The following is a 49445-nucleotide window of genomic DNA, read 5'->3' on the forward strand; positions in this document are numbered from 1 at the left end:
AAGATTTGGGTCGGTCAAGTTTCTGTTTCAATTAGTCACACATTGTCAAACCTTTGCTTTTGCCAAAGCATTTATGTACGGCTACTGTTCATCTCCTATTTAGGATTGCTGTAATTGTATTAAAAAGTACAGTTTTGGGGCGGCAAACTTTAAGAATTCAGGGAAGTTTAAGCGGAGCTGCTGCATACGGTATACAAAGATTTGCCCAGAGAAACTGTTAGACAGAATACGATTCGTGGTTCTTGCAGGCGATCGACGTTGCTCTAGCGGCGATCGAGTTGTTCCCTGTATACTGTGGACGATGCCTGTTGGCAATTTAGCCGTTCGGATCTGGGAGGAACCGTTGACCCTTTCGCTCTCCTCAATTCAGCGCAGTAAATCGCTACACGAGCAAATCTATGAAACCTTGCGATCGAGCATTCTTTCCGGTGAAATTCCTGCTGGTTCTCGCTTGATCGAAACGCAGCTTTCCGAACAGCTTCAGGTCAGCCGCACTCCGATTCGCGAGGCCATCCGCCAGCTTCAGCGCGAAACGCTGGTGACAACCGATGCGAGCGGCAATCTGCGCGTTGCCAAAGTTTCTGCTGCCGATGCCGAACAGCTTTACGACTGCCGCATTGCGCTTGAGCAACTGGCGATCGAGTCTGCCTGCCGCCACGCTTCCCCCAGCCAACTGCGCGAACTCGAAGCGATCGTCACGCAGGCCGAACAGCTTGCTGCCCAACCGCAGCACCATGTGCAAATGCTCGACCTCGACTATCGCTTTCACCGCACGATCGCGGAATCGTCGGGCAATGGCTGGCTCGTCTTTTTGCTCGAACAGGTGTTCAGCCAAATGACCTTGCTGCGTACCCAAACTACGCGCCAAAATCCCAGCGTTCTCGAAATTCGCGTTGAACATCGTCAAATTTATACGGCGATCGCTCAGCAAAACCCCGAAGCTGCGATCGCTGCCATGCGCGAACATCTCGAAGCGAGTCGCCAGCGCGTAATCGAACAGTTGAATTGGGGGCGATCGAGCGATTGAATCCGCTTGGCTGCTGTTGCTCTTGAAACTCGACTCAAACGAACCCGTTCGCTAGGGCACAGCGATCGCATTCCAATTCAGAAAATCTTGCAGCAGGGCGGTGTAGCCTTTGACATTGGGATGGAGGCCATCGGCAGAAAGGCGCGATCGCCAATCGTCGTGTCGAAGCCACTGCTCAAACACATCAAGGTAGGGAATTTTGCGGGCAGCGCAGGCGAGGCGAGTCGCTTCTTTGTAGCGATATTGGTCGGCGTGGCTGTAGTAGAGCGCTTCGGCAAACGGCATTCGCGATTCATCAACGGGCGTCATGCCGACAAACAGAACCGGACAAAGCTGGCAGGCGCGATCGAGCAGATGCGTCAAATCCGCCTGAAACAAGCTGAATTCGGTGAAGTTGCGAGCGTTGGGCGAACCAAGCCGCGCAGAATCATTCACGCCCACTGAGAGGATGATCAAATCCGGTTGACGATGCCGCAGTTCGCCGCGATTGCGAAATTCCGCTTCGAGCCGCTGGGCAACCTGACCGACGCGATCGCCGCGAATTCCCAAGTTGTAAACGGCGTGTCCTGCGCTGTCGGGCTGCATCCACTGTCGCCGCAGTCGCTCTACCCAGCCGCCGCCTTCCAAGTCGCCAAAACCATAAATTAAGCTGTCGCCAAGTGCGATGATTCGCAACGGAGCAGCGTGCAGGCGATCCAGACGAAACTCAGAAACGTTCGCGAGCGTTTGCATGAAGTCAAAAAATGCAGCAGAGAATACTTACTTCTGGAATTTTATGATCCTATGTCGGTTTTGTTGCAAAAAATAACAAGGCGCAGCGATCGTTCAGTGAGTGTCGATCGCGTCCAGATCGAACGGTTTTCAGAAGAAGACTCACGTTAAATTAGTCAATAGCTGCCGCACCCCTTTTAACGATCGTTCATGCCGCTTTCGCCTGTGCCACCTCGACAGCCTGTCATTTTAGGATTTGACCCCGGACGCCAAAAGTGCGGATTTGCCGTGATGGGACTCGATCGCAACTTGTTTTATCACGCCGTGATTGCGTCGGCGGATGCGATCCCCACAGTTCAAACGCTCCGTCAACAATATCCGATTTCCATTTTGGTGATGGGCGACCAAACGAGCGCGTTGGAATGGAAGCAAAAATTGCTCGATCTGCCCGATCCGCTGCGCGTGGTGATGGTAGACGAGCGCTACAGCACCTTAGAAGCTCGCGATCGCTACTGGCAGATGTTTCCGCCCAAAGGGTTGTCGCGGCTGTTGCCGATCGGCCTGCGCGTCATCGATCGCCCCATTGACGATATTGTTGCGATTTTGCTGATTGAACGCTACCTAGAGCGACTGGTGAAATAGCACTTCAGGCGGAAGCTAGCGGCTCGATCGCCCGCAGCGGCAGGGTCACTGTCACAGTGGTGCCGACGCCCTCAGTGCTAGCGATCGAAATGCTGCCGTGATGAGTTTCTACACAGCGCTTGACAACGGCTAAACCCAAGCCCGTACCTTTAATGGAGCCGACATTATTGCATCGATAAAAGGTTTCAAACAGATGTGGCTGATTTGCGGCAGGAATGCCAATGCCTTGATCTTGAATTTGAAAGGTTGCCCAGCCGTCTTGACAGTCCAGCGTAAATTGAATTGTGCCGCCATTTGGCGAATATTTCATGGCGTTGCTAATTAAATTGGTGAGAATTTGACGCAGCAGCGTCGGATCAATTTCGCCCACATTGGAGACACCGCTGCAAACCAATCGAAGCTGATGCCGATCGCTACTCACCTGCAATACTTCAACCAGTTCCTGACAGAAACTGAAGAGATCCATTGCGATCGGTTCATATCGCGCTTTGCCCGATTCCAAGCTGCCAATGAGCAGCACTTCATCAAGCAGATTCAACATGTGATCGATCGCGCCATCGATTTTTTCAAAGTAGCGGGCTTGCACGTCCGGTGATAGCGCGGGCTTGCCGGATGGCAGCGTTTGCCGCAGCAGTTCCGAGAAGCCGCGAATGCTTGTGAGCGGGCTGCGAAAATCATGCGAAATCATCGAGACAAATTCGGTTTTCAGGCGGTTTAATTCTTTTTCTTGCTCGAGTGCTTTCAGCGCTTCGGCCTTTGCCTGCTGAAGATCCATTTGCATTCGGCGCAAGGTGAGTTGATTTTCGACTCGCGCCAGCACTTCTTCAACCTGAAACGGTTTGGTGATGTAGTCTACGCCGCCGACTTGAAAAGCGCGAACTTTGTCGATCGCTTCACTCAATGCGCTCAAAAAAATAACGGGAATGTCTTGAGTTTGTGGGTCAGCTTTGAGCTGTTCGCACACTTCATAGCCGCCCATTTTTGGCATACTAATATCGAGCAAAATCAAATCGGGATGCACCGTTCGCACCGCCATCAGCGCCACTGCACCGCTAATCGCACTACGCACTTCATAGCCTTGCTGCGTCAACATACTTGAGAGCAGCCGCAAATTATTGGGCGTGTCATCCACAATCAAGATGTTGCCTTTGGTGAGGGCAGGAATTGAATTCATGTCTGGGCAGTGACGGTAATCAGGTTGAAAATATCGTTAAAGCGATAGTCAGCAGCAAGCGCTGCCAGCGTATCAGCAAGGACAACTTTTTCAGCCGGAATCTGCTCGATCAAGTCGAGCACCTGGCGATCGCGACAGCCCTGCGCTGCTTCACGAAGTTAAGCAATCCAGTCGGCGGGCATTGCTGCTAGCTCGTGCTGAATTGATTCGACAGCCGCGATCGGCAAAGTGCGATCGGCAGGCTCATATTTGTAGTCTACCCCCAGGTACTGTCCGAGCTTGGCAAGCAATACCTCAGTCTGCACTACAGCACTTAATTTGTTTCTGAACGAGTTGTTAGTTCAACGATGTCATCAAAGCGAAAGTTGTAGGCAAGGTCGCGGAGGGCGTTGGCGAGTTCTACTTCGGCAGGCGGAATTTGCTCGATTAGTTGCAGCACTTGGCGATCGCTACAGCCGCTGGCGGCACGATGCAGTCGGGCAATCCAGTCGGGCGGCATCACGGATAGCGCCGATCGATCGAGCTTCGGCGCGGTGTCCGTCTGCGCTTCTAGCTGCTCGTAGAGATAGCGGATGTCCAGATGCTCTGCTAGCTTCGCCAAAATTTCGTCGGGGTGAAACGGTTTTCGCAAAAAGTCGTCACAGCCAATTGCCAAAATCGCCGATCGATCTTCTTCAAAGGCGCTGCCCGTCACGGCAATGATGATGGGTGGTTTGTTCGTGCTGGCTTTGATCTGGCGCGTCGCCTCATAGCCATCCATCACGGGCATCCGCATATCCATTAAAATCAAGTGCGGCTGCCACTGTTGCCACAGCGCGATCGCCTCTTTGCCGTTTTCTGCCCGCTGCACTTCAAAGCCCAGCGGCGTCAGCAGCTTCAGCAGCAGTTGACTGTTTTCTGATTGGTCTTCGGCCACCAGCAAGCGGTAGGTGGGCTGGTCAGGCATCAGTCCGACAATGCATTGCACTGAGGAAGTGGGTAAATCAAGAGCTTCCGCAAGATTTGCTGCGATCGTGGCGCGAAACATGCTGCCCCGCCCGACTTGACTTTCGACCGTGATGTCGCCGTTCATCAACTGCACAAAGCGACGGCTGATCGCCAAGCCCAGCCCTGTGCCTTCGGGGGCCATCTGGCTCGATCGCGCCTGCACAAATGCACTAAAGAGCGTTTTCATTTCTTCGGGGGCAATGCCAACTCCAGTGTCTTCAACCTCAAAGTGAAGCATGAGGGATGAAGGATGAGTCAGGAAAGATCGATCCTCCTGCCTTGCTTCTGCCCAAGCCCGCAGCGTCACTTGTCCCGCATTTGTAAACTTGATCGCGTTGCCCAGCAGATTCAGCAGGACTTGGCGGAGTTTGCGCTCGTCGGTGTCGATGTAGCGAGGAAGATCCGGGGCGAGGTCAAACTGGAGGTGAAGCTGTTTGGTGATCGCTTTGAGGCGGAACATGGCTTCAAGGCGATCGAGCAGCGCTTTGAGATCAAAGCATCCGGTATTGAGCTTGAGGCTTCCCGCTTCGATTTTGGACATTTCCAGCACGTCGTTAATCAGTCCCAACAGATGCTGACCGCTGGAGTTGATGATTTCCAGGTTGGCGCGATTTTCGGCGCTGAGCAGGCGATCGCGGCTCATCAGTTGCGTGAAGCCCAAGATAGCGTTGAGTGGTGTGCGGAGTTCGTGGCTCATGTTGGCGAGAAATTCGCTTTTGGCGCGGTTGGCAGTTTCGGCAGCATCTTTGGCGCGTTCCAGTTCTGCGGACTGCTGCTGCGTTTGCGCGAGCAAGTCGGCCTGCTGAAGGGCGATGCCAAGCTGTGTGCTGATATGCGTGGCAAGGCTGACTTCGGATTCTTTCCAACTGCGCGGACTGGAATTTTGATAGCTCGCCAGCAAGCCCCACAGCTTTGCGCCTTGGAAGATCGGCACGGTCAGGTAGGCTCTGGTTTCAAAGCGCTCTAGCAGTTCGACATAGCACGGCGAAAATCCAGCTTTGTAGATGTCGTTCACGCAAAGATAGCTATCGCATTTGTAGCGTCCACCCTGATTTTCTTGGAGATAGGTGTCTTCGACAGAATCGACTGCGCCCCAAGCCCGCACAATGCAGCGATCGCTATCTGTCGCTCGCTTGGTTAGTGTCACATCTTCGATAGGCTGCTGTACCAGCGGCTCCCAACCTGCTGCAACAGATTCGGCCACAAAGCCGCCGCTCCAGTCCGGATTGAAGCGGTAAATAGCCACGCGATCGCAGCGCAACAACTGCCGCATTTCTTCGGTTGTGGCGCGAAAAATCTGGTCAAGTTCGAGCGTTTGGCGCATTCGTTCAACCACGCGCAAAGTGGCGCGTTCGCGTTCGGCACTTTCGCGCAGCGCATCTTCGGCCAGTTGGCGATCGAGTTCGGCTCCGGCTCTCGCGCCAAAAATCCGCAAAATCAAATGATGCGTGGAATCGTTGACCATCGGCTGAGTGTCCATGACGCTGAGGACGCCCAGAATTTGGCCGTTTGCATCGGTCAATGGCAAGCCCAAGTAGCTGACGACGCCGAGTTCGTGCAGCTCGGTGTCGGTGGGAAACAGCGTCGGAACTGCGTCTGGATAGTAGCAGACTTCGCCTTGCAGCACTTGCTCAGACGGTGTGCCGATCGCGCTGTAGTCGGTGTCGGGCGCGAAATCTTCGCCGCACCAAAAGGCCAGCGATCGCAACTGCGTCGATCCAGGTGTGATGCACTGGGCAATTTCGGCATAGCGCACTTGCAGCACTTCGGCCAAATAGCGCACTAGCGACTGCAAAAATGCGCTGCCCGTTTGGGCTGCTGTGCCTTCGACAATCAGGCGCAAAGCGGCTTCTTGCCGCTGCTGCAAGGCGGCACTCTGTTTGGCTGCGGTGATGTCGCGAGCGACAATGATCGCCGTTGTATCCGAGAGCGGCGAAATATTCGCAGACAGCCAGCGATCGCGCCCGTCGATCGCCTGAGCATATTCCAGGTTGACAGTGGTGCGATCGTGCAGGCAAGCTTGAATGCCTTGATGCAGGCGATCGGCCATGTCGGGCGGCAGCACTTCATGCAGCGATCGACCCAAAATGTAGCCGGGCAGCTTGTAGGGCGGACTGGTCGGCGCAATTTTGAGGCAGCGCGTGGCGGCATCGCAGACCAGCACCACATCGGTCATGGCCGAGAATAACGCTCGCAGTTCGGCTTCGGCTCGCTTTTGAGCCAAAACGCTGCCAAGCTGAGCGGCGACTGCGGCCACAAGCTGAATCAGTCGTTCGTCCTGCTGGCGCGATTCCACCATAAAAAAGACCAAGACAGCAACGACGCTCGTGCCCTCAGAGGCGTTTCCTGTGACCGTAATCGGCACGCCAAATCGCGCTTTCATGCCGTAGTTGCGGGCGGGCTGCGATCGCAATCGTTCATCGTGAACCGGATGCGGAACGCTATCGACGGGTTCGTCAATGTCGGGAATCCATTCAGGCTGCTGCCGCTGCCAAACGCGCCCCGCAATTCCTTCCCCCAGTTCAAACGTGACACCTGCCAAGTTCCGGCGAAATTCATTCACAGCCGCGATCGCGCCTGCCGTTGCGCCTGCCGAATTGCAGTGCCAAATCGGGCTGCACTCTAGCACGCTGCGATCGGCGGCGGGCAGCCAAACTTCGCCATAGATCCAGCCTGTGGTGTTGCAAAGGGCACGCAGCGCCACTTCCAAAGCCGAATCAAAATCTTGGGCAGCCGCGATCGCCTGCGTGATGCTCAGCAAAAGCTGAATTTCTTCTTCGGCTCGCTGGCGTTGCAGTTCAAGCTGGTGCGTGCTGATGAATTTGCTGATGCTTTGCGCCATCAATTCAATGATTTCGCGCTCGTGGCTGACAAAATCGGGGCGGGGCTGCTGCGAGAAAAAGCACAGCGTGCCATACACCTGGTCATCCACAAAAATCGGCGTGCCAATGTAAGACTCGATGCCCAAGGCGAGATACAGCGGATGATTGCTCATCGACTCGATCGCTCCCACGTGGCTGTAGCAAACGGTGTGGCGATCGTGCACCACCTGTGCACAATAAACATCGTTGAGGCTGAAACGCTGCTCTGGTGCGAGCGACCGAATATCCGAGTGAATCGAGCGAATCGTGTAGCTGTCAGTTTCGACGCGCCCAACCGCTCCAGTGGAAAAGTCGAGAATTTTGCAGCCTGTTTGGATGTATTCCGCGCAGAGCGCTTCGATCGACTCGAACGGCGTCACGTTGAGGCGGTGCAGATGCTTCAGGTTCGTGCTGAATTCGGCCAGCGTTGCTGACGTTCGCAGCAAATCCACTTCGGCCTGTTTGCGATCGCTAATGTCGCCAGTCGAAACCACAAACCGCACAGGCTGGCCGCATTCATCCCACTGCGCTTGTCCGCGCGAGACTACCCACTTGTAGCGATCGTCGCGGCAGCGCAGGCGATATTCGACGTGATATTGCGGCATTTGGCGCGACAGATACGCTTGGTTTGCCTGCATGACGCGATCGAAATCGTCGGGATGGATGCGGCTGCGCCATTCTTCATCTGAGTTGGAGAGTTCTTCTTCGCCATAGCCCAAAATTTCCTTCCATCGCTGCGAGAACAAAACGCGATCGTGCCGCAAGTCGATATCGGCAATGCCGTCGTTGTTGCCGCGAATTGCCAGTTGCCAACGTTCTTCACTGGCTCGCAGTTCCGCTTCCGCAGATTTGCGCTCGGTGATATCGCGGGCAACCCAGATCGCCTGATCGTCGGAAATCGGCGACGACTTGGCGCTAAACCAAAATTCGCGATCGCCGATCGTCACGCAGTATTCGCATTCTTGCGTGGTGCGTTCGGCCAGCGTTGTGTGAATGATCGCCAGAAACCGATCGGCCTGTTCGAGCGGAAATACTTCATAAATGGTTTTGCCCAGCAGTTCATAGGCGGGCTGCACCAAGCGATCGGAATGTGCGGGCGTAACTTTGCAGTAGCGGCCTTCGCGATCGACCACCATCACCAAATCGGTCATGGCGGCAAACAACGCTCGCAGTTCGGCTTCAGACGCTTGCAGGGCAGCTTCGGCCAAGCGGCGGTCGCGAATTTCCTGCCGCATCAGTTGGTTGTGATAGTCCAAAGCTTCGCGCTGCTTGTGCGCCTGTTCCAGCAGTCGCGCCTGAGCGATCGCAATGCCCACCTGCGCGGCGATCGCTTCCAATAATTCAATTTCATCCACCGTCCAGTCGCGGCGAGCGGTTTGCTGAATTGAAAGGATTCCGTTTGGCTGACCTTGGTAGGACGTTCGCACGGCCAGCATTGACTGAATGCCCAACTGTTCGCAGATCGATCGCACTGGGGCAAGCAGCGGATCGGTAAACACATCCGGCGAGGCAACAGCGCGATCGGACGCGAGGATTTGCTGCACATGCGGATTGCCGATTACAGGCACATCCAGATCTGGGTCGATCATCTCGCCCGTAATGCTGTAGGCGGCCACGACTGGAATGCGCGGCGGCACGCTTGCCACATAGGTTTTGATCATGCAGGCATCCGCTTCAAACGCTTTGCCTACCTGCACAACAGTCGTTTCAAAAATCAGTTCGCTGTCGATGTGCGATCGAATCGCATCGGTGACTTGCTGCAAGATCAGCGTGTGGTGCAGTTGCCGCTCCAGCATGGCTTCGGCCTGCTTGCGCTCGGTGATGTCTCGCGACACGACAATCACTTCCGGTTCGCTGCCTAGCTCGACACTGCACACGACGCGGCAGGACATTTCGATCCAGCGCGGCTGATCTTGCACCCGATAGCTTTGTGTGTGAACGCCTGCCATGCGTCCGGCCACATCCAGCATCCGCATCATTGCGCCTTGATCGTGCGGGTGGACAAATTCCAGCAGCGATCGACCCAGCAGTTGATCCGGGTCGTGACCGAGGAGCGATCGACAGGCAGGCGACGCATACAGAAATACGCCGTCTAGTGTGTGGCGCGAAATCATGTCGGTGGAATTTTCTGACATCAGGCGATAGCGGGCTTCACTTTCGCGGAGTGCCTGCTCGGTTTGCTTGCGCTCGGAAATATCTTTGGTCGATCCGACGATGCGAAGCGGTTCGCCCGCCTCGTTCCACTGCGCCTGACCGCGCCCTAGCACCCATTTGTATGACCCGTCATCGCAGCAGACGCGATATTCCATTTGATAGAACAGCGTTTGGCGATCGAGATACGCCTGCATTGCCGCCTGCACTGCTTCGCGATCGTCCGGATGAATGCGAGCGATCCAAGCCTCGCGCGTATCCAGAGTTTGCGTCAAATCGCAGCCGAGTATTTCCAGCATTCGCGGCGATCGAAACACCTGTCCGGTTTGAATATTCCAGTCCCAAATGCCGTCATTGTTTCCCTGAAGCGCCAACTGCCAGCGCTCTTCGGTTTGGCGCAGCAGCAGTTCGGCAGTTTGGCGTTCGTCTTCGACGCGCAAGCGTTCGCGCACTTCCTGCTGGAGCTGCTGATTTTGCTCGAAAAGCTGTCGCTGAAGCCGCTGGAGGCGCAGTTGGTTTTCGACGCGAGCGATCACTTCGGCCATCTGAAACGGCTTGGTGATGTAGTCTACGCCGCCGACTTGAAAAGCGCGGACTTTGTGATTGGCTTCGCTGAGCGCACTCAGAAAAATTACCGGAATGTGACGGGTGCGATCGTCGGTTTTGAGCCTTTCGCACACCCTAAAGCCGTCCATTTGCGGCATCATCACATCTAGCAAAATCAAATCTGGCTGGCGCGACAGCACAGACTGCAAGGCAAGTTCGCCGCTGGGCGCAAACCGCACTTTGTAGCCGCGATCGATCAGCATTTCAGCCAAAAGCTGAAGGTTCGTGGGATTGTCGTCCACCACCAAAATGCTTTCCAAGCGATCATCAGATTCACAGAAATCGGCAGCGTTCATGTTGTCCGTTCGGGCGGTTGGGTAGGCTGAGTGAGCGTGAGGAGCTGCACGTACTGAAAATGATTGGCAAGGCGGGCGATCGCCTCCGCCAGAAACTCGTGCTGCGGGCGAATTTCCGCCACCAGCGACAGCATCCAGTCACGATCGCCTTCCAGCGCCGCCTGATGAAGCCTAGCGATCCACGAGTTTGGCAGTAAAGCAAGCTGCTGGCGCAAGTGGGTCAGATCCGGTACTGCAACAGGTGCAGCGTCGTTTTGATCATTCGAGTCTAAATATTTTTTAATGCTGACGCGAACTTGAGTTTTGTGCAGTGGACGAACGAGAAAATCACTGCATCCTGCCGCCTGCGCGATCGATTGCGCTTCCGCATCGCCGATCGCAAAAATCACTGGAGGTGAATTGCTACCGAGGGCACAAATTTGGCGCAGCGCGTCGATTCCGGCGGGCAGTTGCAGATCGAGCCAGATGAAATGGGGCTGCCAGGTTTTCCACAGCGCCACAATTTCCTCACCGCTGCTTACCTCGCGAATGCGGTAGCCCAGCGATCGCAGCAGCGCCAACAGCAGCGGTCGATCGCGATCGTCCAATCCGACTAAGCAGCGGAACGCCTCAGACGGCAGCGGCGGAGTCGTGATTCCGACCGGAATTGCAAATTCAAACACGCTGCCTTGTCCCACTTCGCTTTGCACCGTAATGTTGCCGCCCATCAACTGCACAAACCCTTGACTAATCGACAGTCCCAGCCCTGTGCCTTCTGCTGTCTGTCGTCCACTTGCCGTTTGTACAAACACTTCAAAGATGGTGTCAAGTCGATCGCGATCGATGCCAATGCCCGTGTCAACAACAGAGAAATGCAAAGTGGTGGGTGCCGAGTGTTGGCCGTTGACGACCTTCACCGTGACGCTGCCGGACTGCGTGAATTTAATTGCGTTGCCGATCAGGTTTATCAGCACTTGGCGAAGTTTGAGTTCGTCAGCGCAAATCCACTGCGGCAGCGCAGGAGCGCGATCGATTTTCAGGGCGATCGATCGGTCTTGTGCTTTGAGCTGAAACATTTCGAGCAGTTCTTGCAGCAAACGGTGCAGATCAAAGCAGCTTTCGTCCAGCGTTAAGCGACCCGCTTCGATTTTGGACGAGTCGAGGATGTCGTTAATCAGTTGCAGCAGATGTTCGCCGCTGCGCTGAATAATATCGACATATTCGCGATGGTCGGCAGGCAACTGGTGACTGAGCGCCATGAGCTGCGTGAAGCCCAAAATCGCGTTGAGTGGCGATCGCAGTTCGTGGCTCATGTGGGCAAGAAATTGACTTTTGGCGCGGCTGGCAGCTTCGGCAGCTTCTTTAGCGCGTTCCAGTTCCAGTGCGATTTGCTTGCGCTCTTGAGCGATGCGGCGACGTTCGGCTTCGGCGCGTTTGCGATCGCTGATGTCTTTGATCACTGCGAGGATGCGCGGTTCGCCTTCGATTTCGATCAGTTCGGCAGAGACCAAAGCAGTTTTGGCTTCTCCGGTTTTGGTGCGAAACGCGACTTCGACATTGTGCAAAGTGCGCCGCTGACGCAGAATTTTTCCAAAGCGGGTAAAGCCTTCGGGCGTCAAGGGAAATTGCAGATCGAACGGCGTGCGGCCAATAATTTCAGCGCGATCGTAGCCGCTGATGCGACAAAAACTAGTGTTCACATCGAGATAGCGTCCGCTGCTGACAGTGGTGATCGCGATCGCATCAGGACTGGCGCGAAACACTTTTGTAAACTTCGCCTCCGACGCTTGCAGCGCTTCGTTGACTCGCTCAAACGATTGCCCCATCTGCCTTGCCATCTGATTAAACGATTGCGCCATCACATCCAGTTCGGTGACAGGTAAATCAACAGGGACACGCTGATTGAATTCGCCCGCTGCGATCGATCGGCTCGCTCGACTCATCCGCAGCAGCGGCTCAGCGATCCAGCGCGATGTACGCAAACCTAAAGCGATCGCCGCCAGCAGCGTCGCCAAACACAGCAGCAGCGTGTTTCGGTTAGACGCCGCGATTTGGCGAGTAAAGTCAGACTTGGGCACAACGACGGCGACCAGCCAGTTGATTCCCAAGTCGCGACCGAACGGCATCACCGTTAGAAATTCGGGTGTGCCGTTGCGGTTAAACATCATTTGATGAGGGCGATCGATTTGGTGCAAATCGCCGAATTTTTCGCTCAAAAAGCGGGTTGCTGCTTGAATTTGTGGGTTTTTGCTGTCCAAGGCCGATCGCCGCTGCTGCTCGCCATCTACCAGGTCAAACGGCGGCTCGTCTGCCGAAGACGCAATCAGCAAACCGTCCTGCTCGATGATAAAGGTCGCGCCCGTCTGCCCAATCTTCAAACTGCCCAAAAATTCACTCAGGCTCGACAGCTTCACTTCAGCATTAACCACGCCCAACAGCCCTTCATCTTGAAAGGTTGCGTCCGCTGAAATCACCAGCCGCGCCGGATTCAACGTTAGGTAAGCACCTTGCCAGAAGGGGCGATCGGCAATTACCGCGTTGCGATACCAAGAACGCTGGCGATGGTCATAGTCGGAATCGAGCGTTGAAGAAAGAATGCGGCCTTGCGCGTCAATTTTGGAGTCAATCAGTCCCCCTTGCGATCGATTCCAGCGCGACAGCACCATCGAGCCATCTTCGGCGTACAGAATGCCGATGTAGTCCGGTTTCTCAGTAGCGATCGTGATGCCGCTGAGCGTGGGAAACTGCTGCAACTGCCGCATCAAATAGCCTTGCAGCCCGCTTAAATTTTGGGCATCGATTAAGCCAGATTCCAGCGCATCCACGTTTACACGATTAACAATCAGCGGCGTTTCGAGGTGATCGGTGAGCTTTTGCTCGATGCGAGCCGCAATCTCCGTCCGAATTTCTTCGGCAAGTTCGGCCACCACCATTTCTCCGTTGCGGTAGGAAAAATAACCGACTAAGCTTACCGCTCCCAAAGTCAGCAGCACAAAAGGAACGACCAGCACCAGACGGAGCGGCCAGCGGCGCGGCTTCATTTTGGAGCGGAATGGCTTCTTCATCGGCAACTGACTGGCATGGGCTAGCAGGCTGAAAGGTTGATCCGAGATGTAGGAGGTGGGCGATCGAGTTCAAATCGGCGTATTTCTTACGATAAGCTGGCAAAACTGATTAGTGCTTGATTTGACGATCGTAAATAGAGACGGGTAAATCCTCGTGAAAATCCTGAATCAAAAATCGAAGATTCGCAATCAGCCTTGCTGAGAACTGTCTTGCTGGGAACTGGATGGAACAGAAGCTGAACCGATCGCGACTTTGCGATCGCCCCCTTCGGGCATCAAGCGATCGGCAAGATGTTCGATCGACTGCTGCTTTCTACGATCGTTGACTGCAACCTTGGCGGTGGCTGTTCTGCAACTGGCTGAATAAGGACTTACGCACTTAGGAACCAGGAAATCAATTTCCTAGCTCAAAGCGCCAGTCCCCAAAACGGACTGGCGATCCCGTAGGGCTGCCAGAACAAACTCGCGAGGATCAACCCATTTGAATGGGTTTGCGCTTTCAGCCGAAACTTGACACGGCCTCTGCCGCTGTCCTATGAGTGTGAATTAGCAGAGCAGTTGAACGACGGCTTCGCTATTGAGCGGTTTGGCAAAAAAATAACCTTGCCCTCGATAGCAGCCTAGTGATTGCAGTTTTAACACTTGTTCTTGCGTTTCGACACCCTCGGCAATTACATCGATCCCCAAGCTGCGCGCTAAATTTGCGATCGCCCGCACGAGGTATTCGCCGCGCTCAGAGTCAAGCTGCTGCACAAACGATCGATCGATCTTCAGCACATCGAGCGGCAAATCATACAGGCGATTGAGCGAAGAATACCCCGTCCCAAAATCGTCAATGTAAAGCTGGACGCCCAGCGATCGCAATTGATGCAACACGTTTTTGCCCACTTCGGCATTGTTCATCGCCGCCGTCTCGGTAATTTCCAGCTTCAAAAATTCTGCGGCCAGCCCGGTTTCTTGCAAGACCTGATCGATCTGTGCAGCCAAGTCAATGCAGGTCAACTGACGACTCGACAAATTGACGCTCACCGAAAGATTGCCAAATCGATCGGGAAATTGCTGCTGCCACTGATAAAGCTGGTGACAAGCTTCGCGCAACACCCACAGGCCAATCTCAAGAATCGAACCGCTTGCTTCGGCGATGCTGATAAATTCAGTTGGTGCCAGCAATCCCAAGGTTGGATGCTGCCAGCGCAATAGCGCCTCGAAGCCGTTGATTTGACAGGTTGCAAGCGACACCAAGGGCTGGTAGTGCAGTCGCAATTCACCATGTGCAACCGCCGATCGCAGTTCGGTTTCCAGCCGCAGCCGCGCCAATTCTTCGGGCGAAACAAGATTGAAAATTGTGTTTGGCTCTTGCTCGATCGTGGTCGTTAGCCGCATCAGCCGCTCAACGTTGCTTGCTGCGATCGAAACCATCCGTTGTCCTTGCTCGGTTAAAAGTCCCAGCCTGCCACTGTCGAGCAGATCAAGTGCACCTTGAATCGCCGTCAGCGGCGTTCGCAGTTCGTGACTAATATCAAGTGCCGTTTCTTGTGCAGCGGAATCAAAATCCAAGTGGTTCTGTGTGTAGGGTTTGCTCAAAGTCATGAAAATTGTTGTAAATAGATGCAGTACCTCGGAGAACAACCTGGATACTGAATTTATCAGGCAGGAAACAGCAACCATCAAAAAAACGAATCGCGTAACACAAAACGGTTCGCGAAAAGACGAATTGATTAACACGAAGAACATTCAAAATTCTCTCATGTCATCTTCGACTTAAGTATCAGTGTAAGCATGAGTTTTTGTGGCGATCGCCGCGATCGCCGCTGATGAATTTGCGGAGAAAACTGGCTTCAAGCGCGATCGCATCTGGTGAACTCCTGTGGTTAAGCAAGTTGAAATTATAGTCTAACTAAAAAACATCTTGCTAGCTCTGTATCGATAGTAGTATTCACATGAATGCCGAGATATTGAGGTACGGCACGCCTTGTCCGACAAGAAGTTTGACCGCAATTCGATCGAGCATTGCTAGTAATGTCTGCATTTCATACAAGTGCTCAATTGAAAAATCAATTCAGCAAATGCTGGCTTTTCTAGAAATTGCAAAAACAGAAGAAATAACAAGGTTGCAGTGCGTCGTCGAGGAATATTCGATCGAGCAGATGTTGTGCATTTCCGTTTCGGCTGAATGCAGAAAATGATTTAACCATGCTTCAAATGATGCAAGCAGCCTTCAAAGTAACGCAGCAAGCTAAATCGATCGCATTGACTTTGAGCAGTCAGAATAATGATTTGGAAATTCTACATCAGCCCTGGTGAACTGCGGCTTAGTTCCAGCCAAGCACTTGCAGAATCTGCTCAGCGAGTTTGGCAGGCTTAAACGGTTTAGCAATCATTGCCTTGACGCCCAAATCGGCAAAGCGACGCTGATCAGACACTTGCACTTTTGCCGTGAGCAAAATGACTGGAATGTGCTGGGTGGCCGGATTTGCCTGAAGCTGCTGGAACGTGGCAACGCCGTCCATGTCGGGCATCATGACATCGAGCAAGATGGCGTCTGGCTGCTCGCTTTCGGCTAGGGTTAATCCTTCTCGGCTCGATCGCGCCACGCAGACATCTAGCCCTGCCATGATTTCCAAGCTCATCTGTGCAATTTCACGAATGTCATCTTCATCGTCGATTACTAAAACGCGCTTAGCTGCCACGAGCAACCTCCAGTAAATTTTTCACCCCGCGATCGCCTTTAGTGTTCCCCGGTTGTGTGGGAAAAACCGTCGCGGCGATCGGGAGCGCCAGATAAAAGCTGCTGCCCTGCCCGACCTTGCTTTCCACCCAAAGGTGGCCTTGATGCCGATGGGCAATGCTGCGACATAACGTTAAACCGAGTCCGGCTCCGCTCTGAGGGCGAGCGTCCGAAGCGTCAGCCTGCCCAAAGCGCTGAAAAATTGCTTCTAGTCGATCGGCGGGAATGCCCAGTCCTTCGTCTTTGACCTGAATCACGACATAAGACTCGGCGGACGCGGGGATCGGGAAGGTGGCAGGAAGGGCAAGGCTCGATCGTTGTTCTACGGTTAGCCAGATTGTATCGCCCGCTGCTGAAAATTTAATGGCATTGTTCAGCAGATTCGTCAAAACTTGAGTAATGCGATTAGAATCTGCAAAGATTTCGATCGGTTGAAGGTGCAGTCGCAAATTGATGCTGGCTTGGGCGGCGGCGGGCTGCACGGCGATCGCCGCCTGCTCGATCAACTCTACAATCTGGCAGGGCTGCGACAAAAGCTCAACCTGCCCCGCCGCAAACTGAGCCAGATCAAAAATATTGTTTGTTACCTGCACTAAGCGATCGCTGTTGCGAGCCGCCAGTTTCAGCAATTGCTGGCCGCGATCGGTCAATTCGCCCAGCTTGCCGCTGAGCAGCAGTTCAACTGATCCGTGCAGCGCGGCAATTGGCGTACGCAATTCATGGCTGATGGTCGAGATCAATTCATCTTTCAGACGATCGAGGCCAGGGTGAGGAGTGATGTCTTTGACGAGGATGGCAACGCTGCTGACTCGCCGCTGAACGTGAATGAGTGAAAGCACCATCATCACCTCGATCGATTCACCCGTCTTGCGCTGATGCTGAACAGGATGGCGAGCGATCGATCCGGCCAGCAGCGACCCAGCCAGCGCAGCATTGAGCCAGAGTCGATCGTCGCTGGAGCGAATCAGCTTGGCGATCGGCTGCCCGATCGCTTCCGCTGCGCTGTAGCCGTAGATGCGTTCTGCCCCGCCGTTCCAGCTCAAGATGCGACCTTCAAGATCAATGTTGATGATGCCGTCTTCGGTGGCTGCGACGATCGCGCTAAGCAACTGCAAAGCTAGTTCGCTCTGCTGCCGCTTTAGCAGTTGCCCTAGCCTTTGCGTCAGTAAAGATGCGAGCTTGAGAAAATCGGGTTGGGGTGGCTGCGGCTTGCGGCTATACACAATCAGAGCGCCGAGATGACCAAAGGCAGTGGAACCGTCGCTGCTGACGCAAATGGGCAGGCTCCAAACGGTTTGCAAGCCTTGAGCATCGGCGGCAGCAAGGCGACCTTCGATCGCGTCTAGCAAACGAAGCGCAGTTGTGTTGCTGGGCAAAACGGCTTCAGCCAGTGAGCAGTGCAGCTCAAAGTTTTGAATGGGGGCTGTATGCCACTGGGCGATCGGCTGAAGCGCTTGTGCCGTTGCCACCCAAATTTCGCCTACATCCCAGCCAAAGGCTTGACAAAGCGGCGGCAGCAAGGCGACTGCATCCATTACGGTCGTGGCGTTCGCCACCTTGAAGCGAAAGGCTGCTAGCGCTTGCGATCGCGTCAGTCCTCGATCGAGCTGCTGCACAATTTGCTGTTGCTGACAGTAAAGCTGGAAGCGCTGATCGGTGAGTTGCTGCCGCAATGCAACAAGCTGTTGCTGTGTACAGGGTTGGTTTGACTTTTTGCCGAATGGAATTGAGCAAAGCTGAGCAAGCTTGGCAGGTAGCCGTGCTAGCTCGTGAAGTTCTAGATAATCGTCGGCTCCCGCCTTGATCAGCGTGACCGCCTCAGTTGCGCTGAGATAATTGCCAATCACCAAAAACGGCAGATCGCTCAAGACACGAACTCGATGTAGAGCCAGCAGCGGGTCGATCGCGCCATCGATCGCCGTGACGATCACTGCATCCCAAGCGGGCGACAGGGCTGCTTCTAAATCGGCCAACCTGGTGACTGGATGACAGATTGCACCATCAACTAAAAGTGTCTGAGCAATCAAAGCATGAGTTGCCTCGGTTGCAGCACATAAAATTTGCAAAGGAGCCATGCTATTAGCGACGCGCAGTCGCTCGCGTCAATAGAACGATGGGGGAAAAGCGATCATTGCTAAAAAAGCCGAACTGTGCGATCGCAAGAAGCCGAGAGAGCGAGTCGATCGCAACTTATCAACTGCAAATTAAAAGTGCAGTGTCAGGTCGAGCAGTCTGAAGCAGTGGGGCGATTTCGAGCGTGAGCTTAATGATTATTTTAGAAAAGAACTGTGGAAAAGTTGGGGAAAAAACGACCAGTAAAATGCAAAAAGGCGTATCGCTCTAAAGTTCCCCGACTTTTCCACCTTTAAGTTTTAGTTTATGATTAACCCCTGTTTGATAGATCGAGACAGAGTTGAACTGCTTTTTGGCAACTCCAGTTTGACTCCAATGAAATCTAGCAGCGGTGCATCAGGCTATGTCATTTAGCAAGTTCAACGATTTAGACAACGCTGAATCGTCTCTCTCTTCAGCACCTGGGCAACATCCCGCGACCCTCGCTGACCTCGATCGCCTCATCAGCGAGCGGTTTTGCGCCAGTGCGCTCGATCAAATCATGCTCTATCTGGCATTCAGCGCATTACGCACGAGCGGTCATCGGCACGGGGCATTTCTCGATGCGGCAGCAACAGCGGCCAAGTGCGCGATCTACACGACCTACATGAAAGAAGGTCAAAATCTGCGGCTGACCGGACAGTTGCATCACATCGAACCCAAGCGCGTCAAGGTGATTGTCGAAGAAGTCCGGCAGGCGCTCACGGAAGGCAAAATGCTGAAAACGCTCGGTTCCAATGAGCCGCGCTATCTGATTCAGCTTCCGTTTGTGTGGCTAGAGCAGTTTCCCTGGCAGCCCGGAGAATCGCGCATTGCCGGATCAAGCTTGCTGCCTGCTGAAAAGCGGCAGGTGGAATCACTTCTGCCCGCTGATTTGCCGAATGCACGGCTGATCAACGCGCTGGAGTTTATGGATCTGATCGAGTTTTTGCATTTGCGATCGCAAGCCGACTGGCCGATCGAGCAGCAATTGCCCCTGAGCGAAGCAATGGCCGAACACATCCGCCGCCGCTTAATTTATTCCGGAACGGTGACGCGCATTGATGCACCCTGGGGAACGCCGTTCTATGCCTTGACACGCTTGTCCTATTCGCCTGCGGATGACGATGCTCGCGCTTATGCCGCGATCGAAGACACTGCCGATTTCTACGCGCTGATGCGCCGCTGGGCAAACCGAGAACCCAAGGTTTTACGCATGGTCGAAGAACTCAACATTCCTGCTGATCAAATTGAAATCGCGCTGGCGGAACTCGATCGACTGGTCAAAGATTGGGCAGACCGCTACCACCAAGACGACGGCGAACCGATCGTGCTGCACATGGCAATCGGTCAGCACGAAGCTTGAGGCGATCGCTTCAATTTGGCTGCCAGATGCGAATTGTTTCAGCACTGCCGCTAATCAGCACACTATCTGGCGTAAACGCGATCGCCCCGACACTCCAATCATGCTCCAGCGTGGCAATTCGCCGCCGTGCCGACAAGTCCCACAGCTTCACTGTCTGGTCAGCACTGGCACTCGCGACAATTTGCGAGCGAGGCGCGATCGCTAGAGCCGTCACCGCTGAATGATGAGCCGCTAGGATCGTCAATAGTTCACCCCGCTCGACCTGCCAAAATTTCAGCGTTTTGTCTTCACTGGCGCTGATCAAGGTGCGATCGTCTAGAAAGACCAAAGCGCAGACGCTGGCACTGTGCGCCTCGATCGATCGATCAAGCTGCTGACGATCGAGATTCCACAGGCGAATGGTGCGATCATCGCTGCCGCTAGCGAGAAACTGACCGTTTGGACTGAAAGCGATCGCGTTTACCCGCTCGGAATGCTTGCCTGCCGACAGAATCCGCTTGCCTGCATCGAGATCCCACAGCGTCACCGCACCTTCACCCCCGCCGCTTGCCAGCAGTTCTGCGTCAGTGGCGATCGCGTCCACTCCCCAGTCATGCGCCTCGATCGTCCGGGTCAGTTTGCGACTGGCAAGGTTCCACAGCTTAATCGTGCCGTCGTCGCTGCCGCTGATTAGCAAATTTCCCTCTGGACTGAAGGTGAGCGCATTAATCCGTCCGCGATGACCGCTCGCCGACCACAGCGATCGCCCTGCGAAGGTTTGCACCAGCTTGCCGCTGGCAATGTCCCACAGCTTGATCGATCGATCGCGGCTACCGCTGGCAAAAAAGTAGCCATCCGGACTCACAGCCAAGGCGGTAACGTCGCCCGAATGCCCGCTAAACACTTGCCGACAGTTCCAGGTTGGTCGATCGATCGGCTTGGAAATCGCAGAACGAACTGGAGTTGATTGCAAGTCGCGCAAAACAACCTCGACATTTCGGTAGCGGCGGCGCAAGCTCGGTTGCAGCAGGCGATCGAGAATTTCGGCCAGCGCGGGATCGATCGGATCTGAGCGGTGCGATCGCCAGTCCACTTCGCGCAGATCAAACGGATGCAAACCTGTGAGCAGATGCACACAGGTCAAGCCCAGACTGAAGAGATCGCTGGCCGCTTCGGGTTCGCCTCTGGCTGCTTCGGGAGCGGCATATCCTGCGCTGCTGATGACCGCAGCATTGTTGAGATCAACTAGGAAGGGACGATCGCCACTCAAAATAATATTTTCCGGCTTGATGTCGCCGTGCAGCTTGCCAGCGCGGTGAATCGTTTGCAGGGCAGGCAGCAGATCAATCAGCAGTTGCCGAATAAAGTTGCCGTCTCGCAACCCCGTCTGCGCCAAGCTTTCGCCTGCAATGAATTCGTAAACCAAAACCTGATCGAATCGATCGATCAGGCGCGGCAGTTGCGGATGTTCGATCGCCTCTAATCCGTCAAAATTCGGCGGAGTGGGCAGCAAAAATTGCTTCACTACAACCGGATTTTCGGACGCATCAATCGCCAAATCCGTGCGGCAAAATTGACTTTGACCGAGGGGACGCACCGAGCGATAGCGCTGCCACAGCGAATTGGGCGTGATGGCTTGGGAGCGATCGACCATGCCTCAAGTGGGAACCAGTTCGCCCGGACGCAGCTTCGACCATTTTCCAGTTTCGCGCGTGAAGCTGAGGCAGCCCACCACGTCCCACTCCATTTCGATCACGTCGCCGCGTGGTCGAATGTTGACGTTGATTTCCGGTTCGGTCGCCTCAAAGTCCGGCGACTCGGTGAGGTGCTGCTGTTCGTGCTGTTCTTCAACGGCGTGATAGGTCGTGCAGCGATCGACATAAAAGCAGTTGACACAAATACACATTGATCCGAATTCCTCCCGCTCCGACATCCAGCATTTTCTGCTACTCTAGCTCAGGTTTTGATCAAAAAGCGCGACTCCTCCGAGGGATTCGTGGCGATCGATCGGGCTGAGGAAAAGCCTGCCCTCATCCCCTAACCCCTTCTCCCCAGGGAGAAGGGGAACCGAACCGGATCGGAAGTCCCTCTCCCCCAGGGAGAGGGATTTAGGGTGAGGGTTGGCTGTTTCCTCCGCGAAAACCATCTGTGAAACTCGATCGAGATTGCTAGCCTTGAGATGTATTGAATTGAGTTGGGATTTGAATCAGCGCAGCCAGCCCGCCAGCGTTTTGTCGCCGCACACATGGCCGTTTCGCCTGTCTTGGCTTCCCGAAGAAACCTATCTGGTCGGGGGCAACGTCCGCGATGCGCTGCTCGATCGCCAAGCCGGATATCTGGATTTGGATTTTGTTATGCCCGATCGCGCGGTGCAAACGGCCAGAGCGATCGCTCGTCATCATCGCGCCGGATTTGTCTTGCTGGATGCCGATCGGCAAATTGCTCGTGTGGTATTTGAGAATGCCACCGTCGATTTTGCTCAGCAGGTGGGATCAACGCTGGAAGCGGATTTGGAGCGACGCGACTTCACCGTGAATGCGATCGCCTACAGTCCGTTTACTGAGCAACTGTACGATCCGCTGTATGGCTATCGCGATTTGCAGCGGCAGCAAATTCGCATGGTGGCGATCGACAATCTCAAGGAAGACCCGCTGCGCCTGCTCCGTGCCTATCGACAATCTGCCCAGCTTGGCTTTGCGCTGGAGCCGAAGACGCAAGCCGCGATTCGTCAACTGGCTGGACTGCTGAAGTTTGTCGCCGCCGAGCGCGTCCAGTCCGAACTCAACTATCTGCTGGGTTCCGCGAAAGGAACGCCGTTTCTGCAAGCGGCATGGCAAGACGGTTTGCTGCAAGCGTGGCTACCTCATGCCGATGGCGATCGACTGGCTGAAATTGCCCGGATCGATCGAGCGGCGGTCGACTTGCAGTCGCGTCCTGATTTGCTTGAGCCGACCAAAGGCCGCAACTGGCTCAAAATCGCTAAGCTCAGTCGCTTGGTCGCGCCGAATGCAGAACTTGCTGAAAGCGAACTGTGGCGATTGAAATACAGTCGCGTTGAAGTGCAAGCGGTTGTCCTGACGCTGAAGAGCTTAGCGCCGCTGCAAGCGCTAATGCCGTCTGCGCCCGCCGCCCAGCAGTATTTCTTTTTTCAGTCGGCAGGAGCGGTGTTTCCGGCTGTCGTGCTGCTGGCCTTGGCAAATGGCTTGTCCCTCGAATTGATCGCCCCGCTGATCAATCGCTACCTGACGCCCGACGATCCGATTTGTCATCCGCGATCGCTCGTTACAGGCCGCGATTTGATGGTTGCACTTCAGCTTGCGGCAGGGCCGCGCATCGGCCAGTTGTTGCAGGAGATTCGCATCGCGCAGGCCGAAGGCAAAATTACGTCACAGGCCGAAGCAATCGACTGGGCGCGCTCGATCGCTGCGGCTGAGTCGTAAGTTGAGCGGCATCTGTGTTAGGGTGGATCTCTTGGAATGCCGAGTTTGAGCGGCAGCAGATTTGTTTGTCACAGTCGATCGATAAAAGGGGTCAAGAATGGCTAAACGCCGCAACCAAAAAAAAGAAAAAGCACTTCGCAACCAAGCCTACGCTCGTAAATTTCGCAAGCGCACGAACACCGGACGATTTGGCCGTCGTCGCTATGGAAATGGAGGCCAAGACGGAGATGAACTGAACACTGAGCGCAGCAGTGACACGGGTGCTGAAGGCGCAGCCGACGTAATCTAAATCTAAACTTTTCCATTGAATTATTTTTTGCCAGGCGATCGCGCGATCGCCTGGCGTTGCTTTTGGGAATTGATCTTGCCTCGATCGATTCGGCCTATCCAGAAGTCAGCGGGGTGGGGTGGCGATATTCATCACCGCAATCACCGATCGCTGCAAACAAATCGCGAGATTTGCCGAGAACAACTTCAATTTCGGCGCGATCGGCCTCGTCTAGCTGCAAATCAAAGACGCGAGCGTTGTCTCGCAGATGTTCGGCAATGCTGAGTCTTGCCCCGACGATCGCGCCTGCCACAGCGGGTTGATCAAGCACCCAGCGGATAGCGACATTGGCAATGCTCACTTGGTGCTTTTGGGCGATCGAATGCAGCACGTTCAGCAGCGATTGCAGCAAATTCCAATCGCCCCACGCATCGATCATTTTTTTGTATTTGCGCTGCGAAGCGGTTGAAAGCTGATTGGCGGACGGCTCTGGCTGATTGAGATAGCGATCGCTGAGCAGTCCGCCGCACAAGGTTCCGTAGGCCAGTAATTTAATATCGTGCTGCTGACAAAATTGCGCCATTTGCACGAGCGGACGGCGATCGATCAGCGAAAACTGCACCTGATTGGAAACGATTTGAATGCCGCAATCGAGAACAATTTGCAGGTGATCGGTGTCGAAATTGGTCAGCGCGAGATGGCGAATTTTACCTTCTTGCTGAAGGTCTTGCAGATGCAGTAAGGCGTCGAGATAGCTGCGATCGCGATAGTCCCACCAGTGAAATTGCAGCAAATCGAGCGTTTCGGTTTGCATTCGCCGCCGCGAAAGATTGATACTTTCTTCGACAATTTGGCGCGTCATTCGTCCCGGATGCGGAACCCATTTCGTCAAGGCTTGCACTTGTGAAAGTGCGGCTTCGCCTCGTTCTGCTTGCCACTGCTGCCGAAATTCACCGATAAAATCTTCTGCCGCACCGTAATGATTGGCCAAATCCCAAGTTGTAAATCCGGCATCGACATAATCAAACATTTGGGCGATCGCGGCTCGTGAATTGATGCATCCATGCCCGCCCGAAACCTGCCACATGCCGTTTAGGATGCGACAAATCTTCAGATCGGGCGTGAGTTGCAGTCGGCTTTGGTCAGGCAGCATGGCAACAAAATTAGAGACGATCGGCAGTGAAGTTGTCTACATTAGCATAGGTAATCTTTCCAAATCGACGGAGAACACACGGATGGAACGGCGAGCTTTTTTGCAGTGGGTCGGGATTGGTGGATTAGCCAGCTTTTTGCCAGTCGCGATCGCTGCTTGCGATTCCAATTCGTCTAGCCCGACTGCCGAGGCAGAATCCCCTGCATCAAATCGCGAATTTGAAGCCGTTGGGACAACTGAGCAGCTTCAACAATCCGGAAAGATCGACGTTTCAGTTGGAAATGAAAAAGCGATCGTGCTGCGTGATCCCGACAGCAATAATTTAGTGGCCGTCAACTTAACCTGTACGCATCGAGGCTGTGAAGTGGCGTGGCAGGCGAATCAATCCGAATTTGTTTGCCCCTGTCATCAGGCAAAATTCAAGGCCAATGGTGAAGTCGTTGAAGGTCCTGCTGAACAACCGCTAACGACCTATGCAGTGAAAACCGAAGGCAATTCAATCTTGATTCAAAAAGGCTAAATTGCTCGTCTTTTGAGTGAAAATCAATCATTTTTGATGCAGTTGCTTGATTATTTGCTAAACTCTACCGCAGTGTTTCATGCCACAAGTTGAACTGTGTGCGATCGACGAGGAGGTTGACGAATTCGCATGAACTGGATGAAGCAATTACGGCGGCGATTTTTGCGATCGCAATCCGCTCGTCGATCGCCTTCGCGCCAATTGAATTTAGTCGAAAGAAATCGGATTCGACTCGGTAAGCTGCTGCTGCTCGCCGCGATCGGACTAACCATTCTTGTTGTGCTTGAACTGCGGCAGGAGATGGTCAAGGCGATCGAGCCAGCGGTGAATGAACAACCTGCGATCGAACGGCCTGCGATCGAACAGCCGATTCGCTTGCCCGAAGCGCCCAGCAGTACGGCCACGCCAACCGCAACCGCCCGTGCTGGAGAAACGATCGCCATCAGCACCGATCCCAATGCCACTCGCCCACAGCAAATCGCCCAAATTAACCCTAGCCAAATCGCTGCAAATCAGTGGGCAGGTTCGTCGTTTCCGGTCGAAAGCTTTCAGGCATACACTTCACCGTTTGGCTACCGTCGATCGGCAACGGGCGGCTACGGACGCGAGTTTCACTATGGCCTCGATTTGGCTGCACCGATGGGCAGCTACATCCGCAACTGGTGGGCAGGCACGGTCGTCGAAGTTTCAGACAACAGCAATTGCGGAACATCTGTTGTCGTTGAATCCGGCCACTGGCTGCACATCTACTGTCACATGCAGGGACATGTCGAAACCGTGAACGGTCAACTCACCATGCTCGATCGATCGGGCGGCGTCCAGATTGCCCAAGGTCAGCAGGTCGCAGCCGGAACGCGCATCGGTCGGGTTGGCATGACCGGACGCACCACAGGCCCACACCTGCACTGGGGCTTGAAATATGACGGCAACTGGGTTAATCCGGCCTTGGTCTTGCGAGCAATGTATGCAGGTCAGCAGGCAACCGCTGCGAATCCGCAGTAGGGGCTAGTCGCATTCTTTCAAGCAATCTTTTTTAAACAAAAAGCCCTCACTGCCAATCGGCAGTGAGGGCTTTTCGCGGGAGAACGATCGCTCTTGCTACTGAGGAAGCGAATTCAAGCTCTGCACTTGGTTGGCATCTGCTGGTATCTGCTCTGAGACGCGAGAAGTTGTCGATCGATTTGCGGCGATCGCCGTTCGCAGCGCTGTCACCGCTCCAACATACTGCGGATCAGCCGTTGTACCGATTTGATCTTGGTGACTGACGAGCTGCTGACGCTGTGCATCGGTGAGCGCGATTTCCACATCTGGCGAGATCCCGCGATGGCTAATATCGCTGCCGTTCGGAGTGTAGTAGTGTTCAATCGTCACGGCCAAACCTGACCCGTCCGAGAGCGGATGGACGGACTGCACAAGCGCTTTGCCAAATGTCGTTGTGCCTACGATCGTCGCCCGACCGTTATCCTTCAGCGCACCTGTCAAAATTTCGCTAGAACTGGCCGAACTGCCGTCCACCAGCACGGTCAGCGGTAAATCTGTGATCGCCGTATGATCAGCGGTCATTTCGTTGGATGCACCGTTGCGATTGACTCGCCGGACGATCGCGCCATTATCCAGCCACAAGCGCGAAATTTCGATGCTGGCACTCAGCAGACCGCCTGGATTGCCGCGCAGATCCAGCACGAAGCCATCCACGTTTTGCTGTTCGAGGTCTTCGATCGCCTGACGCATCTGTTCGGCAGCGTGGTCGCTAAACTCACTGAGGCGAATGTAGCCGACTCGCGTGTTGCCTTCTTGATTGAGCGTATAGCGGACAGTTGGCAGCTCAATTCGAGCGCGAACCAGTGAGAGATCGAAGCTGCTGCTGTCGCGATCGATCCGCAGCGTAATATCCGTTCCGGCTTCACCGCGAATCAGGCTCGATGCTTCTTCGACGCTCATGCCCTGCGTCGATCGCCCATCGATCGCGAGGATGCGATCGCCGACACGAATTCCCGCCGCCGCAGCGGGCGAATTGGGAATCGGCTCGACAACCGTGAGATTTCCGGTTTCCTCTTCGGCCTGAAGGCGAATGCCCACGCCCGACAGTTCACCTCGCGTTTGCCGCGTCAAAGCGTCGTACTGCTGCGGATCCATGAAGCGCGTGTAAGGATCGTCCAAGCGTTCCAAGGCGGCTCGCAAAGCGTCGTAGGCTTCTTCTTGTGAACTGTAGTTGCGATCGAGCAGTTCTTGACGGACTGCTTGCCAGTCAACTTGGTTGAACGTGGTATCCACATATTCGCGGTTCACGATTTGCCAGGCTTCATCCAGGACGGCTTTGGGACTGTCTTGCAGTTCGGCGCGGGCAGAATGACTAAAGGTCGGCGTGAGCAAAGAAATTGCGGCAGTCGTCGCGATCGCGCCGCTGAACAAAGCGGCTTGCAGCAGATGAGAAAGGTTGGGTCGTGTCATGAAGCTAATGACTACAAAGAAGGGTTGATGGGCGGATGAAGTGAGGTGACGAATCGAAACAGAGAACACTCAGCAAGCTTAGCAATGAAGGCGGCTGAAAGCGTCACTAGTATGACCGCTTGCACCCGAAAATTTAAAGCATCTGAATTAAAGCTTCAAACTCGTCAAACTGTCCGAAGCAAAGCAGGTTCATTGTGCCAGTTTTATTCAGCGTGATGTCAATGCGATGACAAATCAAAGCGGTCAACTGAGCGCTTCACTCCAGCAAAATAAGCAGGATTCGAGCGGGATGCTCCCCGAAACTCTTGCTAATCTAACGCCGTTTGATCCTGGCGATCGAAAACTAGCGCACAAAATTTAAGGAAGTTTGAACAATGAGATCGAAAAATGCCGAATCTTAGCGCTCCCATCGAGAATTGATTGCCATTTATCCAGCTTTACGGCAAGGCGATCGATGATTCCGATTGATTTTGTCGAAAGTCAGAAAGCGAACGGTGGAGAATCGCTGCGATCGCTCGAAATTCTGCCTTGAGAGAGTGAAGCTTCTGTGCGGCTTGATCCACACTGCGTAGTAGCAATGTGTCACAATGTAAGCGGTTTTGACAAAGTAAGTAAAGAAATTTGAAGTGGGCGTGAGTCATGGAATCACTGTACCAGTACGCCTGGATCATCCCCGTTCTGCCACTGGCAGGGGCGATGTTGTTGGGCGTGGGCTTAATTTCATTTGGTAAAACCACAAATCAGCTTCGACGGGCAAGCTCTACCTTCATCGTGTCCATCATGGGCGCAACGATGACGTTTGCGTTTGCGTTGCTTTGGAGTCAGATTCAAGGTCACGAGTCTTACACCCGAATGCTCGACTGGGCAGCGGCAGGAGATTTTCACCTCAGCATGGGCTACACGATCGATCACCTCACTTCGCTGATGCTGGTGATTGTGACAACCGTAGCTTTCCTGGTGATGATCTACACCGACGGCTACATGGCTCATGACCCTGGTTATGTTCGGTTTTATGCGTATCTGAGTTTATTTAGCTCCTCAATGCTGGGGCTTGTCGTCAGTCCTAATTTGGTGCAGATCTACATCTTTTGGGAACTGGTCGGGATGTGTTCCTATCTGCTGATCGGCTTTTGGTACGATCGCAAGGCCGCAGCCGATGCCTGCCAAAAGGCGTTCGTGACCAACCGAGTCGGCGACTTCGGTTTGCTGCTCGGCATCCTTGCCCTGTATTGGGCGACGGGAAGCTTTGAATTTAACGAGATTGGCGATCGCCTCCAAGAACTCGTTCAATCTGGAGCGCTGAGCGGCGGACTTGCTGCCCTGTTCGCGATTCTCGTCTTCCTGGGTCCCGTCGCAAAATCAGCACAATTTCCCCTCCACGTCTGGCTTCCAGACGCGATGGAAGGCCCCACGCCGATCTCGGCTCTGATTCACGCGGCGACGATGGTGGCGGCGGGCGTTTTCCTGATTGCGCGGATGTTCCCCGTCTTTGAGGGACTGCCAACCGCGATGAATGTGATCGCTTGGACTGGGGCGTTTACGGCGTTTTTGGGAGCATCGATCGCCATTACGCAAAACGACATCAAAAAAGGCTTGGCCTACTCCACGATGTCTCAGTTGGGCTACATGGTGATGGGCATGGGCGTCGGCGCATACAGCGCAGGCATGTTCCACCTGATGACGCACGCCTACTTCAAGGCGATGCTGTTTTTGGGTTCTGGCTCGGTCATTCACGGCATGGAAGCGGTTGTCGGTCACGATCCTGTCTTTGCACAGGATATGCGCTTGATGGGCGGCTTGCGGAAGTATATGCCGATCACGGCAATCACCTTTTTGATTGGTACGCTGGCAATTTCGGGGATTCCTCCCTTTGCGGGCTTCTGGTCAAAAGATGAAATTTTGGGCGCGACGTTTGAAGAAAATCCGGCATTGTGGGCGATCGGCTGGCTAACGGCGGGGATCACCGCCTTCTATATGTTCCGGATGTACTTCAGCACGTTTGAAGGCACATTTCGCGGCAAGAACGACAGCATCAAAGACAAGCTCAAGAACGAACAGCTTCAGCGCATGGGATTGGCTTTTGGTCCCGGTGCAATGAATCCGCAAGAGCTAACGGCAGAACTGCCGCAAGAAGCGCACGACCACGAAGCCCACGAAGGCCACCACAGCGACGAGCCGCACGAATCGCCCCTCGCGATGACGCTGCCGCTGATGCTGCTGGCCGTTCCCTCGATCTTGATTGGCTTGGTCGGAACGCCGTTCGCCAACTACTTTGAGGAATTTTTGCATCGTCCGGAAGCAGGCGCGATCGCATCCCACGTTTCCGAACTGGAAATTCCCTCGACCGAATTCAACTGGACGGAATTCCTGGTCATGGGCGGAAGCTCAGTCGGGATCGCCCTGATTGGGATCACGCTGGCCTCCTTGTTCTACCTGCGGCACAAGATCGATCCCGGTGCGATCGCTCACCGGATCGAGCCGCTGTATCGCCTTTCGCTCAACAAGTGGTATATCGATGACATCTACAATCGTGTCTTCGTTCAAGGCAGTCGCCGCTTGGCGCGTCAAGTTCTTGAAGTGGACGTGCGGATCGTGGATGGCGTTGTCAACCTGGCGGGTTTTGTTACGCTGGTTTCGGGCGAAGGTTTGAAATACCTGGAAAATGGCCGAGTCCAGTTCTACGCGCTGATCGTGTTTGGCGCAGTGCTTGGCTTAGTGCTGGTTTCAGGGATTACCTAGATTCTGTTGATTTTCTGAAGAAAAACCTCTTGCTCACCTGGAAACGGTTCGATCGAATCAGCCAGAAATGGCGAGAGGTTTTTCCTTTGACCGATGACCCAATCGATCGCACAACCGAAATTGAATATGGATATAAACAACTTTCCTTGGCTGACTACGATTATCCTGCTGCCGATCGCAGCTTCGCTCGTCGTTCCCTTCCTTCCTGACAAAGACGGCAAAACCGTCCGCTGGTTTGCCCTCAGCGTCGGTCTGATTGATTTTGCTTTAATTTCCTACGCTTTCTACACCCAGTACGACTTCTCGAATCCGGGAATGCAGCTTGTCGAGCGCTATACCTGGGTGGAATCGCTCGATTTGAACTGGTCAGTTGGCGCAGATGGCCTCTCAATGCCGCTGATTATCCTCACCGGATTTATCACGACGCTGGCGATGCTGGCTTCTTGGCCTGTAACGCTGAAGCCAAAACTCTTCTACTTTTTAATGCTGGCGATGTACGGCGGACAGATCGGCGTGTTTGCCGTGCAGGATATGCTCTTGTTCTTCCTGTTTTGGGAACTGGAACTGATCCCGGTTTATCTGCTGCTGTCAATTTGGGGTGGAAAAAAGCGGCTGTATGCGGCCACGAAGTTCATTCTTTACACGGCGGGCGGTTCGCTGTTCATCTTGATCGGCGCGTTGGCGATGGCATTCTATGGCGATACGGTCACGTTTGATATGCGATCGCTCATCGCCAAAGACTACGCCCTCAACTTCCAGCTTTGGATTTACGCCGCCTTCTTGATCGCCTATGCCGTCAAACTGCCGATCTTCCCGCTCCACACTTGGCTTCCCGACGCGCACGGCGAGGCGACCGCACCCGTTCACATGTTGCTGGCTGGAATTCTGCTGAAGATGGGCGGCTATGCGCTGATTCGGATGAACGTCGAGATGCTGCCGGATGCTCACGTTTACTTTGCCCCGATTCTGCTGATTCTGGGAATCGTCAACATCATCTATGCAGCTCTGACTTCTTTCGCCCAGCGCAACCTGAAGCGGAAGATCGCCTACTCCTCGATTTCGCACATGGGCTTCGTGCTGATTGGGATCGCTTCGTTCACGGATCTCGGTCTCAGCGGTGCGATGCTGCAAATGATTTCGCACGGATTAATCGGAGCAAGCTTGTTCTTCCTAGTGGGCGCGACCTACGATCGCACCCACACCCTGATCCTCGACGAAATGGGCGGCGTTGGAAAGCAGATGCCCAAGATCTTCGCGATGTTCACCACTTGCTCCCTCGCCTCCCTCGCGCTTCCCGGCATGAGCGGCTTTGTGGCAGAACTGATGGTCTTCGTTGGCTTCTCGAATAGCGAAGCTTACAGCCAAACCTTCAAGATCATTGTCGTTTTCCTGGCCGCAGTCGGTGTGATTCTAACGCCGATCTATCTCCTGTCAATGCTGCGCGAAATCTTCTACGGGCCAGAAAACAAAGAACTCACCTCGCATGAAAAGCTAATCGATGCCGAACCGCGTGAAGTGTTCATCATCGCCTGTTTGCTAATTCCGATCGTCGGCATCGGTTTCTATCCGAAGATGATCACGCAAATCTACGACTCGAAGACTTTGGAAATAACGGCTCGTCTGCAAGACGCTTTGCCGACGCTAGCTGAAAAACGAATCGATGCTGAACCAATGGCAACGATTCCGCTGACGGCTCCGGCGATCGAATCTAGCCGTTAATTTCAACTTAAATCAACCTCCTCAAGGGCGGCCTCCGGGTCGTCCTTTTTACTGTTGAAATCCTTACTGGAGGGCTGGAACTTTCTTTGCACCTACCGCGTTAAATACTTCAAGTAGCACCTAAGAAAGGGTAGTGGTGTATGCGTTTGCGCCATGAATATGTATGGATTGCGATTGGTTCGCTTATTGCAATATGTGTTGCTTGGGGCTGGTTTATCAGTCGATCGCAATACTTGAACTTAACAAATGACGGAACAACAACTGATTCTTTAGGAACAACGTTGAACGTAGAGGCAGAACAACAATTTTTTGCTGCATACCAACGCGGGAAGCCGGGGCAGTGGCAACATATACAGACGACTATTGAAGGTGATCCTGTAACTCGGCAATTGTCTTATTTTGGTAGCGGCACAACTTATCAAATGGTGGTTGATGCTCGCCACGATCAGTTCGGTTCGGGGCGTATTGAACGATATACGTGTCAGAGGTTATTCATGTTGAATGGACGGTTAGCGTTTGATGAATGCACTAAAGAATCTGGCTGACACCATCCTCGATCGCCCCTCCCCCCATCAATCAAACGGCTACTCAAGGCAAGCTTCGATCGTCGCGCTAATCGATCGCGCCAAATCGTCATACTCATATCCGCCTTCTAGCCCGAACACAATCCGCCTGGTCAACTTCAGGCAGTAGCGCGTAAACCTGCCGAAATCTTCCGGCTCTAAATTGATTTGCGCCAAGGGATCGCCCGTCGTCGCGTCGTATCCAGCACTGACAATCAGCAAATCGGGCTGGAACTCCTCGAAAAAGGGAATTACTTTTTGCTCAAATAGCGGCTCGTAGTCGGCGATCGAACTACCTGCCCGCATCGGCAAATTCAAAACGTTCTCAAACTTGCCGCGCTCATCTGCTCGCCCTGTGCCCGGATAGTGCGGCGACTGGTGCAGCGAACAAAAGCGAATCTGCGGATTGTCCTCGACGCAAGCCTGCGTGCCGTTGCCGTGATGTACATCCCAGTCGAGAATGCCAACCCGCTCGATCCCCGGCTGCTTCAAAGCGTAATGGGCTGCGATCGCTGCATTTGAGAAGATGCAAAAGCCCATGCCGATTTCGCGAACCGCGTGATGTCCGGGCGGGCGTGAGAGGACAAAGGCGGGATTGTTGGTTTTCAGGACGCGATCGATCGCATCCAGCCACGCATTGACTGCCAACAGCGCTACATCAAAACTGCGGGGCGAAACGTAAGTATCGGCATCAATCTGGCCGCCACCGCTATTTGCCAACCGTTCAACCGCCACAACGTAGGACTGAGGGTGAATGGCAAACAATGCTTCGGTTAGTCGTCGATCGTCCAGTGCAGCAGGTTTGGGCGTTTGCCAGTCGAGGCGATCGCTCCAGGGAGCAGACCGCAGCGCTGCCGCCACTGACCGCAAGCGACCGGGATTTTCCGGGTGATAGCCTTTGCAGTCGTGGTCAAGGAATTCGTCAGAGTAGAAAACTGGAAACATGGAATCGATCGAGATGGGCTTAGCGCCAGCCTAGCGCAAGCGGGTGAGGTCGAGCATCCCAAAAATCCGGCAGGGGGCAATCGAGATCGTCGCGCCAGTAAAGATTTATCGCTGCTTTGAATTTGAAGGATTTTTCCATGAATTGACTTGCGTTTTGGCACGTCAATCCGCAGAATTGCTGGAATGGGTGAACTACTGCGAGTTCACCGCGTCATCCGATAAAGCAGTTTTGCGCGGCCATCAGCCATTTTTTAGGTAAATACCAGCAATCTCGCGCATTTTAGAGATAGTACGGATATATTAAACTGGTTTATGTATCGAATATAACTTCGATCGCCGTTTGCTTCCTGAATTGTTTCCTGAATCGTCTCCCGAAAATCCAATGACACTTGAAGAATTTGAGGATGAAGTTCGTCAAGCGATCGAACGCATCCTTAATCATTTGCAGGCTGCTAGTCTGCTGGCTCCTCGCTCTGTCGCTGAAGCCCAAGCTGAAATTCTGCACACGGGCAGACTGGTCGAAGAATTAGGCTACCTCATTGAAGACTTTATCGAGCAACAGCGCAATCGCTAGCTGCGATCGTCTTGCAAGTGCCACAGTTCTTCAATGATGGCGCGATGCAAAGCGGCGAGATCGATCGGCTTGACCAGATAGCGACGCGCTCCTAATCCAAGTGCTCGCTGCTGGTCACTTTTGAACGCGCAAGCTGAAACGACAACAACTGGAATTTTGCACCATGTTTCGTTTTGACGCATCTGCTGCAACAGCGAATAGCCGTCGATGTCGGGCAGTTTGATATCCAGCAGGACGAGATGCGGCTGAAACTGGGGCAGAGCTGTGAGAAAATCGCGTCCACAGACAACGCTCGAAACGCAGTAGCCCATGTGCGTCAGATAGTCCAGCAGCAATAGGCGATTGGTTGAGTTGTCCTCTACTAGCAATATTCGAGCAGAATGCGCGGGGCAGTGCTGCTTTGTAAGTTGAGTTTGAGTTGACAAGGGAATATTCGGCCTGTGCAGGAGCGTTCACTACCAGTGACACGACGGATCTAATCGCTTTTACAAAGCCGAAACAGGCTAGCTCAAAAAACTTAATGCACCCTTGTTTCTCTGTCTTTGCTGATGCCGCTCTAGCAATGTTAAGCGATCGTGTTTTTATCATTACATGATTATGGCGGGCATTCAGACTGTTCGATCGTCTATTTGGTTTCCATCCAGTTTTGCCCAGCGCGAACTTCGACCATCAGCGGCACCGTTAACTCAACTGCCGTTTCCATTGCCGATTTAATTTCAGGTTGAAGCGCTTCCCACTCATCCGGATGCACTTCAAAGACAAGTTCATCATGGACTTGCAGCAGCAGTCGTGCCCGTCTATCTTGCAGCACCTCATGCAGCTTCACCATCGCAATCTTGATGATATCCGCGCTGGAGCCTTGAATCGGTGCGTTTGCTGCCGCTCGCAAAAGCTGTGCGTCAAACTGGTCGCGGGTTTTGAGCTTGTCCAGGTTAATCGAATTGGGATCTTTACCGCGCTGGTTGCGGATGCTGTCGCTGGCGAAATTGAAGTAGCGACGGCGACCTTTAATCGTAGTGACAAACCCGTGTGCGATCGCTTCTCTTTGCATCTGTTGCAGATAGCGAAACACTTTGGGATAGCGTTTGTTGAAGCGATCGATAAACACTCGCGAATCATTCACAGATGCACCCGATTCACGCGCAAATCGCTGTGCGCCCATGCCGTAAATGACACCAAAGTTGATCACCTTTCCTAAGCGGCGTTCTTCCGATGTCACTTCATCTTTTTCAAACAGTAACCGCGCCGTCAGTGTGTGAACATCTTCGCCTTTGCGATAGGTTTCAACTAACACAGGCTCTTGCGTCAGGTGCGCCAAAATTCGTAGTTCAATCTGTGAATAGTCGGCAGCGGCCATCAGCCAGCCAGATTCGGGAATAAAGGCTTTGCGGATGCGGCGGCTAAATGCGGTGCGAATGGGAATGTTTTGCAAATTTGGGTCAGACGAAGACAGGCGGCCTGTCGAGGTAATTGCCTGATTAAAGTCAGTGTGCAGCCGTCCGGTATCTTTGCGAACCAAGCTGGGTAGCTTGTCAACGTAGGTCGATTTGAGCTTCGTCAGGGTGCGGTGTTCGACGATCGCCTCCACAACCGGATGATCGTCCCGCAGCTTCTCTAGCGTTGCTGCATCGGTCGAATAGCCCGTCTTGATTTTGCGCGACTTTTTGCGATCGAGATTCAGCTTGCCAAACAGCAAATCGCTAAGCTGCTTGGGCGATCCGAGGCTGAACTTTTCGCCTGCTGCTTCATAAGCTCGCAGTTCGATCGCCGCCAAATCCGTTTCTAGCGTCTTCGAGAATTCCTTTAAGTAATCGATGTCGATGCAGATGCCGTCGATTTCCATCTGTCCCAGCACGGGTTCGAGTGGCTGTTCAATATCGAGCAGCAGGCTGTGCAGTTCGGGAACCTGATCGAGTTCGGCTCTGAGCTTGCCAACTAAGTGATAGGTGCTGTAGACATCCATGCCGCAGTAGTCCGCGACGGCAGGAATCGAGATGTCTGCGATCGTTTGGCCTTTCGGAACGAGATCGGTATAGTTCAACGCCTGCACGCCCAAATATCTCAGCCCCAATTCGCTCAATTTGTGCGAACCTTCGGGATTGAGGACGTAGCTTGCCAGCATTGAATCGAAGATGACGCCGCGCACTTCGACGCCTTGGAAGTAAAAGACCAAGCGATCGAACTTGGCGTTGTGCATCGCCTTGGGATAGTCGGCGCTTTCGAGAATTGGGCGCAGGGCTTCGAGAACAATTGACTTGTCGAGGTTCTGGCCGGACTTGTGGCCGATCGCAATGTAGGCCATTTCATCCAAATCCTCTCCCCAACAGCAGCCAATGCCGACGAGATCGGCATCGCGAGGCTCAACGTCAGTCGTCTCGGTATCCCACGCGACGGGACGAGCCGGATCGGTGCAGGTTTTGAGAATGTTGACCAGTTCCGTCAGCTTTTCGGGCGTGTCGATGATACGCGGACGAATGGCGATCGGCGTTCGCTGCTGTGCAACTTCCGTCTCTTCGGCACTGAAGAACCACAGGTCATCGCTTTCGCCAAAATCGGGAATGGCAATCGGTGCTCCGATCGCCTGAGCAGCCGTTGCTTCAACGCCAGTCGCTTCCGAAAAATCGGTATCGACGCCATCGAGATCGGATGATTTCTCGATTGCGCCGCCGAACTGCTGCTGCAACTGCGGCATTTTGTTGAGAAACGATTTCATCTCCAGCTTTTCAAGCAGCGATCGCACCTTCGCCTCATCGAACCCATGCAGCTTGCAGGCATCAACATCGACCTCGACAGGCACATCGAGGTGAATCTGCGCCATGTACTGCGAATGACAGGCGGCATCGCGTCCGGCTTCGAGTTTTTGCTTGGTCGCGCCTTTGATCTGGTCGATCGAAGCGTAAATTTGCTCTAGCGAGCCATAAGTATTCAGTAAGGTGACAGCAGTTTTTTCGCCAATTCCTTTGACACCCGGAATATTGTCAGACGTATCGCCGCACAGCGCTTTGAAGTCCACGACTTGAGCGGGCGCAACGCCGAGCTTTTCCTTCACCTGTTCGGGGCCAAACTCACGAGGCGGCGGCTGTCCGCGTCCAAACGTGGTGCTGAGGTAGAGGACACGAATTTTGTCGTCATCGACAAGCTGGAACAGGTCGCGATCGCCACTCAAAATTCTGACCTGAAAATCATCTCCACTGACTCGCCGCGCCAACGTGCCAATCACGTCGTCCGCTTCGTAGCCTGAGACGGTGACGATCGGCAAATCCATCGCCTCCAGCAGTTCCTTGAGGTTCTTCAAATCCGGCTTGAAGTCTTCCGGGGCTTCCGGCCTGCCTTCTTTGTAGGTTTCGTCAGCCGTGTGGCGGAAGGTCGGATCGCTCAGATCAAAGGCGATCGCCACGTGCGTCGGGCGTTCTTTTTCGATCGTTTCAATCAGCGCTTTGAGAAACCCAAACGTCACGCTCGTCGGAATTCCGGTTGTCGTCCGCAAACCGCCATCGCGTCCTTTGGCGTGGGCGAAGTACGATCGGAAGGCCAGCGAGTGTCCGTCAACCAGCAGAAACAGAGGCGTTTTGTCGTTCGTCATCATTCAATTTTAACGCTCCCTTTCTGCGACCGAACTAGACTAGAGTGGCGTTACTGCAAAAAAGTGTAGTTGTTAGGTTACCGATCGACTGTTTTGGATTCAGTTATAGCTGAACGGGCGGACGCATTGTGAAGTGATGAGTAGATTCAGCAGAAAACGACTATTTCAATTTAGCATCGCAGTTTTGTTTGCAAGTATTGTTTTTCTGCTGTGGATTTCAAATAAGAGCTATGGATTAGACTTGAATCTTCTGCTACTGATCCTAGTTTGCCCGATCTTGGAGTAGCACTTGTCGGTTTTGTCGTCTGGCTAATCATTGAAGGAATTGGAGCAATATGGGACAGGCTGTATTGCTTCGATTGGTGGCGCAATCTCGATCGCAGGCAGCGGTAAAGTAAAATCAATTTCATCGCTGCGTCCGTCCTTATGGCAATTCCACAAATTGTAATTGATACGAATGTGATTGTTGCTGGACTTAGATCAAAGCGAGGAAGCGCCTATCAGCTATTATCCCTTGTCGGCACAGGTGCATTTGAGATTCATTTGTCAGTGCCGATCGTGCTTGAATATCGGGAAGTTTTGCTGCGAGAACTTCCAAATCTCCTGATTTCTGAAGCAGATGTTGAAAGCTTGATCGGATTTCATTGCTCAGTTGCAACACGTCATCAAATCTTTTTCCTTTGGCGACCTCTTCTACGAGATCCAAAAGATGACATGGTGCTAGAGCTTGCTGTTAAGGCTAGATGTGATAGCGTAGTGACGTATAACATCCGCGATTTCGCGGGTATAGAGCAGTTTGGAATCAGCGCAATTACGCCTGCGGAATTTCTTCAATCGATTGGAGCATTGTCATGAGTAATCTAAACATTCAACTGCCCGATTCTCTCCACAAGAGCCTGCAAATGCTCGCGAAACAAGATGGAATTTCGATCGATCAATTCATTGCGATCGCCATTGCAGAAAAAATTGCCGCTCTCACGACTGAGAAATATTTAAATGAACTTGCGGAACGAGGCAGTCGAGAAAAATACGAAGTCGTTCTAGCGAAAGTTCCTAATGTTGAACCAGAGCCGTTCGACCAGTTACCTATCCAAGATACCAATCGAAATCAATAACTAAAATTATGCAGCAGTCAAGTCATTTGGTTAAATCGTCAGCTAATTCAACCATTCGCCTTTTAGCCCTTGACATCGACGGCACGATCGCCGGACTCAACAACGAAATTAATCCGCCTGTCCTTGAAGCAATTCGCGCTGCACAAGTGAAAGGAATTCAAGTGGCGATCGCCACAGGTCGAATGTTTCGATCGGCACTGCGATTTCATCAAGCGATCGGCTCCACTTTGCCGCTGATTACCTATCAGGGTGCACTGATTAAAGATGTTTCAACTGCTAAAGTTTTGCGTCACTGGCCGCTGTCGATCGAAACGGCTTTGAAACTGTTGGAATATTTTGATCAAACTGAGTTTCGCCAAGAGCTTTCGCTGCACTTGTATATTGACGATCGGCTCTACGTTCGTGAAATCACGCCGGAGACTGCTTTATATTGTGAGCGATCGGGCGTGGAAGCGATCGCAGTTAGCGATTTACGTCGTGCTTTGGAAATTGACACGCCGACAAAAATTTTGGCGTTGAGTGAAGATACCGATTTGATCGATCGCTTGCTTTCCAATTTGCGACAGCACTATACGCCTGCTGAACTGTATTTCACCAAATCGGTTGCCACCTTTTTTGAAGCTGCAAATCCGCTGGTGAATAAAGGAACGGCTGTGAAGTATTTAGCTGAAGAAATATTGGGGTTGAAAGCCGAGAATGTAATGGCGATCGGAGACAACTTCAACGACGTTGAGATGATTGAATATGCCGGGATTGGTGTGGCAATGGGCAACAGCCCGATCGAGGTTCAAACTTATGCAAATTGGGTCGCGCCTGATGTTGAAAAGTCCGGAGTTGCACGGGCGATCGAACAATTTTTGCTGTAAAAAAGGGACTTGCTAAAGACAAATCCCTTTCCACATTCTTACTGCTTACGGCTGCTGGGACCAATTACCGAAACTTTGTGACGGTAAACCAGTTCGCCACCGTACCAGCCACTAATTCCCAGCAAGGTTGCTGTCAGAATTGAAATGATAATTCCGGTTGGCAAGATTGCATCAGCAGGGTTGCCCAAGCGCAGCAAATAGTTAACCAGCGTCAGGCCAAGAATCGCGATGTTGATATACATGTGCGCCCAGCCTGCGGTGTTTTTGCGAACGCGCTTGATTCTCAAAAAGTCGCTCATTCCAGTAATGGCAGCGGCGATCGCTGTCACCAAACCTAGACCAATCAGCCAAATTGAAGCTCGTGCCCAGAAGTTATCCTGCGTGAAAAAGTAGCCGATATCGCTGCCTGCTGCCGTCACAAGTAGGCCGATCGGCATTGTCACGATCACCGGATGCAGCGGGTGTCCGGCAACATTTACCGTGCTGACAATGCCTGGATCAACGTACTCGTCATGCTTGCTTTCCATGACAGCAGGCACATCGGGATAGGGCGTGCCGTTATCTCTCTCTTTGGTTTCCATGAGTGTTCTCGCTCGCAGCTTGGCTACCGAAAATTTGCGGGTAATACTTGTTTGAAAAGGCACTTGAATCGCAGCGATACCTTACCGGAAGCGCTTCCTTCTCGCCCATTCAATTGTTTTCTCTTTTTAGGTGTATCGAGAGAAACCCGTAAGAGCATCCAACTTTAGGCAGACTCACGCTTAAGTGGGAAACTGCTCGACGATCGCTTGCCCTTGAAACGTGAGTCTTCCAGCCGCAATTACCAGTTGCGTCAGCTTGATCGAAACGCCTTTCATATCGAAATTGCGTAGATCAAGAATGTCACCAGCGCTATCAAGAATAGCAGTGGTTAATTCTGGTGAGATTTCTGCTTCATCGCCATATTCAACCTGATTGAGCTTGAGGCGTTGGCCGTTGGTGTCGATCGAGGGAACAGCGGTGAAAGCAATCTGCTCGATCGCGCCTGTATCTTGCCGTTCGACTTCAGCTTTGAGGGCGACTTTTTGGGTGTCAGGTAGGGAAAAATGGATCGATCGCACGTTCAAATGAACAGGCTGACCATTGATTTCAACTGACAGATTTTGCAGCTTGCTTTTAATGAAATCTGAGTTGAAAGCTCGCTCAATATCCTGCTCAGTCAGCACCATTTCTGCTACCGCTTCGGAAGGACGAGTGAATTCAATTTCGCCAAAAGCCGCTTTGAGCGGATTAATGCCAACCTGATTGATTTCCAGCGTCAATTCTTCAGCGCGGAGGTCTTGTTTCATCACCAAGCCTTCGCCTTCAATCTTCACCGATTCAAGCTCGCCCTGCATCAGCTTGAAACCGTCAGTGCGAATATCAACTTCAATATCTTCCACTTCATCAAGTGCAGTCGAAATCCCAACTTCTGCGGCTTTGCTAAGCGCTTGCTCTCCAAGATCTGGCCCGTTACCAAACACAGTACTTCGTTCCTTTGATTGAGTGTTTCTTGATTCTGGAAAACCACTTCCACACAGCAATGTAAAGGTGGAAGTGGTTTCTAGATATGTCTAGGTAGCTCGATCGAACTACTTCATCTCAGCAGCCATTTCTTGCTGCAACTGCGCTTTGTACTCTTTGAATTGAGTTGCCAAGCGCTCGCTTTCTTCACTGCTGAAGTTGTCACGAATAGCAGCAAAGTAGGTGCTTTCTTCTTGACGAACGTGATCCATCACGATGTTCTTGAGCTGATTCACCTTTTCTTTGAAGATGGGTGAAGCCGGATCGGTGGACTTGAGTTCGTCCATGATTACGCGCATCTCAGCTTGCTCATCATAGAGTTCCTTCAAGTCACCATCAGGATATTTGCCGCGCACCGCAGGATAGGCAACTTCTTCTTCTGCCTTGGCGTGAACATTCAGATCCTTGTAGATTTGACCGAAGTATTCTTGGATCTTTTGCGGGTCATTGCTCTGCAACAGTTCCATGAACAAAACGTTCACTTTCTGGTGATCCATGCGGATGACATCTTGCAGGTTCATGTCCGACTTGTCGGAAGTTTGGGTAACCACGCTACCCGCAACGCCGCTCAGCGCAGCAACGGCATCTTGAACCCGCGCCCATAGACCTTGATCGGCTTGCTGTCCGGTCAATTCGTAAACGCCCAGCATTTCCAGAACACCCTTGAGTTGTTCTTGGTGAGCGCGATTTTCAAAATTGATCGTGTTCAGCGGAGTAATGGCAGCTTCGACATCTGCGCCGACTTTTTGAGCGGCTTTGTGAACGATGATGCCGTTCATAAACTGCTGGTGCTTCAGCAATTCGTGCTGGAACACTTTTTCAAAAATTGTTAGCTTTGTGCCAGACATCAGTTCGTCAATCTTCCTCACCATGTCCGAAATTTCCTCTTTCGGCTGGGCAGGATTGCCGTATTGGACAATCACGGTTTCGAGGATGCCCAAGTTTTTTTGGTCATCCTTGATCATGTCTTGAAAGCGCTTTTGAATATCGCTATCGCCGATCGCCGAGATAAACTTTTGTTCGTTAGAAATAATCAGTTCTTGAATGGCCTTCATGTCGGCAAGCTTCATGCCGATCGCTTGACGCTTCGTATCATCAAGAGTCGTAACCATTGTTTGTTCTCCCTATGAAGCAGTTATTACAAAGAACGCTCACAATTTCCACTTTGCCGCAGCAATTTCAAACCATCATCAATCTTTTGACGGACGCTCATTAATTCACCCTTTAGAAGGAGAATCGCTTGAAGTCGATTTGTGATTTGAATCGACACTTTGAGAAGTTTTCAGTTGCATTCAAGTTCTACCTCTGTCGATCGATAGAAATCATTTGCAAAATCTAGCTGTGTCACCTGGCAAAAGACTCGTTAAGCTGGAAAATAAAGAAAACATCGATGCAAGAAGGCTTATGAATTATGTAATTGCTGTGTTGCCCGATCGCATTCAGGCAGAAGCAGCGTATTCCGCCTTGGAAAAAGAAGGTCTGCCGATGGAGCAGGTCAGCATTTTGGGCAAAGGCTATAAAAGCGCCGACGAATTTGGCTTGATCGATCCCAATCAACCCGCTCGCAAACAAGCTGGCTTGCTTTCGTTCTGGCTAATTCCATTTGGGTTTGTGGGCGGCTATCTGTTCAACGTCTCGACGGGTTTTAACTTGGTTGAGTCGGTCGGGGCGATCGGCAATCACCTGATTGGCGGTTTGCTTGGTGCGGTGGCGGGCGCGATGGGCAGCTTTTTTGTGGGAGGTGGGGTCGGTGCCTCGGTTGGCAGCGGTGACGCTTTGCCCTACCGCAATCGCCTCAATCAAGGTAAGTATCTTGTTGTAGTCAGCGGTGCGGCGAACATCACGACCAAGGCAACGAGCGTTCTGCGACAGTTTAACCCCGAAAATCTTCAGGGCTACGCGACGCAGGGCTAGCCATTCGATCGCCGCTTGGTGTATGCTTTGTAATTCTGGATTGCTCAATGCCCCCGAACGTCCGCCCCATGAGTCAAATTCCCGACACGCTTGAAGATGCGATCGAGCAGGCAAAACAAGCGACGCAAGCCGCACTTGCCGATGGTCTAACTCGGCTTCAAGTTGAGCTTGTCTTTCCGGAACTGAAGATTTTGCCGATCGCGGAACAGTTTATTCCCGCTTTTGCCAACATGGGAAGTGAACTGCGCGTGTTTTTTCCCGATGCGGGTGCGGCAGCTTTGGCGCGGCGCGATTGGGGCGAGCAGGCTTATTCGGTGCGCGGCATTGGTGAACTGAAGGCGCAAATTCAGCCGGAAGAAAAATTGTTTATTTTTGTTGAGCCATCCGCAGTTGAGGTAACGCAGGTTGAAGAACTGTGTAGCCAGGCAGCAGAACGCCCTGTCGTCATGCTCAATCCCCGGTTGGAAGATATTGGGGCAGTCGGCATTGGCTGGACAGGGCGGCAACTGCGCGATCGCTTGCTCAATACGTTTGAGTCGTGCTATTACCTCAGACCGCTAGAGGGCGCGGCGATTTTGCGCTGCTATCCGCAGCCTTGGCAAGTTTGGGTGCAACGAGAGACGAGCTACGAACTGGTGGCCGAAGAACCACGCCGACCTGTGGGCGAAGCGCTAGAGGCGATCTTGGCGCAAGCCGCAGGGCAAACAGAAGCAGGAGCGCCTGTCGCTCCACCAAAACAAGGCTTCTTGGCAAATTTGCAGCAGTTTATTCGAGCTTTAAGTCAGTAAAGCTTCTGCGTAGATTTAAGCATCGGGTGCGTGTTTTTTGGCTCTCTCTGAGCGAGGCAAGGCATAATCGTAGTATTACGACACATCAACCTCTGCTGTTAATTTTGAGCAGGTTGCTGTCCTCGTAATCGTTGAAGCTCGCAATTGCGAAAGATCGATCGCCATTTCATTCACTGATAGATAGTAAGAGGCGACTAGCGTGACCAAAGGTCGGCGCATTGTAATCGGAGATGTACACGGACACTACGACGGCCTGATGCAGTTGCTGATGGCGATCGCACCGTCCGCCGAGGATGAAGTGTATTTTTTAGGCGATCTGATCGATCGCGGCCCCAAAAGTTTTCAGGTCGTGAGCTTTGTGCGTGCAAGTGGCTATCGCTGCTTGCTGGGCAACCACGAACAGTTGCTCATCGATTCGTTTCCCAACGGCAACATTGCTCCCAACGCCCTTCACGCTTGGTTGCACAGCGGCGGACAAGCGACCGTTGCCAGCTATGACGAGCCGGAAGTGCTGCTCGATCATTTGGAATGGATGCGATCGCTGCCTACCCATATCGACTTAGGTGACTACTGGCTGGTTCACGCGGGCGTACATCCGCGCCTGCCGTTGAGCGAACAGAGCGTGCAGGAATTTTGCTGGATTCGCGAAGAGTTCCACAGCAGTCCACAGCCCTACTTTGTCAACAAAACAATCATCACAGGCCACACGATCACGTTTACGCTGCCCAATGTGCCCGCAGGCGCGATCGCTCAGGGAGCAGGCTGGCTCGACATTGACACCGGAGCCTATCATCCCAAGAGCGGCTGGCTCACTGCCTTGGATCTAGACAATCAGCAGGTCTATCAAATCAACGTCTTTCAAAATACGCAGCGCATCTTGCCATTTGTTGAAGCCGTCGTGCAGATTAACCGCGACAAAATTGCCGCCCGCCGTCGCCAACTGCTGCAACTGTAAACCCAGAAAAAAGAAATTTTTAGATTAATTCAGCGATCGATGCCGCTTGTGGCAGACCTCGATCGCTCTAGTTTGAACAATGTAGGTTGAAAAATTAATTCCAGCGAATCACAGCCTGCCGCAGAATTTCGCGATATCCGGGCATCTGCGTCACGGTCAGCACAGAACCTCTAGTTGTGTTGCGGGCAAGAATGTAGATTGTATCGCCGTTGACCGCTTCAAACGAGTCGCGATCGTAGTCTCGCAGCGGCACCCGAATCGCATTGCCGTTCCGCTTGTTCACGCCCACGTAGGTATTCGGCAAGTCGCCGCCGCAAATATTCACCCAGTAGTCTCGCGTTTCTGCGGCTACAAACATACTTTCTTCTGGGCGGCAAAAATTGCGAATTTGTGATTGGGCAATCAGTTCTCCTGATGGCGGAATCGCAACAGCATTGACGGTAGTGAGCGGTGCAACCGTGCTGACTGTGGCGATCGCCCCTGCCATAAATGCGCGGAAAAGCTGCATGAATTTTCTCCGTGAATTTTCTTGAGTATTAGTCGTCTTGGGTATGAATCAACACCAACCTACACGACTCCGTGAGTAGATCCAAGCGCGATCGCTCGGCTTCCGAAGAAATTTCACTAAATTGCGATCGAGCCACTGGCAAATTTGTTTAAGATTTATGACAGAGGCCGTTCATTCTAGGAAGCGAAATATGGGTTGGTGGTCAAACTGGTTTTCTGCGACAGACGATCGCCCGATCGAGTCAGGCAGCGGCGCACAGGTGCAGATCGAAAACCTCTCCAAGCGTTTTCAAGAAGGCGAACTCGATCGCGTCGTCCTTGCAAACGTCAGCCTCACGTTTCATCCTGGTGAATTCGTTGTCCTGCTCGGTCACAGCGGCAGCGGCAAAAGCACCTTGCTGAATTTAATTAGCGGCATCGATCGCCCCACGACGGGCAGTGTCAGCATCGATGGTGTGGCGCTCACCGACCTGGATGAACGAGCAAGAACGCTGCTGCGGCGCGATCGCATCGGCTTTGTCTTCCAGTTTTTCAATCTAATTCCCACGCTCACCGTCCTCGAAAACATTACATTGCCGCAAGAACTGGCGGGGCGATCGACTCAGGCGGCACAGGCGTCTGCCCTGCAACTGCTGACACAGGTTGGACTGGCCGATCGCGCGGCGACCTATCCCGACAAGCTATCGGGCGGACAGCAGCAGCGGGTGGCGATCGCTCGCGCCCTCGCCCACAATCCGCAGCTTGTTTTGGCCGATGAACCGACAGGCAATCTTGATGAAGAAACCGGCCAAATCGTACTGGAACTGCTGCTCAACCTGACCCGCAGCGCAGGCAAAACTTTGGTGATGGCGACGCACAATCCGGATATTGCCCGACTCGCCGATCGCGTTTTGCGCGTACAGGACGGGCAGATTGCTCCGATCGCCTCAACAGTCGAAGAAATCGCTGCCTAACGTCCCAGTCGCTTTCCGCTTCTCTAACGCTCCGAATTGTCCTTGCCCCGTTTCCGTTTGCGTCTGCATCTCGTACCATGAGCTATTGCTCGCCTCATATCGATCGAGATGCAGCTACTTTGCCTCAGCAACGGACATGGAGAAGATGCGATCGCCCTGCGGATTCTACAGGCTTTGCAGCAGCGATCGCCCAATGCGAAAATTGCCGCTCTGCCCATTGTGGGAGAAGGTCACGCTTTTACCGATCACGGAATTGCGATCGTCGGTACGGTCAAGCCAATGCCGTCGGGTGGATTTATCTATCAAGATGGGCGGCAGTTTGCTCGTGATCTGCGTGGCGGCTTGCTGAAGCTGACCTTGGCGCAGCGAAAAACCGTGCGGGCTTGGGCAAAAGCGGGCGGCGTGATTTTGGCAGTCGGAGATATTGTGCCGCTGCTGTTTGCCTGGATGAGCGGTGCGCCCTATGCCTTTGTGGGAACGGCGAAATCGGAATACTACCTGCGCGACGAAGTGGGACTGCTGCCGCGCCCGACTTGGTTTGAGCGAATGGAAAGCTGGTCAGGCTCGGTCTATTTGCCTTGGGAGCGGTGGCTGATGCAGCGATCGCACTGTCGCGCCGTGTTTCCGCGTGATTCGCTGACCGCTCAAGTGTTGCAGCGCTGGCCGATTCCCGTGTTTGACCTGGGCAATCCGATGATGGACGGCTTGGAAGCACCTGCCACTGAACCTGTCGATCGCGATGGCCTCACCTTCGTTTTACTGCCCGGTTCGCGTCCGCCGGAAGCTTATCAAAACTGGCAGCGCATCCTGGTTGCAGTGCAAGCGCTGATCGATGCGCGGTTGGGAAGGTCGCTGCTGTTTCTCGGTGCGATCGCGCCTCAACTGGACTTGCAGCCGCTCAGTGCTTCCCTGATTGCACAAGGATGGACACAGAATGAGGATTGCTTTACGCAGGGCAAGGCGACGATCGCCCTCAGCCAAACGCACTATCGCGACTGTCTGCACGAAGCGGATTTTGCGATCGCAATGGCGGGAACGGCAACTGAACAGTTTGTCGGCTTGGGCAAACCTGCCTTGACCATTGCCGGAGAAGGACCACAGTTTACGCCGAAGTTTGCCGAAGCGCAAACGCGCCTGCTGGGAGCATCGGCCATTTTGCTACAAGACCCGCGCCAAGCTCCGAAAATTGTGCGATCGCTGCTGCAAGACCCCGATCGCCTGCATCTAATCGCCGAAAACGGACGCCGCCGCTTGGGAGCAACGGGAGCCGCCGATCGCATTGCTGAATGCTTGCTCGATCGCTTCGCTTGATGAACCGATGCGCCTCACGCTGAATTTAGTTCAGCAAGTCGCGATCGGGGCTTGATGCGCTTTGAGCCAACTGCGCCACGAGTTGAATCAGCTCAGTCGGTTGTGCCAGCTTGTGCAGATGTGCTTCAAAGCCAGCGCTAAGTGCCTTTTCTCGATCTTCTTCCAAATAGGCAGTGATGGCGGCAGCGGGAATATGGCCGCCCTGAGCCGCTTCGATCGCCCGAATTTGTCGAATCAAGCTGTAGCCGTCGCCATGCGGCATCCGAATGTCGCTCACCAGCACATCCGGATGGAAATGCTCGATCGCCTCTAGCGCGGCTGCAACGCTTGCGACTGCTCGAACGCCAACGCCATGCGCTTCCAGCACAGCCGTGAGAAATTCGCGAATATCCGCTTCGTCCTCCACCACCAGCACCTGCAAACCATCTAGCGACTGGGGCAGAGGCGATTGGGGCAGTCTGGCTGCGGGTCGAATTTTTTCGAGAACGGAGGGTACAGTGGGCAGAGCAACCTGCGGTTTGCTCAAGCCGTACACGCCGATTCGCAGCGTTGCAATTTCACCATCCGCATCGTGGTCGATCGCAATTTGCCATTCCGTCAGGAACGGATTGCCGCCGCGTGGACACAAGTGAATCTGCCAAGTTTGTTGTCCGTCATTCTGGGCAAGCTGATCGAGCTTGGTGTAGAAAACTGGTCGATCGCTTTCTGCCACATAAACAGCCAGCGACCGCCCTGCTAAATAGCGCGGTGGCACGTTGAGAAGCCTCGCGATCGCATGATTTGCTTCTAAAATTCGACCGCTGGCATCGATCACAAGATAGGCGATCGGAGAATTTTGAAACAAATCGTAATAATAATGGCAGCGATCGGTAAGCTGTTGGGTCTGCTGAAGAAATTCTTCTTCGACGCTTTCTGCGATCGCTAAATTGGTCTGCATCTGCTCGCAGATAACGTGGAGATCTTCGAGCACAGTATCAATTTTCTGCCAGGCTTCCGTATCCTTACTTTGCAGGGCGGCCATCTGCTGCCGAATTGTTTGAAAATGCAGTCTTACTTGATCGTCATTCATAAACAGTTTTTGTCATGTTGCCGATCGATCGCAATCTACCAAGCATTCCAGTCGTTCTCGCGCCTGGCGGCACAGCGAGTCTTCAGCAGTGGATCATTTATTAGTTTAATCAATTTATTAGTTTAATCAATTGCCTACGATCGCAAAGCGATCGCTCATTCCTGCAAATCTCGCTCTAAATACAAATTTATAAATTCTTCTGCTGCGGCTTCGTTAATTTGCCTAAGTGCTTTGAAAATTTCGCTAACCGCTTCAGCAAGCGGATCGCTACCTTCGTTTACCCATTGATGGACAGTCGATCGATTGATTCCCATTGTGACGGCTAAACGATTTTGGCTGATGCCGTAATTTTGCAAAACTTGCCTCAGTGCTTTCCCTGCTTTTCCCATGCCTCAAATCTTGTCAGAGGCTCATAACCAAGTAAATGTTTGTAACTACAAACGAAAAATAGACTGATAGCGGTAATGATGTTTGTAATTACAAACACGAGGTTAGACCATGACCGACAATTCTAAGGAGCAAGAACAGGAATTGCTGGATTTCGCTGCAAGCGCAGACGGCAAGCAGTTCAATAAGGTGATTTTGGTCGGTGAACCGGATTGGGTGGCGCGATCGATCCATAGTCTCCACGCCCTCGGATTTGCCGACTCTGCCCTGTGGACACCTTTACTGCCAACAAAAAATCCCGGTGAAGTAGACCTCTTGCATGAATCAATTAGCCATAGCTGACTCAAAGTTAACGATACCCGCCAGTAGGTGGACTCGGCGCGTGAAATGCCGCCGCCGATTGCGATAGCGCTCCGCCAG

General features: G+C 53.1%; 42 protein-coding genes. 20 read left to right on the forward strand and 22 right to left on the reverse strand.

Translation table 11 applies throughout. The features are described 5' to 3' along the window. Window positions 1–301: 301 nt before the first annotated feature. The gene (locus H6F67_RS15075; RefSeq protein WP_190767448.1) at window positions 302–1027 is read left to right on the forward strand and encodes a GntR family transcriptional regulator; all 726 of its coding nucleotides are present in this window, start codon (window positions 302–304) and stop codon (window positions 1025–1027) included. A gap of 51 nt (window positions 1028–1078) precedes the next feature. On the opposite strand, the gene H6F67_RS15080 is transcribed toward H6F67_RS15075, so the two are convergent. Further along, window positions 1079–1759 (reverse strand): GDSL-type esterase/lipase family protein, encoded by a 681-nt coding sequence (locus tag H6F67_RS15080; RefSeq protein WP_190767449.1) that lies wholly within the window; start codon window positions 1757–1759, stop codon window positions 1079–1081. 189 nt (window positions 1760–1948) lie between these two features. On the opposite strand from H6F67_RS15080, the gene H6F67_RS15085 reads away from it, so the two are divergent. Beyond that, entirely contained in the window at window positions 1949–2380 is a 432-nt protein-coding gene (locus tag H6F67_RS15085) for a resolvase (protein WP_190767450.1), read from the forward strand. A gap of 4 nt (window positions 2381–2384) precedes the next feature. Here the strand turns inward: H6F67_RS15085 and H6F67_RS15090 are convergent, their stop codons facing one another. The 8 genes from H6F67_RS15090 to H6F67_RS15120 form a co-directional block, all read right to left on the reverse strand. Next, window positions 2385–3554 (reverse strand): hybrid sensor histidine kinase/response regulator, encoded by a 1170-nt coding sequence (locus H6F67_RS15090; RefSeq protein WP_190767451.1) that lies wholly within the window; start codon window positions 3552–3554, stop codon window positions 2385–2387. After that, entirely contained in the window at window positions 3551–3676 is a 126-nt protein-coding gene (locus H6F67_RS28150) for a hypothetical protein (RefSeq protein WP_277874598.1), read from the reverse strand. Before H6F67_RS28150 ends, H6F67_RS15090 begins: the two co-directional genes overlap by 4 nt. Before the next feature lie 36 nt (window positions 3677–3712). Continuing rightward, window positions 3713–3859 (reverse strand): hypothetical protein, encoded by a 147-nt coding sequence (locus H6F67_RS15095; protein ID WP_190767452.1) that lies wholly within the window; start codon window positions 3857–3859, stop codon window positions 3713–3715. A gap of 8 nt (window positions 3860–3867) precedes the next feature. Next, window positions 3868–10455: a GAF domain-containing protein gene (locus tag H6F67_RS15100; RefSeq protein WP_190767453.1), complete on the reverse strand. Its 6588-nt coding sequence runs from the start codon at window positions 10453–10455 to the stop codon at window positions 3868–3870. Then, on the reverse strand, window positions 10452–13499 hold the full coding sequence (locus H6F67_RS15105) for an ATP-binding protein (protein WP_190767454.1): 3048 nt from the start codon (window positions 13497–13499) through the stop codon (window positions 10452–10454). The genes H6F67_RS15100 and H6F67_RS15105 overlap by 4 nt, the downstream gene beginning before the upstream one ends. A gap of 546 nt (window positions 13500–14045) precedes the next feature. Continuing rightward, window positions 14046–15089 carry a bifunctional diguanylate cyclase/phosphodiesterase gene (locus tag H6F67_RS15110; RefSeq protein WP_190767455.1) on the reverse strand — a complete coding sequence of 348 codons (1044 nt, stop codon included), beginning with the start codon at window positions 15087–15089 and terminating at the stop codon, window positions 14046–14048. Between the two features lie 722 nt (window positions 15090–15811). After that, entirely contained in the window at window positions 15812–16189 is a 378-nt protein-coding gene (locus tag H6F67_RS15115) for a response regulator (protein ID WP_190767456.1), read from the reverse strand. After that, on the reverse strand, window positions 16179–18302 hold the full coding sequence (locus H6F67_RS15120; protein ID WP_190767457.1) for a cell wall metabolism sensor histidine kinase WalK: 2124 nt from the start codon (window positions 18300–18302) through the stop codon (window positions 16179–16181). The genes H6F67_RS15115 and H6F67_RS15120 overlap by 11 nt, the downstream gene beginning before the upstream one ends. Window positions 18303–18703: 401 nt before the next feature. Between H6F67_RS15120 and hetR the strand changes: the two genes are divergently transcribed. Next, on the forward strand, window positions 18704–19684 hold the full coding sequence (hetR, locus tag H6F67_RS15125) for a heterocyst differentiation control protein (RefSeq protein WP_190767458.1): 981 nt from the start codon (window positions 18704–18706) through the stop codon (window positions 19682–19684). A gap of 10 nt (window positions 19685–19694) precedes the next feature. Here the strand turns inward: hetR and H6F67_RS15130 are convergent, their stop codons facing one another. Both H6F67_RS15130 and H6F67_RS15135 read right to left on the reverse strand, forming a co-directional pair. Beyond that, window positions 19695–21317, reverse strand: a complete 1623-nt coding sequence (locus H6F67_RS15130; RefSeq protein ID WP_190767459.1) for a WD40 repeat domain-containing serine/threonine-protein kinase — start codon at window positions 21315–21317, stop codon at window positions 19695–19697. A 3-nt stretch (window positions 21318–21320) separates the two neighbouring features. Further along, window positions 21321–21569 carry a Ycf34 family protein gene (locus H6F67_RS15135; protein WP_190767460.1) on the reverse strand — a complete coding sequence of 83 codons (249 nt, stop codon included), beginning with the start codon at window positions 21567–21569 and terminating at the stop codon, window positions 21321–21323. A gap of 295 nt (window positions 21570–21864) precedes the next feature. Between H6F67_RS15135 and H6F67_RS15140 the strand changes: the two genes are divergently transcribed. Together H6F67_RS15140 and H6F67_RS15145 are read left to right on the forward strand one after the other, a co-directional pair. Beyond that, on the forward strand, window positions 21865–23103 hold the full coding sequence (locus H6F67_RS15140) for a CCA tRNA nucleotidyltransferase (RefSeq protein ID WP_190767461.1): 1239 nt from the start codon (window positions 21865–21867) through the stop codon (window positions 23101–23103). Between the two features lie 97 nt (window positions 23104–23200). Next, window positions 23201–23392: a hypothetical protein gene (locus tag H6F67_RS15145; RefSeq protein ID WP_190767462.1), complete on the forward strand. Its 192-nt coding sequence runs from the start codon at window positions 23201–23203 to the stop codon at window positions 23390–23392. A gap of 94 nt (window positions 23393–23486) precedes the next feature. Here H6F67_RS15145 and H6F67_RS15150 read toward each other — a convergent pair whose 3' ends face one another. Further along, window positions 23487–24524, reverse strand: coding sequence for an aldo/keto reductase (locus H6F67_RS15150; RefSeq protein WP_190767463.1), 1038 nt, complete (start codon window positions 24522–24524; stop codon window positions 23487–23489). Here H6F67_RS15150 and H6F67_RS15155 point away from each other — a divergent pair. Next, window positions 24523–25044, forward strand: coding sequence for a ubiquinol-cytochrome c reductase iron-sulfur subunit (locus tag H6F67_RS15155; RefSeq protein WP_242020648.1), 522 nt, complete (start codon window positions 24523–24525; stop codon window positions 25042–25044). The two genes, H6F67_RS15150 and H6F67_RS15155, sit on opposite strands and share 2 nt — an antisense overlap. Before the next feature lie 435 nt (window positions 25045–25479). Then, a complete protein-coding gene (locus H6F67_RS15160; RefSeq protein ID WP_396798068.1) occupies window positions 25480–26046 on the forward strand; it encodes a M23 family metallopeptidase in 567 nt (188 codons plus the stop codon). A 96-nt stretch (window positions 26047–26142) separates the two neighbouring features. Here H6F67_RS15160 and ctpB read toward each other — a convergent pair whose 3' ends face one another. Further along, on the reverse strand, window positions 26143–27495 hold the full coding sequence (gene ctpB / locus H6F67_RS15165) for a carboxyl-terminal processing protease CtpB (RefSeq protein WP_190767464.1): 1353 nt from the start codon (window positions 27493–27495) through the stop codon (window positions 26143–26145). Between the two features lie 639 nt (window positions 27496–28134). Here ctpB and H6F67_RS15170 point away from each other — a divergent pair. From H6F67_RS15170 to H6F67_RS15180, 3 genes are all read left to right on the forward strand, one after another. Then, window positions 28135–30234 (forward strand): NAD(P)H-quinone oxidoreductase subunit 5, encoded by a 2100-nt coding sequence (locus H6F67_RS15170; RefSeq protein ID WP_190767465.1) that lies wholly within the window; start codon window positions 28135–28137, stop codon window positions 30232–30234. 132 nt (window positions 30235–30366) lie between these two features. After that, the gene (locus H6F67_RS15175; RefSeq protein WP_313926837.1) at window positions 30367–31953 is read left to right on the forward strand and encodes an NAD(P)H-quinone oxidoreductase subunit 4; all 1587 of its coding nucleotides are present in this window, start codon (window positions 30367–30369) and stop codon (window positions 31951–31953) included. Window positions 31954–32093: 140 nt separating this feature from the next. Then, on the forward strand, window positions 32094–32498 hold the full coding sequence (locus tag H6F67_RS15180; RefSeq protein ID WP_190767467.1) for a DUF4362 domain-containing protein: 405 nt from the start codon (window positions 32094–32096) through the stop codon (window positions 32496–32498). Window positions 32499–32537: 39 nt separating this feature from the next. Here H6F67_RS15180 and H6F67_RS15185 read toward each other — a convergent pair whose 3' ends face one another. Beyond that, window positions 32538–33461 carry a histone deacetylase gene (locus H6F67_RS15185; protein WP_190767468.1) on the reverse strand — a complete coding sequence of 308 codons (924 nt, stop codon included), beginning with the start codon at window positions 33459–33461 and terminating at the stop codon, window positions 32538–32540. Window positions 33462–33843: 382 nt separating this feature from the next. On the opposite strand from H6F67_RS15185, the gene H6F67_RS15190 reads away from it, so the two are divergent. Continuing rightward, complete coding sequence (locus H6F67_RS15190) at window positions 33844–34035, forward strand: hypothetical protein (protein ID WP_190767469.1); 192 nt, start codon at window positions 33844–33846, stop codon at window positions 34033–34035. Here the strand turns inward: H6F67_RS15190 and H6F67_RS15195 are convergent. Both H6F67_RS15195 and polA read right to left on the reverse strand, forming a co-directional pair. Further along, window positions 34032–34403: a response regulator gene (locus H6F67_RS15195; protein ID WP_242020649.1), complete on the reverse strand. Its 372-nt coding sequence runs from the start codon at window positions 34401–34403 to the stop codon at window positions 34032–34034. The two genes, H6F67_RS15190 and H6F67_RS15195, sit on opposite strands and share 4 nt — an antisense overlap. A gap of 257 nt (window positions 34404–34660) precedes the next feature. Beyond that, window positions 34661–37618: a DNA polymerase I gene (gene polA / locus H6F67_RS15200; protein WP_190767486.1), complete on the reverse strand. Its 2958-nt coding sequence runs from the start codon at window positions 37616–37618 to the stop codon at window positions 34661–34663. Between the two features lie 426 nt (window positions 37619–38044). Between polA and H6F67_RS15205 the strand changes: the two genes are divergently transcribed. From H6F67_RS15205 to H6F67_RS15215, 3 genes are read left to right on the forward strand one after another with little or no spacing between them, the layout of a single operon-like run. Continuing rightward, window positions 38045–38473: a putative toxin-antitoxin system toxin component, PIN family gene (locus tag H6F67_RS15205; RefSeq protein WP_190767471.1), complete on the forward strand. Its 429-nt coding sequence runs from the start codon at window positions 38045–38047 to the stop codon at window positions 38471–38473. Continuing rightward, window positions 38470–38733 (forward strand): toxin-antitoxin system HicB family antitoxin, encoded by a 264-nt coding sequence (locus tag H6F67_RS15210; RefSeq protein ID WP_190767472.1) that lies wholly within the window; start codon window positions 38470–38472, stop codon window positions 38731–38733. Before H6F67_RS15205 ends, H6F67_RS15210 begins: the two co-directional genes overlap by 4 nt. An 8-nt stretch (window positions 38734–38741) precedes the next feature. Then, a complete protein-coding gene (locus H6F67_RS15215) occupies window positions 38742–39599 on the forward strand; it encodes a Cof-type HAD-IIB family hydrolase (protein ID WP_190767473.1) in 858 nt (285 codons plus the stop codon). Between the two features lie 38 nt (window positions 39600–39637). Here the strand turns inward: H6F67_RS15215 and H6F67_RS15220 are convergent, their stop codons facing one another. The 3 genes from H6F67_RS15220 to H6F67_RS15230 form a co-directional block, all read right to left on the reverse strand. Further along, window positions 39638–40180, reverse strand: a complete 543-nt coding sequence (locus H6F67_RS15220; protein ID WP_190767474.1) for a DUF2231 domain-containing protein — start codon at window positions 40178–40180, stop codon at window positions 39638–39640. A gap of 180 nt (window positions 40181–40360) precedes the next feature. Continuing rightward, a complete protein-coding gene (locus H6F67_RS15225) occupies window positions 40361–41101 on the reverse strand; it encodes an LmeA family phospholipid-binding protein (protein WP_190767475.1) in 741 nt (246 codons plus the stop codon). A gap of 108 nt (window positions 41102–41209) precedes the next feature. Then, window positions 41210–42253 (reverse strand): hemerythrin domain-containing protein, encoded by a 1044-nt coding sequence (locus H6F67_RS15230; protein ID WP_190767476.1) that lies wholly within the window; start codon window positions 42251–42253, stop codon window positions 41210–41212. Between the two features lie 292 nt (window positions 42254–42545). On the opposite strand from H6F67_RS15230, the gene H6F67_RS15235 reads away from it, so the two are divergent. The 3 genes from H6F67_RS15235 to H6F67_RS15245 all read left to right on the forward strand — a co-directional run bounded on the left by H6F67_RS15235 (window position 42546) and on the right by H6F67_RS15245 (window position 44798). Beyond that, window positions 42546–43055, forward strand: a complete 510-nt coding sequence (locus H6F67_RS15235; RefSeq protein WP_190767477.1) for a hypothetical protein — start codon at window positions 42546–42548, stop codon at window positions 43053–43055. Window positions 43056–43123: 68 nt separating this feature from the next. Then, window positions 43124–43843, forward strand: a complete 720-nt coding sequence (locus tag H6F67_RS15240; protein WP_190767487.1) for a DUF1995 family protein — start codon at window positions 43124–43126, stop codon at window positions 43841–43843. Between the two features lie 256 nt (window positions 43844–44099). Continuing rightward, a complete protein-coding gene (locus H6F67_RS15245; RefSeq protein ID WP_190767488.1) occupies window positions 44100–44798 on the forward strand; it encodes a metallophosphoesterase in 699 nt (232 codons plus the stop codon). A 94-nt stretch (window positions 44799–44892) separates the two neighbouring features. On the opposite strand, the gene H6F67_RS15250 is transcribed toward H6F67_RS15245, so the two are convergent. After that, window positions 44893–45306 carry a hypothetical protein gene (locus tag H6F67_RS15250; protein ID WP_190767478.1) on the reverse strand — a complete coding sequence of 138 codons (414 nt, stop codon included), beginning with the start codon at window positions 45304–45306 and terminating at the stop codon, window positions 44893–44895. Between the two features lie 157 nt (window positions 45307–45463). Between H6F67_RS15250 and H6F67_RS15255 the strand changes: the two genes are divergently transcribed. Beyond that, the gene (locus tag H6F67_RS15255) at window positions 45464–46258 is read left to right on the forward strand and encodes an ABC transporter ATP-binding protein (RefSeq protein ID WP_199304443.1); all 795 of its coding nucleotides are present in this window, start codon (window positions 45464–45466) and stop codon (window positions 46256–46258) included. A 108-nt stretch (window positions 46259–46366) separates the two neighbouring features. After that, complete coding sequence (locus tag H6F67_RS15260) at window positions 46367–47569, forward strand: lipid-A-disaccharide synthase-related protein (protein WP_190767480.1); 1203 nt, start codon at window positions 46367–46369, stop codon at window positions 47567–47569. A 25-nt stretch (window positions 47570–47594) separates the two neighbouring features. Here the strand turns inward: H6F67_RS15260 and H6F67_RS15265 are convergent, their stop codons facing one another. Further along, window positions 47595–48638 (reverse strand): response regulator, encoded by a 1044-nt coding sequence (locus tag H6F67_RS15265; RefSeq protein WP_190767481.1) that lies wholly within the window; start codon window positions 48636–48638, stop codon window positions 47595–47597. Window positions 48639–48793: 155 nt separating this feature from the next. Then, on the reverse strand, window positions 48794–49027 hold the full coding sequence (locus H6F67_RS15270; protein WP_190767482.1) for a helix-turn-helix transcriptional regulator: 234 nt from the start codon (window positions 49025–49027) through the stop codon (window positions 48794–48796). 109 nt (window positions 49028–49136) lie between these two features. On the opposite strand from H6F67_RS15270, the gene H6F67_RS15275 reads away from it, so the two are divergent. Then, a complete protein-coding gene (locus H6F67_RS15275) occupies window positions 49137–49367 on the forward strand; it encodes a hypothetical protein (RefSeq protein ID WP_190767483.1) in 231 nt (76 codons plus the stop codon). The last annotated feature ends 78 nt before the right edge of the window (window positions 49368–49445 follow it).

The sequence above is a fragment of the Microcoleus sp. FACHB-1515 genome, from assembly GCF_014696105.1.
Classification (GTDB): Bacteria; Cyanobacteriota; Cyanobacteriia; order Elainellales; family Elainellaceae; genus JAAUTJ01.

What these genes read in the sequence shown, in the direction of transcription:
- H6F67_RS15075 (WP_190767448.1), top strand. Translation starts at nt 302, where the DNA reads ATGCCTGTTGGCAATTTAGCCGTTCGGATCTGGGAGGAACCGTTGACC.
- H6F67_RS15080 (WP_190767449.1), bottom strand. Translation starts at nt 1,759, where the DNA reads ATGCAAACGCTCGCGAACGTTTCTGAGTTTCGTCTGGATCGCCTGCAC.
- H6F67_RS15085 (WP_190767450.1), top strand. Translation starts at nt 1,949, where the DNA reads ATGCCGCTTTCGCCTGTGCCACCTCGACAGCCTGTCATTTTAGGATTT.
- H6F67_RS15090 (WP_190767451.1), bottom strand. Translation starts at nt 3,554, where the DNA reads ATGAATTCAATTCCTGCCCTCACCAAAGGCAACATCTTGATTGTGGAT.
- H6F67_RS15100 (WP_190767453.1), bottom strand. Translation starts at nt 10,455, where the DNA reads ATGAACGCTGCCGATTTCTGTGAATCTGATGATCGCTTGGAAAGCATT.
- H6F67_RS15105 (WP_190767454.1), bottom strand. Translation starts at nt 13,499, where the DNA reads ATGAAGAAGCCATTCCGCTCCAAAATGAAGCCGCGCCGCTGGCCGCTC.
- H6F67_RS15110 (WP_190767455.1), bottom strand. Translation starts at nt 15,089, where the DNA reads ATGACTTTGAGCAAACCCTACACACAGAACCACTTGGATTTTGATTCC.
- H6F67_RS15120 (WP_190767457.1), bottom strand. Translation starts at nt 18,302, where the DNA reads ATGGCTCCTTTGCAAATTTTATGTGCTGCAACCGAGGCAACTCATGCT.
- hetR (WP_190767458.1), top strand. Translation starts at nt 18,704, where the DNA reads ATGTCATTTAGCAAGTTCAACGATTTAGACAACGCTGAATCGTCTCTC.
- H6F67_RS15130 (WP_190767459.1), bottom strand. Translation starts at nt 21,317, where the DNA reads ATGGTCGATCGCTCCCAAGCCATCACGCCCAATTCGCTGTGGCAGCGC.
- H6F67_RS15135 (WP_190767460.1), bottom strand. Translation starts at nt 21,569, where the DNA reads ATGTGTATTTGTGTCAACTGCTTTTATGTCGATCGCTGCACGACCTAT.
- H6F67_RS15145 (WP_190767462.1), top strand. Translation starts at nt 23,201, where the DNA reads ATGGCTAAACGCCGCAACCAAAAAAAAGAAAAAGCACTTCGCAACCAA.
- H6F67_RS15155 (WP_242020648.1), top strand. Translation starts at nt 24,523, where the DNA reads ATGGCAACAAAATTAGAGACGATCGGCAGTGAAGTTGTCTACATTAGC.
- H6F67_RS15150 (WP_190767463.1), bottom strand. Translation starts at nt 24,524, where the DNA reads ATGCTGCCTGACCAAAGCCGACTGCAACTCACGCCCGATCTGAAGATT.
- ctpB (WP_190767464.1), bottom strand. Translation starts at nt 27,495, where the DNA reads ATGACACGACCCAACCTTTCTCATCTGCTGCAAGCCGCTTTGTTCAGC.
- H6F67_RS15170 (WP_190767465.1), top strand. Translation starts at nt 28,135, where the DNA reads ATGGAATCACTGTACCAGTACGCCTGGATCATCCCCGTTCTGCCACTG.
- H6F67_RS15180 (WP_190767467.1), top strand. Translation starts at nt 32,094, where the DNA reads ATGCGTTTGCGCCATGAATATGTATGGATTGCGATTGGTTCGCTTATT.
- H6F67_RS15185 (WP_190767468.1), bottom strand. Translation starts at nt 33,461, where the DNA reads ATGTTTCCAGTTTTCTACTCTGACGAATTCCTTGACCACGACTGCAAA.
- H6F67_RS15190 (WP_190767469.1), top strand. Translation starts at nt 33,844, where the DNA reads ATGACACTTGAAGAATTTGAGGATGAAGTTCGTCAAGCGATCGAACGC.
- polA (WP_190767486.1), bottom strand. Translation starts at nt 37,618, where the DNA reads ATGACGAACGACAAAACGCCTCTGTTTCTGCTGGTTGACGGACACTCG.
- H6F67_RS15205 (WP_190767471.1), top strand. Translation starts at nt 38,045, where the DNA reads ATGGCAATTCCACAAATTGTAATTGATACGAATGTGATTGTTGCTGGA.
- H6F67_RS15210 (WP_190767472.1), top strand. Translation starts at nt 38,470, where the DNA reads ATGAGTAATCTAAACATTCAACTGCCCGATTCTCTCCACAAGAGCCTG.
- H6F67_RS15215 (WP_190767473.1), top strand. Translation starts at nt 38,742, where the DNA reads ATGCAGCAGTCAAGTCATTTGGTTAAATCGTCAGCTAATTCAACCATT.
- H6F67_RS15220 (WP_190767474.1), bottom strand. Translation starts at nt 40,180, where the DNA reads ATGGAAACCAAAGAGAGAGATAACGGCACGCCCTATCCCGATGTGCCT.
- H6F67_RS15230 (WP_190767476.1), bottom strand. Translation starts at nt 42,253, where the DNA reads ATGGTTACGACTCTTGATGATACGAAGCGTCAAGCGATCGGCATGAAG.
- H6F67_RS15235 (WP_190767477.1), top strand. Translation starts at nt 42,546, where the DNA reads ATGAATTATGTAATTGCTGTGTTGCCCGATCGCATTCAGGCAGAAGCA.
- H6F67_RS15240 (WP_190767487.1), top strand. Translation starts at nt 43,124, where the DNA reads ATGAGTCAAATTCCCGACACGCTTGAAGATGCGATCGAGCAGGCAAAA.
- H6F67_RS15245 (WP_190767488.1), top strand. Translation starts at nt 44,100, where the DNA reads ATGCAGTTGCTGATGGCGATCGCACCGTCCGCCGAGGATGAAGTGTAT.
- H6F67_RS15250 (WP_190767478.1), bottom strand. Translation starts at nt 45,306, where the DNA reads ATGCAGCTTTTCCGCGCATTTATGGCAGGGGCGATCGCCACAGTCAGC.
- H6F67_RS15255 (WP_199304443.1), top strand. Translation starts at nt 45,464, where the DNA reads ATGACAGAGGCCGTTCATTCTAGGAAGCGAAATATGGGTTGGTGGTCA.
- H6F67_RS15260 (WP_190767480.1), top strand. Translation starts at nt 46,367, where the DNA reads ATGCAGCTACTTTGCCTCAGCAACGGACATGGAGAAGATGCGATCGCC.
- H6F67_RS15265 (WP_190767481.1), bottom strand. Translation starts at nt 48,638, where the DNA reads ATGAATGACGATCAAGTAAGACTGCATTTTCAAACAATTCGGCAGCAG.
- H6F67_RS15270 (WP_190767482.1), bottom strand. Translation starts at nt 49,027, where the DNA reads ATGGGAAAAGCAGGGAAAGCACTGAGGCAAGTTTTGCAAAATTACGGC.
- H6F67_RS15275 (WP_190767483.1), top strand. Translation starts at nt 49,137, where the DNA reads ATGACCGACAATTCTAAGGAGCAAGAACAGGAATTGCTGGATTTCGCT.